The sequence below is a fragment of the Amycolatopsis umgeniensis genome (assembly GCF_014205155.1).
Lineage (GTDB): Bacteria > Actinomycetota > Actinomycetes > Mycobacteriales > Pseudonocardiaceae > Amycolatopsis > Amycolatopsis umgeniensis.
The window spans coordinates 9155012-9212682 of record NZ_JACHMX010000001.1 but is presented as its reverse complement, the minus strand read 5'-3'; the positions used below and the strand labels follow the sequence as shown (position 1 = coordinate 9212682).

Sequence of the window (57671 nt, the reverse complement as noted above, 5' to 3'; positions counted from 1 at the left end):
TGGACCACGTCTTCCCCATCTGATAACCCTCCTCCGAACGATGCGACCGGTAGTCGGTCACGAGCTGTTAGTGAATCCCATTCTGTTGACCGACGGCCGGGCGCACATCGAGCGCGAGAATGGTTCCGGGCCGCCTTCGTATTGGCCAAAAGGACTAGGGCTTGTCTGACGAGGCGATGCGGCGGAAGCCGGGAACGGCCGCGACGTACGATCGCGGCGAGGGCGAAGCGCCAGGCCCGAGATTCCAGTGCCGGCGTGTGGAGGGGGCAGCGTGTTCGGTCGGAAGAAGAAGCGCAACGATCTGAACGATTTGATGGCGCAGCTCAGGCCCGACCTGAGTCGGGAATCGCTCGGCGTCGGGCCCGGCTTCCCGGGCGTCGCCCCGAACCCGGTCCTGAGCGGTGACGCACGGAAGCGCAATGCGGAACTGCGTACGGGGGCGCTTGCGCTCGGCGTGCTCGTCGACTGGCGGGAGGTCAACAGTAATCCGCGCGTGGTCCTGATGTTCGACGTGGAGACCGCCGGCGGTATCTCGTTCCGCGGCATCGCGGACGAAGACCTCACGATCACCGAGCTCACCCGACTCGCCCCAGGACAGACGTTGCCCGTGCGCTACCGGCCTGCCGTCATGGACCACTACGTCGCCCTTGCCCGGGATGCGGACCCCGCCCGTGTTCAGCAACTCTCTGACGAGATCGCGAGCCGCAAGCGGGCCTGACACAGGTTGGGTGAAGGGCGATGCCGTCTCATCCTCCTGCGGCGGACCCGGCATCGCTGATCGCGTTGGCGTGGTCGATCCGGGCCATGTGCTCCTCGGCCCAGATCCGCAGGGCCGCCAGCGGGACTTCGAGGGACAGGCCGAGTTCGGTGAGCCGATAGTGCACGCGGGGTGGCACGGTGGGTTCCACCCGGCGGACGGCGAGGCCGTCGCGGACCAGGCTGTGCAGTGTCACCGACAGCATTTTCTGGGAAACGCCCGGAATCCGTCGCCGCAACTCGGCGAAACGGACCTCGTGCGGGGCCGCCTCCGCGAGGACCTTGACCACCATCGACGTCCATTTCGTGCCGATGCGGTCCAGAAGCCGCCGGGTCGGGCACTCGGGGTCGAACAAGTCGCCCCGGACCGGGGAGGTCACCTGGAGCTCACCACCTGAGGGAAAAGTGCCGTCTTGGCGGCACCGTCGAAGTTACCTACGGTTTTCTGGTAACCAATGGTAACCACAGCGGAGGCGACGTGCCCGACACACCCGAGACCGACGTCGAGCTACGGCGGATCACCGTCAACGGCATCCAGGCCAACGCGGCCGTGGCAGGAACGGGGTCCGCCGTTCTGTTGTTGCACGGCTTCCCGCACACCTGGCGGCTCTGGACCGAGATCATCGGCCCGCTGGCCGAGCACCACCGGGTCATCGCCCCGGATCTGCGCGGACTCGGCGCCAGCACCCGGGCCGCGGCGGGCTTCGACGCGGAAACACTGGCCACGGACGCGGAAAGCATCCTCGACGCCCTCGCTGAACCCACCGCGGCGGTTGTCGCCATCGACGCAGGCACCCCGGTCGCCTTCCTGCTCGCCATGCGGCGTCCGGATCTGGTGCGGCGTCTCGTGGTGATGGAGTCGCTGCTGGGTTCGTTGCCGGGTGCCGAGGACTTCCTCGCCGGCGGCCCGCCATGGTGGTTCGGGTTCCACGCCGTGCCGGGCCTCGGCGAGACCGTCCTCATCGGACACGAGGCGGAGTACCTCGACTGGTTTCTCACCACGGGCACCCTCGGACGCGGCGTGTCACCCGAAATCCGCGATGCCTTCGTCGACGCCTACACCGGTCACGACGCCCTGCGCTGCGCTTTTTCCTACTATCGCGCCATGCCGACCACGGCCCGCCAGATCGGCGAGGCCGTGGCGGCCGGCAGGCTCACCATGCCCACGATGGCGATCGGTGCCCATCCGGTCGGCCGCGCGCTGGAACGACAGTTGCGACCCATCGCCGACGACCTCACCGCTCACGTCGTCCAGGACTGCGGCCACATCATTCCGCTGGACCGGCCAGGAGAACTGCTTCGTCTCCTGACCCCGTTCCTCGCAGGCGGAGCCACTCGACCCGGAGAGCGCTCCTGCTAGAGCGAAACCCGGGCCCCATCGCGGACCTTCGTCGCGGGCCACGATAGTGGGATCGTGCCGAACCTCGACTTCTACGCCGTTGACGACGATTGGTCCTCGGTTCTCGAGACCGTGTTCGATCTCGGCTTGTTCCGTGTCTTCGAGTCGGACTCGGAGTTGGACCGAGAGCTGCGCGAGTTCCACACCGCCGCAGAGGTCCCAGACGGTCGACCAGGACGAAGCCTGGCGTTGTTCGCCGTCGGGTCGGGACCGGGTCCCGTCCCGACTCGGATAGATTTCCTCCCGGGAGTGCATCCCGACGCCACCTTCCGCTACTGCTGCGAAGGGTGGGGGCTCATCCAGCTCTACCACGCCGTGGCTGTCGGCGCGCAGGAGCTGCGATGGAGTCATACGAACCACAACACCGAGAAGCGGGCCGCGGCATGGGCGGCGACCTTGCCGCGACTCGGTGACCCCGATGAGTGGAATTGGCCGGCGGTCACCAGCGCCTCCGGCAGGCTCAACCGAGCCATTCGCCGGATGGCCGTGAGCAAGATCGGTTCGCACCCGGTACTGCCGAACGCGGCGCGTTTCATCGAGGACAACGACTTGCGGTACGAGTACGGCACCGGCATCCACGCGGCTCCGGCCCCCGGGTACGGGCGGTCGATGACTCGGCCATGAGGGCAGTGTTCGACCCAGAGGTGGCGAACGCTGCCCCAGTGAGCTCGGTTTCACGCTTTGGCCTGCCGCCGTGGGGCGTAGAGGCGGTGCATGAGCAGTTCGAGGGGGCCACGGTCGAAGCGTCGAAGCCACACGACGGCGAAGGCGACGTTCAGCAGCCCGACGAAGGCCCAGAGGCCGACGATCCACCACGGGCGGGCGTCCGCGAAACGCTCGGCGAGTCCCAGACCCCAGCCGTAACACAGGGCACCGGCCAGCACGTTCTGGAGAACGTAACAGGAGAGAGCCGTCCGCCCGACCGCGATCAGTCCACTTCGGACGGCACCCGGCTCCGCGCGCATCCGGAGCGAAAGATGGGTGACCAGGGCGAGCAGCCCCAGGGCGACGAGTGGTGGCAACAGGTACCTGTCGACGAGCAGCCAGTCCGGTCCGCTGAAACCGGTCAGCACGTTCAGTGGCAACCCGACGGCGAAGCCGAGTACGAGTAGCCGGGCACGAAGTCGCGCGCCTTTCTCCGTGTCGTCGAAGACACCGGCCCTCCGCAGTCGTGAACCGAGCAGGAACAGGACGACGGCGGAGGGCACGATCATGATGATTTCCCCTCGCAACACAAGGAACTCATCGAGACGGACGGCGACCTGCGCGGGCCAACTGGCCGTCGTGGCGGGGTCGACCGGGGTCGGCTCACTGGAAACGCCGGGCCCGGCCACGAGCAGCGCGGTCGCGGCGAGGATGAGCGTGGCGTACACCCCACCTACCGCGACGACGACGTTGCGGACGACCCGATCGCTCCGGCCGACGAGGTACGCGACGAGCAGCGAAGTGAGCCCGTACGCCATGAGCACGTCGCCTTCGAAAACGAGCAGGTAGTGCGCGACACCTTCCATGAAGAGGATGCCCGCTCGGAGCGGGTACCTGCCCGGCCAGGAAACACCGCGTCTCCGGGCGGACTGGTACTGCAATTCCAGGCCGACGCCGAACAGGATCGTGAGCAGAGCGAGGAACTTGCCGTTGGTCAGCGACCGGATGCCGACTTCGACTTGCTCCGCCATGCCGTTCGCGGTGCCGACGAAGTCCTGGAAGAAACCCGCCGGCCCGCCTGGGTGTGCGAAGAGGAACACGTTCGTCCCGAAGGTGCCCAGAATCGCCACCCCTCGTAAGAGATCGAGAGAAGAAATGCGCCCACTTCGGGGTTTCTGCGCGGCAGCGACGGCCGACGTCCGGTGGATCATGCAGTCGAGCGTGCCATCGCTCGCAGCGGGCTTCGTCCGACGTTGGAATGATCTTGTCCTGGTCACTTCGTAGCAGTTCGACCACATACCGCGCTCGCCAACCGAGACGGCGAGGTGATCCTTCGTGTGCGGATCGAACTCGTTTGAGGGACAAGAGATTCCGCTGCTCGTTCGTCTCTCGTCCTTTCCAGGAAGTTCGGAGGAAACCGGTCACCAACCGTGTGTCCGGCTCGGTCCGATTGGGCCGACCGACTGTCACGCTTTCGACGCACGGTCGTGTCGATCCAAAGGACTACAAGGCCGCTTCGCGCGGACGTACCTTCATCGCCGCCCGCTCGGGAGTGCCTGCCCAAGCGGAAATCCGGGCCTCTCGGACCGCGGCGTCCGGCGGGTCGTTCTCGCGGCGGACCCACGCGATGTGGCCGTCCGGACGCACGAGGACTTCGCTGACGTCTTCGGCCCAGGATCGATCGCCGCCGGTCGCCACGGTGACCCGGTCTTCCCAGCCGTCGGCGACTTGTGCGGCGCCGTCCCCGGTGAAGTCGACGTAGCCGAATTTGCCGCTGTGCATCAGTTCCGAGACTCGCCGATCCGCCGAGGCGAGCGACAGGTCGGGCATGCGGGTGCCGACGAGGGGATCGGCGCCCGGCGAGGGATAGGACGTCGCCAGCGCCGACACGAGACCGGCGAGCCGGGTGTTGACCTCGGGGATCTCGAGAAGGGAATCCAGCAGCTCACGAAGTGCGGTCACCGGGCGCTGGTAGTCGGGTACCAGGGTGAGTTCGAGTAGCAGCGTCTGGACCTGCGTGTTGTCGGTGACCAGTTCTCCCACGGGAAACCGCTCCCCGTGGTAGGTGTCGAGCAGGCCCGGTGGCGCCCAGCCGTTGAGGTCGGCCGCGAGTTTCCAGCCCAGGTTCATCGCGTCCTGGAGCCCGGTGTTGAGGCCCTGCCCCGCGGCGGGGAAGTGGATGTGCGCGGCATCGCCGGCGAGAAAGACCCGCCCGGCACGGTAGGTCTCCGCCAGCCGTGTGGCGTTTCCGAAGCGCGAAAGCCAGTGTGGCTCCGCGATCCCGAAGGACGTGCCCGCCACGTCCACCAGTGCCTCGCGGAACTCCTCGAAGGTCACCGGTTCCGTCGCGGGGACACGCATCCGCTTCGGATCGGTGAGAACGAACCGGGTCAGCCCGCTTGTCAGCGGCACGATCAGGAGGGAGACCTGCCCCGCCGCCGCGATCGCCTCCTTGTCGGTGACCGCGAAGTCGCCGAGCATCGCGCTCATCGTGCCGTCCGATCCCGGAAAGCCGATACCGGCGGACTCCCGAACCGGGCTCCGGCCGCCGTCGCAGCCCACGAGGTAGGCCGCGCGGAGGGCGAAATCCCCATCGGGTCCGACGCCGGTGACGTCGACCCCATCGCCGTCCTGGGTCAGGGACACGACTTCGTGCCCGTAGGAGATTTCGATGCCGAGTTCCCGCGCTCGTTCTTCCAGCAGCCTTTCGGTGCGGGCCTGCTCAAGAAACAGCGTGTAGCCGTGCCGGGTGTCCAGGGCGGAGAAGTCCAGCCGCCGCGAAAGTCCCGCGAAATGCCAGCTCGGGACAGTGTGGCCCAAGGCAAGGAAGCGATCGGCGATGCCTCGCAGGTCGAGAATCTCGACGCTGCGGGGATGCAACGTGAGAGCGCGGGACTGGTCATGCCGCTTCTTCTGTCGCTCGAGTATCCGCACTCGCACTCCGGCCAGCGCCAGTTCGGTACCCAGCAGCAGACCTGTCGGGCCTGCCCCGCTGATCACCACGTCGGTGTCCATGACGACCTCCATTATTTCTGAACAACGTTCATTTAATCTTCCGCCAGTATCCAGACGATGCGCGAAACCGTCAAACCTGTTGCTAGGCTCACCCGGACATGACCGCGCATCAGCCCCGCACCCGAGGACGGCCACCGGCGGCGGACCGGGCCCACGTCACGGCCGCCGCGCTCCGCCTGCTCGACGAAGCGGGTCTCGACGCACTCACCATGCGCAAACTGGCCACCGCGGTCGGAGTCCAGGTGGGCACGTTGTACGGCTACTTCCCGACCAAACGGGACCTGCTGACCGCGATGGCCGAGGCGATGCTGAACGGCTGCCGCGACGCGGCCGAGGGGGCGGCCCAGCCGCGTGAACGGGTTTGGGCCCTGGCCAAAAGTCTGCGTGCCGCGCTCTTGTCCCATCGCGACGGAGCGCGGGTGTACGCGGGCACGCACGCCACCGGTCCCAACACGCTGGGACTGGCCGAAGCCCTCAACGGCGCCTTACGCGAGGCCGGTCTCGAAGCCTCGGCGGCGATGAGAACCGCACTCCTGATCATTCACTTCACGACGGGCCATGTTCTCGAGGAGCAGGCGACCGTCCAGCCCGGTTCTGAGCTGCCCGTCGAGATCGACGGCCTGCGCCAGGCGATCCGGCACGGCGACTATCCGTATCTCGCCGAAGGCCAGGATCACTTGACGGGAATGGATTTCGCCGGGCTCTTCGACCAGGGCCTGCGGCTGCTCACCGCCGAGTTGTGACCGAACAGCTCGAAGCGCTGGGCGCCGGGGCCGAGGAATTGCCGGAAGCCGTGGCGAAAGGACGTGATGAGGACGATGGCCCGCCATCGCGCGCCGGAACCGCCACTGTTCGAGGCGAATTTCGAGGCCTTCTACGTGGCGACGTCCAGCGGGACATACGCGGCGATCCACCGCCTCGCCGCCGGCGACGAGTACCTGGCGCGCGACGTGGTCCAGGAGGCCTACCTCGCGATGGGGAACATCTGGTCCGTGCGGCGCGGACGGACAGCGGAGGACAACCGCAAGCTCGTGCTGAGGATCGCCGTCAACAAGTTGTTCGATGTCTATCGCGCGCGCCGGGTGCCGGAGGTCGAGCTCAACGACGACGTCATCACCCTGCTGGCCGAAGAAGTGACTTTCGACGAGTTGTCGGTGCTGCGCCCGGTGAGGGAACTGCTTGCTCGTCAGCCGCCTCGCCGCCGGGCGGTCGGGGTGCTGTTCTTCCTGGAAGGTCTCACCGATCAAGAGATCGCCGAAATCCTCGGCATCAGCCCGTCGACGGTGAGAACCCAGATCGAGCGCCTGAGCGCTGTCTTCGAGCCCCATCGTGACCTGGTGCGCCGTGCCCACCAGGCAGATCCCCACCCGCCGGCGTTCGACGTCGAGGCCGGGCTGGTGGACCTGCGCGCCCGCGCCTCGACCGCCGAGCCGTACGCGATGACAGGCGGCCGGACCCTCCCTTCGAGCGAACTGCGTCTGGAGGCGCTGATCTCCACCGTCGAGGGTTGGCGAGGCCGCGGCGTCGAGGTACCCGAGCATCGTCGGATCGCCGAGCTCTGCGAGCGCGCCACGGCACTCGCGGAGCTCGCCGCACTGCTGCCTCTCCCGGTCGGCGCCGTCCGGATCCTCGTCAGCGACCTCGCCGACCGCGGCGTGGTGCGCATCCACGAGCCCGATGACCACGACGACGGTGGCCCGAAACCCGCGACGATCGAGCGAGTCCTGCGCAACTTGGACCGGCCCTGAGGCCTATTGGGAGCGCAGTACCCAGACGTCGTTGTCGTTCACCGCGACGAGGTCCGCGTCGCCATCTCCATCGACGTCGGCAGTGAGGGTCTCTTTGGTGCCGAAGAAGGAACCCGCGTACCACAGTTCCGGCGTGGAGTAGCTCGTACCGGTGGAGCGCATCACCTGCACGTCGGTGTCGTTGACGGCGATGAGGTCCGCGTCGCCGTCGGCGTCGATGTCCGCGGTGAGGGTCTTCTTGCTGCCGTGGAAAGAAGTGGTCGACCACGACACCGGGGTGTCGAACCAGCGGTTCGCGGTGCCGGGCACCACTCTCGTGCCGCCCAGGTCGACGAGGATGAGGTCGGCCTTGCCGTCACCGGTCGCGTCCGCCGCCAAGGTCGCCTTCTCACCGCGGATGGGCGGTGCCCAGGCCGTCAGCGGGAGCGTCGTGGTGCCGTTCGACCTCGCCGCCAGGGTGGCCACGTCGAACAGGCCGATCACGTCGGTGTCCCCGTCGCCGTCCAGGTCCGCCGCCAGGTTCCCGTAGTCGCCGGCGATGGTGTTGTTCAGCCACTGCGCGGGCGTTCCGAAGCGTTCCACGCCGTAGTAGTCGGTGATCGACCTCGCCACGAAGATGCCGCGGGGGGTCGAAGCCGTGGGCCGCCGGACCGCGATGGCGTCGGCCCGGCCGTCGTTGTCCATGTCGCCGACGAAGTTGGCGTTACCGTTGAAGCCGCTGCTCAAGAAGTTGCCCGCACCCCAGTTCTGCTGTGGTTGGAAGGCGGAACCGTTCGACCGCAGCACGTAGCACCCGTACAGGTAGGTGTTGTAGCTGACCAGGTCGTCCTTGCCGTCGCCGTCGACGTCCCCCGCCATGACCGCGACCTGCGCCGTGAACGGTCCGGCAGACCACTGTTCCGGTATGCCGGAGGCCGCCGCAGGCGGTGCGAGGGTCAGGGTCAGCAGACCGGCCACACCGGCCATCACCAAAGCACGCATCACGTCCCCTTCGTGTCGGCTTGCAGTACTCAGGTCGCGACGGGCCGGGAAGTGTTACGAGGGTTGACCTCCAGCGAACTGGAGATTCTAGGGTTTTTCCATGACAGTGCAGCTGAACCACACCATCATCAACGCCACCGACCGAGCCGCCACGGCGGAGTTTCTGGTCTCGATCCTCGGGCTGCCCGAGCCCGCCGAGTTCGGCCCCTTCCTGGTCGTCCAGACCGGCAACGGAGTCTCGCTCGATGTCATGCGCAGCACCGAAGAGTTCTCCAGGCAGCACTATGCGTTCTTGGTCGAGGAGAACGAGTTCGACACGATCTTCGGAAGGATCCGCGAAGGAGGCCTGCCGTACTGGGCGGGGCCGGGGCACCGCGGCGAGGGCGAGATCAACACCAATGACGGCGGCCGAGGCGTGTACTTCGACGACCCAGACGGTCACGTGCTGGAGATTCTCACGCGCCCGTACGGATCCGGCGATGAACAGTGAATGAACAGAGCGTGATTTCGAGCCCGCCGTAGGCCGCTGAACTCGCGCTTTGCCGGGGCGCCCGCAGTCGGAGCAACGCCGGACGTGCCGGCGGTGGTACCTCCGCGACCGCATGATCCACTACCTTGTGTCGCACCAGGGGCCCGACAGCTGGAGCCGTCATGCCGACACTCACCACTGTTTCCTGCTGGACGATCACCGCGTCGGAAGACATCGCGTGCGTCACCCACGCCGCGGTCGGCGACTACTGGGCGCCGCGGGTGTGGAGCGGACACGGGCTCGCGATCGCCGGGACCGATCTCGCCGGCTTCGAGAAGGTGCTCGGCGAGGTGATGAAGTTGCCGGTCTACTGGCAGGCGCGGGCCCGATGTGGGGACTGCGGGGCCGGGGACGCCGCGATCTGGTCGGAGCCGAGATGCGACCCGGACGACGATTTCGTCTATCTCTCGGGCCCCTGCCGGGCAGGCGAGCCGACAGCGGGCTATCGGCCGGTTTCGGCGTTCACCCTCGACTTGGTCAACCTGCGCGGCCTGCGGATCCGGATCGCCGCCTACCGGGCGCGGGGTACTCGAGGGCTTCGAGCACCCCGCCCCCGGATCACTTAGGCGGCGGAGATCAGTGGTCCCAGCGAATACCGATCCGCCAGTTCACCGGGTACTCCAGTCCGCTGGTGGTCAGGGTGTAGTAGCTGGCAGGCAGAACACAGGATTCCGTCTTGGCGGGCGCGTGGATGTATCCGCTGCCCGAACACTTGCCGATCGTCCACTTGAACCAGTGGTCGGGCGAGCCGGGCGCCCCGATCGCATCGATGTCCACGTGAATGGTCCCGCCGGGGAAGAACCCCGACGCGAGTGAGCAGCTCGTGGTCGTGAAGCACTCTTTCGGTCCCGCGCCGCCGGCGGCGGTGGCCACGCCGGCCCCCGCGATCGTGGTGCCCAGTACCGTTCCGGCCACGATCGCGGCCGCTCCGATCTTCTTCATTTATTGACTCCCCAGTCAGATGTTTCATTCGCTCGATGGCGAACTTGCGCAGACCCTACTGGATAGGGCGAGCAGGTGCGCAGTCGGCCGGATTCTCCTCGAGATTGGCGACAAGCCTTCTCGGCAGGCCCAGGAGGAGACCGGCTTCCTCGTCGGTGAAGCCTTCCAATGCCTGATCGTTGGTCTCGAACAGCGCCGAGTTCACCTGCTGGAGCTTCGCCCGGCCGCTCTCGGTCAGGGAGATCAGGGTGACCCGTCGATCGTGCTCGGCGGGGATGCGCCGGATGAGGCCGTCGCGGTCCTGGCGGCCCCCACCCGGCATTCGGCCGAGAAGATCGGGACCTCGCGAGCCGGTCGGCCGAGTTTCTGACCATCCACATGAGACAAGCGTTTTGCCGCCAGGAGCGACGTGGGTCACATAGTCCATTGTGGATAGACAAGGCAAGGGGCTCGCGATCCATTCAGCGGATGGTGTCACTCTCCAGGTACGGTTGATCGGCCCGAGCTTCTCGAGGAGTTGACGACGCCGACACGGAGGAACGGTCCCATGACACGACCCGAACCGGCCACGAAGAATCCAGACAAAGGGTACGTGGCTCTTTTAGGGTGGAGCCTGAACGCCGTGGAGGCGCTCGACCGGTTCGATCGACGGTACGTCGTCGTGGCGCCGGACTGGGCCGAGAAGTACTGCGTGGAACACGATATCCCTTATCTGCCATGGAATTTCGAGCGGCTCAACGATCGCTCGCTGGAGATCGCCGAGACGCTGCAGCGCGAAGGCGTCGACGTCGCGATCCCGCTGTTCGAGGAAACCGTGGAGTGGGCCGGAGCGATCAACTCCGTGCTGCTGGACAACCCGCGCCTGTTCGGCCAGGCCATGCTGCTGCGGGACAAGTCCCTGATGAAGCGCCGCGCACAACTGGGCGGGATCCGGGTCGGGATCTTCGAGGAGGCCCACGACCGCGACGACGTGATCCGGTTCCTGAAGCGCGTCAACCAGACGCTGCTCAAGCTCGACGGCGATCCGAACGACCCGATCCACCTGAAGGCCTTCGACAAGGCCGGCTGCCTCGGGCACCGCATCGTCCGCACCCCCGACGACGTCGACGCGATCCCGGAGGAGGAGTTCCCGGTACTGATGGAGTCGCATCTCGATGGCTGGGAATTCGCCGTCGAGGCGTGGATCCACAACGGCAAGATCAAGTTCCTGAACATCTCCGAGTATGTGACCCTGGGTTACTCGGTGTTCGTGCCGGCCACCCCCGAGCTGGAGCGGTACCGGCCGCAGATCACCGCGCAGATCGAGAAGCTGATCAAGACCTTCGACATCGAGTTCGGCTTCGTGCACCCGGAGTACTTCGTCACGAACGACGGTGAGATGTACTTCGGCGAGGTCGCCTACCGGCCGCCGGGCTTCAAGGTGTTCGAGCTGCTCGAACGCGCCTACGGCTTCAATGCCTACCAGGGGCTGGCGCTGGCTTTCGACCCGAAGACGACCGAGGAAGAGATCGATGCCTTCTTCCCGCGGGAGGTCGAAGACGCCGCCGGGGTCGCGGGCTGTTTCGGGGTTTACCCGCGCCGCCGGGTGGTCAGCGAGCTGCGGATCCCGCCGGAAACCGAGGATCACGACTACTACGAGTCACACGACCTGTCGGCTCCGCTCGAGGAGACGGTGACCAAGCGGACAGCGTTCGGTACCCACTGGGGCCTGTTGTACTTCTTCGGCGAAGATTCCTATCGGATGCGAGACCTGCTGAAGCAACAGGAAGAGTTCGACTTCTACGTCTGAGGGCGACCCCGGACCAGGAGACCGACCCGAGGGAAGCCTTTGAAACCGAACGGCGATGTTCCCGGCGCGACCACCACGCTGGACAAGCGTGTGGCCTCGCTGGACGACGCGATCAGGGCGATGGCCGAGACCCGCGACTTCGGCAAGCACACCAAGCTGCGGCGGATGCTGGAGGCGCTGCGGCGGGTGCTGGTGCAGCCGGGCGGTGCCGGGGCGGTCCAGGTCAGGGCGCGGGCGCTGGAGGAGGCGGGACTGTTCCTGGGGACGGACTGGGCCACTCCGGAGATCCTGATCCCGGCGCTGGTCGGACCGGGACTGCACGCCGGGGACACGGACACCGTGGTGATGGAGGCCTGCAGCGAGCTGCGCACCCTCGCCGTGGCCCGCGGTGACTACGCGCATCCGACCTTGTCGGCCGAGGACGCCCGCGCGTTCCTGTCCCAGGTGCTCGCGATGAATCTGGAACTGCTGTTCACCCCGCCCACCGAGGCCGAGCGGACCCAGCAGGGCCGGACAGCGCAGCTGATCAGGGACCTGTTCCGGCACGTCGCCGACGAGATCGGCTACGAAAGCGTGCTGGACAAGCTGGTCGAGGAGATCTGGCGGATCCTGCGCCAGCGGCCGATCCAGGTCGACCAGGTGCAGTCGCTGATCACCCGGATCGCGGTCTACCGCGGGGATCCGGAGGTCGACCTCGGCAACGCCTCCGGACAGGGCATCGATCGGCTGATCAGCGCCCTGTTCGGCACGACGGAGGCCTGCCGGGAGGATCCGGGCACCGCGGTCTTCCGGTCCCGGCTCGAGGCGATGGACGACGGTGGCCTGCAGTACGAGGCCACCGGGTTCGCCAGGGCGATGCACGACACCGGGCTGGTCTCGCCGTATCACGCCGAGCTGCTGCGGTTCCTGCGGCACAAGAGCGACTATCTGCTCGGGGAGGCGCTCGGCCTGTCCGATGTCGGCCGCACCAGTCTGCTGCGCCACCGCGACCTGATCCACCGGCTGATCGAGGTGGCGGTGCACACGCAGACCGCCCAGTGCGTCTACGGGCTCGCGCTGCTTCTCGACCGCGGCATCCTGTACGCGCCGCCGATGGTGCCCGCGCTGTGGCGTCAGCTCGGGCTGGAGCTGTCCGAGCCCGCGCGCGAGCGGCTGAGGACGGTGTTCGGCGACGAGCCCGGTCCCGAGGCGCGGCTGCTCGCGGGCGTGCTGTCGATGCTGGGCCTCCCGCTGGGCGTCGGCCAGGGCGACAACCCGACCTGCCAATCGGCCCGAGCGCTGTCGATGTGGGCGTACAACGACCCGGACTACCTGCTGCAGATCGTGGTCTGGGCGGCGCGGGACGACGAGGTCGTCATGCACTTCGAAGGCCAGCGGATCTCCTCGAACGACAGCGCCGGCGGCCTCGCGAGCGCCCCGCCGGCGGACCTGGACCCGGTTTCGCTGCTCGTGGTGCCGCATCTGGACCGGATCTACGCCGAGATGGGGCGCCGCTGCGTCGGCAGGCCCGGCGATCCGCACCGCTGGGTCAATCCCGAGTTCCACGGCTGGTGGACCGCGCGCGGGTTCCGGATCAACGTCGACGTCGAGACCGGGAACCTGATCGAGCTCGACACCTTCCTGCGGCAGTTCCACGCGAGCTACCACCCGGCCTACAACGGGGGACAGCCGCTGATCCATCCGCAGCCCGCCGGGGTCGCCGTCACCGACAGCGCCGCCCGCTACGTCGGCTGGCACGCGATCACCATCCTGCGGGTCGCCGCCGATCCGCAGGAGGTCACCCGGGTGTACTTCTACAACCCGAACAACGACAGCGGCCAGGACTGGGGCGACGGTGTCGTGGTCTCGACAGCGGGCAACGGCGAGCGGTTCGGCGAGGCCTCGTTGCCGTTCGACCAGTTCGCCTCGCGGCTCTACATCTTCCACACCGACCCGCTCGAACACGGGGAGCAGGAGAAGGTGCCTCCCGAGGACATCACACGGATCGTCGACTACATCGAACGGAGCTGGGGCGCGAACCGGCTGCCCGCACGCGGACTCCAGGCCTCGAAGGCACCGCAGGAGCAAAGCCCGCCAACGGAGTGAACCCGTTGGCGGGCTTCGGCTTCCAACCGACTTCAGCCGGTGACGTCGAGGTGCGCGGAAACCGGGGTGGGTTTGGGCGCCTTCCCGCCCGGCCGGGGCTTGTCGGCGGGCTTCGTGGGCGGTGTGTCGCCAGGGGACTTGGCGCAGGTGGACGACGCGATGTCGAGAGTCTGTGTCTTGCCGAGGATCTTGGCCGACACGGCGGTCACGGTGAGCGTGCCGTCCGCGTTCGGAGTCTGCTTGTTCACCACCAGTTCGAGCAGCGACGCCAGCGGGACGGTGGTGTTCGGCGGGACCTGGTCGAGTTCGATCGTCTTGCCGCCGACCTTCAGGTTCGCGATCGACACCGAACCCTTGCCGTCACGGCATTCGGACTTGACGACCCCGGCGCTGAGGCCGGGCAGCGCGGCTCCGGTGGGCAGAACGCCGAGGTTCAGCGAGAGGCCGACGACACTCGATTTCGCGTGCCCCGGCTTCACTTCGGCGTTCAGCGCCTGTGCGCTGATCAGTGCCGGGCCAGGGTTCGGCAGTGCCACCGAAGCGAGCGATTCCTTGCCTGGCCCGGAAACGGCGGGCGTGCGGGGGATCTTGACCAGACCGGACGCGGCGAGGGCGTACGCGGACTCGGCCGGGGCGGCCGTGGCGGGAGTGGCGGCGAGGACGAGACAGGCCGCGGCCGTGCAGGCGAGCACGCCGGTTGTACGAGGGGACAAGGAACTTACCTCCATGATTTCGGGTATCAGGTGATCTGCACGACGGTGCCGAGCGGCAACTCCACGAGGCGGTTCAGCGCCTCGCGGGTGACCCGGATGCAACCGTCGCTGGTTGCCTTGCGAACGAAGCTTTCGTCCGGCCAGGTGTGCATGCCGACCGTGCCGGGCCCGCCACCGAAGGTTTCGTGCGAATCGGAATGGCTGCTCAGCGGCAACACGATCGGGCTGTAGGTGTTCACGCTCTCCTTGATCGAGGCGAGGATGAACGCGCGGCCGGTGGGCGTGGGGTGCTCGGGCCTGCCGGTGCCGATGGACCACGAGCCGGCCGGCTTGCCTCCTTCGAGGATTTCCAAGCGGAACTCGCTGAGGTCCACCGTGACCTGGAAATCGTTGTGCGCCGATTCGACGGTTTCCGGTGTGGCGTGCAGCCAGCCGGTCGCGCCGTTGGGCCGTACCGGCAGCAGCACCTGTGCCCAGTCGCCCTGGCGGGCGATCACCGGAACCCACGTCGGCGAGCCGATCTGGGTCTCCGGCAACCGGGCGATCGGTTCCGCGCCCGGGGCGCGGTAGACCGCGGCGTCCGTCGTCGGGTGCAGCACTTCACCGCCGGCGGGGAGCGGGGTGGCCGGGTCGGCGGGTGCGGTTTCCAGCTTGCCGAAGGTGTTCGCTTCGGGCAGTGCGGCCAAGGCCTCGGGTGACGGCGGCAGCGCGGCGACGGGGGCCTCGGCCGCGCCGCCTGTGCCGGTGCCGCAGCCGGACAGCGGCAGCACCACCAGCACCATGGCGAGGAGCGCATGAACCGCACGAGGGCGTGCGCCACCGCAAGAGGTCTGCTGTTCGGTCATTCAGTGCCTGTCCTTGCGCAGAGTGATCCGCAACGGGATGTGAATCCGGAATGGACATCTCTAACAGTCAGGCAGTGCGTTAATCAACGAACACGATAGGTGATCAGACCGAATCTGCCTGGGGTTTTCCAACGTTTTCGCAGGTCAGGCGCCTCCGGGTATTTCACTCGATCAGGGCGAAACAGCGAATTCGGTAACACTGGGCGAAACACACTCTGTGTGGCATTCGATGCGTCCGTTCGATGGGTGGCGGCGAAAAGTCCGGCCTCGATGATCACGCGGAGTGTTCGTGGTCGCAGCGGCAGACCGGTACTTGCCTACCCGCTGGAACCGGATGTCGTCTCGGTGAGCCCGCGGGGCTCGTGCCGGGTGCTGGTGTGGGCGAGCGGGGAAGAATCGGGACGTTCAACGTCCTCGCCACCAGCCCGATGTCGCGAAACCGGCACGGGCGAGCGACCCGATACGTCACCCTTTGCCTTTCCTCTCAGTAGCATTTCCCGAGATCCGGACGAATCCATCCGAACAATCGCGATTATTCCTTTTATAAAACGCGCTGCATTGTATTAAAAGCCGAATCCCAAGAGGACAGAACTCCCGGGTCGAGGGCTCGCGCGCGCCCGGCAATGGGCCTGGTTCCCCAAAGGGCAGACTTTCGCCCCTCGATTGACCCCGGCCGACGCGGGCGAGCATGCTCCGATGCGTACCACGTTCGCTGGAGGGAAACCTGTGGCTTCCGAGGAAATGCGAGATCTGAGTCATCGGGTGGCGGGGGAATTCCTCGGACGGCCGGGCATAACCGGTGTCGGTGTCGGCGCGAAGATCGTCGACGGACAGCCGACCGGGCAGGTCGCCGTCACGGTCTTTGTTCGGGAGAAACTGCCTCGGGCCGCGCTCGACGATGCCGACGTGGTGCCCGCCGACGTCGGCGGGGTGCCGACCGATGTGCTGGTGCTCCGCGATCCCCGGCCGGCGGGCGAGCCGATCGGCACCGTGTATCCGAAGGACGACGACACCTTCGTGGACAACAAGCGGCACCGGCCGATCACCGGCGGGATGGCCATGCGTGGCAGCCTCATGGAGGGCAACGTCGGCACGCTCGGGTGCCTTCTGCGCGCCGTGCAGGATCCGAACCAGGTGTACGCCCTTACGTGTCACCACGTTCTCTCCCGGGTCGATCCGCAGTACAACAGCAAGGGTCAGGTTTTCGACCTCACGGTGGCGCACGGCCCCGTCGTCGGCACGACAGTGTGCGGGCAGAACGACCTGAAGACCCACTCGACGTGCGCGGAGGGAATCTTCGGCCGGTACGCGGGCGGCGCGGAGAACGCGGACTGGGACGCGGCGGTGGCCCGGCTGGACGGTGGCACCAGCTATCGCTACGACATACGCCGTGCCAGTGTGGCCGCGGGCGAGGATCCCGGGGACGACGACGTCGCCGTGACGGGAATCGCGCCGCCTCCGACCGATCAGCAACTCGCGGCACGCAGCTACTTCGTCCGCAAACGCGGCGCGCGGACCGGGTTCACCGGCGGGTTCGTCATCGCGGCGCACTGCGAGATCCTCTTCCCCGGCGGGCCGCCGGACGGTGGCGCCACACGGGTGTGGGCGCGCGACGCGCTGGTGATCGCCCCGCATCCGAATCCGCAGGTGCCCGCCGACGAGCACAACCACTACCTGGCGGAAGGCGACTCCGGGTCGGTCAGCGTGGACACCTCGAACCGCGTGCTGGGCCTCAACTTCGGCCGCGCGCTCGCCGGGGTGATCAAACCACCCCTGCCGAGTCCGCCGGACCGCACGTACTTCGGCCTCGCCTTCCCGATCACCACGGTGCTGGGCAAGTTCGCCGGACTCGGACTCGACCTGACGGTCGGCACCGCGACCGAACCGGGGCAGACGCATACCGTGCCGGGAAGGCCGACGGTCACCACCCTCGTCGACGGGGAGCGGGTGGTCGTCCCCGTTCCGGCCCCCGCCGCGGTGACCACCGTGGCGGGAGCGGCACCGCCGGGTGCGGGGCGACTCGCCGCCGACCTCGCGCAAACCCCTGGTGGGCGCGAACTCCTGGACTTCTGGCAGACATACGCACCGGAGCTACGACGTCTGGTCAACGCCGACCGGCGGGTCGCCGCCGCGTGGCATCGCAGCGGTGGGTCGGCGGTCTACCAGGTGCTGCTGCGTGGGCTGAGCGAGCAAACGCTGACCATCCCGGCGACGGTCAACGGCCAGCCGTTGCGTCAATGCCTCGACCGGCTGCACGACGCCCTGCGTGCGGCGGCGGGGGAGCAGTTGAGGGCGGCGCTGGACCGATTGCGGCGAAGGCTTCCCGATCTGGCCGGATCGACCTATCCCGAACTCATCGCCGCACTGTCTCGTCCGGTGACCGAAGCGCAGGTGCGCCATGGACACTGACTCCGACTTCCACGCCGCCGTCCGGCGGGCGGAGGAGACATTGCTCCGAATTCCCGGCGTGCACGCCGTCGGTGGCGGAGCGAAACGCGCAGGCGGTGTCAATCAAGGGTTTCTGGCCATCCAGGTGTACGTCGAACGCAAGCTGCCGTTGTCCGAGGTGGCACCCGACGAGCGCGTTCCGTCCACTGTGGAGGGTTATCCGACGAACGTCGTCACCATGATCGACCGGCGGTACGCGGCGCTGCCCGAGCCCGCGCCGGGTGAGCCGCTGGGCAAACGGGAGCCACCCCCCGAGATCGACGCGCAACTCGCGGACGACGTACTCGCCGGCGGCGGACCGATCGCCAGTCGGCTCGAGGACCAGTACCGGGGCAGCATCGGTCTTCTCATGGAGGACGTCGCGGCCCCTGGCAAGAAGATCTACGTGCTGACCTGCTTCCACTCGCTGTGCAAGCTCGCCGGGATCGAAAACAACCAGCAGGTCATCGAGGCGCCGGTGCGGGAGAAAACCGTTGTGGGACAGGTAGACCCGAACGGGAACTGCTCCTCGTCGCACTGCTGCAACGATGGGCACGGCGAGTTCTGGCAGGGCGACTTCATCCCGCACAGCTGGCGGGACGTGGCACTGGTCCGCCTCCGGCCAGGTACCAAGTACATCGGCGGCATCAAAGAACTCGGTCCTGTCAAGGGAATCGCGCCGAATCCCACAGAAACGCAATACCTCGACGACAGCTATCTCGTCCGCAAGTACGGGAACAGGACGGGAAAGACCGGGGGCAGGATCGTCGACTTCGTCCGAAATCCCGCCGCCGGACCGGTCGTGCAGTTCGTCGTGATACCGCACATTCCCCAGGGCACGCCACCGGACTCGGTGTACTTCGGCATCCCAGGAGACTCCGGCGCCGCCGTGGTGACACCCGATGTCCGGGCGATGGGCATCGTGACGGGCGTGGCGAAGTTCGAGGCCAAAGAGTTCTTCCCCGGGGCGACGGGCAGCGTGAACGGGACGTTCGTGGCGCCCCTCAACGCGATCATGATCCAGCTCCGCGACAACGTGACCCCGAAGTACAACGTCACGCCGGTGCTGGCCACCAGCCCGACGGACATCCGGACCGTGCCTGCCAACCTGACCGCGTTGTTCGACGGCGAGGAGGTCCCGGTGCGGATGCCGAGTACCGCGGCCGTCGCGAGCCGGGACACTCCGCTGCGGCCGACCGAGATCGGTGTCCGGGTGCGGGACGACCTGTCCGGCAGCCCGTTCGGGCGAGAACTGGTCGCGTTCTGGGAACGGCACGGTGCCGAACTCGTGAACCTGGTCAACCACGACAGGCAGGTGATCGCGACCTGGCACCGCAGCGGGGCTTCGGCCGTCTACCAGCATCTCGGCCGGTTGCCGGACATCGACGCGGCGGCACGGCTTCCCGTCATGGTCAACGACGAGCCGTTGGCGGATTGCGTCACGCGGATGCACGCCGTCCTCGCCCGCCGGGGCAGCGACGAACTACGGGCGGCGCTCGACGATCTGGTCCCTCGACTGCCGGAGCTGGCGGGCCTGAGCTACCCCCGAATTCTCGCCACCTTCGAAGCGACAAGGGTGTGAGCATCCATGGCGGACAGAGCGGGCACGGTGGAACAACTGGCACTCGAACTCGCCAGGGCGATCGCAGCGCTCGGCGACCGGATGGTCGGCGAGCGGCTGCTGGACCTGCTGGCCGAGCTGGGGACCGTGTTCCCGCCCGCGCTGGTGGCGAACGCGCAGGTGCGGGCCGCGCAGGACTCCGTGGCCACGGTGGCGAAGACGATGGCGCCTGCGGCCGCCGCGCTGGAGTCCGCGATCGCGTCGGGCGACACGGCCGGGATCGTCGCGCGGAGCGCGGAACTGCTGACCCGCTGCGGCCAGATCGGGCAGGCCTACCTGGCACTGGGCACCGCCATCGGCACGGTCGGGCCGACACTGCCCGGTGTCCCCGCGCAGCAGGTCGCCGATCTGGTGGCGGACCTGCCTCGAAAGCTTCTCGATCTGGCCATCCTGCACATCGTGGATCCGGCCCACCGGCTGACCGGTCTGTTCGGGTTGTTCGGCCTGGCGGACGTGAGCAGGTTCGACGCCGATCCGGCGAATCCGGCGAGCATCGATCACCAGCGAGTCCGGCTGCGACTGGATCAGCTGCCGTCGTTCCTGGTCGACCCGATCGGTCAGTTGGGTAAGCGATTCGGCTGGGGTGGCCCGGTTCCGGACGGCGAGAAGCTGCTGAAGGCGCTGCGGGATCTTCTCGAAGCGGCGCGGCTGCCGGTGCTGTTCGTACCCGCGGCGGGTGGGCAGCCCGCCCGGCTGGAGGCATGGGCTGTCGACCTCACCGTCGACGGCGACGGGCTCGCGATCAGCGTGGTCATGCCGATCGGTGTCGAGGCGGACAAGTCCGTCGAAATCGTCGCACCGCACTGGATCGCCGAACTGAAGGCGTCGGGCCTGCTGCCCGCCGGGACCACCGGTTCACTACGGCCCCCGTTCCGGTTGACACTGAAACCACCGGACGGCGCCGCGGAACTGCGCGGTGAGGTGTCGATCCGGGCCACCCCGACGGAACCGATGCTGCTGCTCGGTGTCGCGGGTGGCAGCAGACTCGAAATCGGTGGCGTCGAACTGAAAGCCGGTCTCACGCTGGCGTTCGTCGACGGCCAGGTGACCGGTGTGCCCAGCATCGAGGGCGATCTGACCGGCGGCAAGCTGGTGATCGACGCCGAATCCGCCGACGGGTTCATCAAGACCCTCTTCGGTGGCGCGCGCCTGGAGGCCGGGTTCGCCACCGGGTTCGCGTTCGACCCTGAGCACGGGCTGCGGTTCCATGGCGGCGCCGGGCTCAGGGTGCAGCTTCCGGTGCATCTGCGGATCGGCCCGGTCGACGTGCACGCACTGCAGATCATCGCGACGCCGGGTCCTGACGGCGTGCCGGTGGAACTGTCCGCGAACCTCACCGCCGCGCTCGGCCCGCTGACGGCGGCTGTCGAACGGGTGGGTTTGACAGCCGAAGTGAGCTTTCCCGAGGGTGGCGGCAACCTCGGCCCGGTCGACGTGGCGTTCGGGTTCAAGCCGCCGACCGGCGTCGGCCTGTCGATCGACGCCGGCATCGTCGCGGGCGGCGGTTTCCTGTACTTCGACCCGGAACGCGGCGAGTACGCGGGCGCGCTGGAGCTGATGTTCGCCGGTTTCGTCGAGGTCAAGGCGATCGGCCTGATCACGACCAGGATGCCGGACGGCACGGCCGGGTTCTCGCTGTTGATCGTGCTCACCGCCGAGTTCGGGTCGGGTATCCAGCTCGGGTTCGGGTTCACACTGCTGGGGGTCGGCGGCATCCTCGGGCTGAACCGGCGGATGGACTTCGACGCGTTGCTCGAGGGCGTGGTCAGCGGATCGATCGAGTCGGTGATGTTCCCGAAGGACGTGGTGGCGAACGCGCCGAGGATCATCAGCGATCTGCGGAAGTTCTTCCCGCCGGAGAACGACAGGTTTCTCGTCGGGCCGATGGCGAAGATCGGCTGGGGCACGCCGACGCTGGTCAGCGTTTCACTCGGGGTGATCGTCGAGATCCCGCCGGGCAACGTCGCGATCCTCGGTGTCCTGGAGTGCATCCTGCCCAGCAAGGACCTGCCGCTGCTGGTGCTGCGGGTCGACTTCATCGGCGCGCTGCAGGTCGACCGCTCGCGACTGTGGTTCTTCGCGAAGCTGTTCGACTCCCGCATCCTCACCATGACCATCGACGGCGGTATGGGCCTGCTCGTCGACTGGAGCGACAACCCCGAGTTCGTGTTGTCGGTCGGCGGGTTCCACCCCGCGTTCACCCCACCACCGCTGCCGTTCCCGGTGCCGCCGCGGCTGTCGGTCGACATCATCAACATGCCCGGCCGCCTCATCCGGGTGTCCGGCTATTTCGCGGTCACCAGCAACACCGTCCAGTTCGGCGCGAAAGCCGAGCTGCGGCTGGGGTTCGGCGGCTTCGGCATCGAGGGGCACCTCAGCTTCGACGCGTTGTTCCGGTTCTCCCCGTTCTCGTTCGTCGTGGAGATCTCGGCGGGCGTTTCGCTGAAAGCATTCGGCGTCGGGTTCTTCAGCATCGACCTGTACTTCCAGCTGTCGGGCCCCGCACCGTGGCAAGCGCGCGGTCGCGGTTCGATCTCCTTGCTGTTCTTCGAGATCTCGGCTGACTTCGACATCACGTGGGGCGAGGAACGCACGACCACTCTGCCGCCCGTCGCCGTGCTCGCGTTGCTGGAGGGGGAGCTCCGCAAGCTCGATGGCTGGCAGACCAGGCTGCCCGCGGGCGGGGCCGACGCCTTGGTGACACTGCGGCCGCTCGACCCGGGTGACGACCTCGTACTGCATCCACTGGGCAGTCTTTTCATCCACCAGCGGGCCATCCCGCTCGACGTCCGGATCGACCGGGTCGGCGCGCAACGGCCCAGCGATGGCAAACGGTTCACGGTCGAGCCCGCCGTCGGCAGTGGACTGGTCAAGCGGTCGGCGACCGATGACCAGTTCGCCATGGCCCAGTTCCAGGACATGGACGACGCGGCCAAGTTGTCCCGCCCCGGCTACGAACACCAGGAAGCAGGGCTGGAACTGGTGGCCGCAGACGGCGCGCTCGCGTCACCGAGGGTGGTGCGGCGCAGCGCCCGCTACGAGATGTCGATCATCGACAACGAGGCGCCGTCGGAACCCCCGGCGGGTTTCGCCGTGCGAGTGGCACGCACCGGTCCGAAGCTGTACCGGCCGCCGCCCGCGGTGTTCACGCAGTTCCTGGCGAACAACAGCACCTCTCGGTCACCGTTGTCGCAGCAGGAGGCAAGGCGACGGCAGCCGTTCGCCGCCGAGGACACCGTGCAGGTCATCGGTGATCGGTTCGTCGTCGCGTATTCGCGGAACAATCACCAGGCGTTCCCGCCCGCGAACGCGAGCACGACGGCGTCGGTTTTCCGCAGCGCCGCTTCCGCCGAGGACGCCATGGCGGACTGGATTTTCGCGGATCCGTCACTCGCCGGGCAGCTGCACGTGTTGCGGCAGGCCGACGCGAGCGGCAGCGTGGCAGCCGAACCGGGTGTGTGGTCGGCGGCCGGGTCTCCACCGGCCGCCGTGTCCGGGACCGAAGCGGTTCGGCTGTCCAGCGGCGCGGTGCTCGTGGCGGGTGGCGCGGACGCCACCGGCACGGCGGTCGCCGCGACGTCGGTGTTCGACCCGGTCGCGCGGATCTGGACGACCGGGACCGCGGCGCTGTCGGTGGCTCGACGCGGGCACACCACCACGAAGGTGACCGGTGGCCGGGTGGCCGCGGTCGGCGGGCGCGGTACGAACGGCGACCTGCTGGCGTCGGCCGAGGTCTTCGACCCCGCGACCGGCGCGTGGACCACCCCGGCGAGTGGGCTCGCCGCGGCGCGGACCGGTCACACGGCCACGTTCGCGGCAGGCAAGCTGCTGGTCGCCGGTGGCACGGACGTCCGGGGCGCGGCGCTGGCGTCGGCCGAACTGTTCGATCCCGCCACGTCGGCCTGGACCGCGACCGCGCCGATGAGTCACGCCAGAACCGGGCACGTCGCCGTCCTGCTGGACACCGGCGCGGTGCTCATCGTCGGTGGCGCGACCGGCGACCGGGCACTCGCGTTCTGCGAGCTGTACGACCCGGCCAAAGGAACGTGGACGGCGACCGGCGAACTGCTCACCCCACGCAAGGGCCACCAGGCGACCCTTCTGCCGAACGGCCGGGTGCTGGTCACCGGCGGCGACGCCGTGCCCGCCGTTCCGTACCGGGTCGAGAGCCTGGCGTCGGCCGAGGTGTACGACCCGAAAACCGGGGCCTGGACACGCGTCGCGGATCTGCCGGGTGGCGGCCGCAGCGGACACCGCTGTGTCCGGACCCCGCACGGCGCCGTGGTCGTCGGTGGTGTCGGCAGGCCTCGCGCCGTCGCCGGATACCGGGACGCCGTCTTGTTCGACGCGACGTCCGGCACGTGGACGACGACCGGCGCACTCGCCATCGGGCGCTGGGACTTCCCTGCGCTCGACCTGGCCGATGGCCGGGTGTTCGTGGTCGGCGGCCGGGCACTGTCCGGTCCCGCGGCGCCGGCGGCGGCCGAACTGGCCGCCACCGCCGAGGTCTATCTGCCATGAGAGGAAACCCTCGATGACCACCGTCATACTCGCGGCCGACGCGTGGTCGGCCGCCCCCCAGTACGCCGTGGCCGCGCGCTGGCACGGCCAGCACGACACCGCCGTCGTGTTGAAGGACGCCACGAAGGTCCTCGTCGCCGGCGGTGCGGACGCGGCGGGAGTGAGCGTCAAGCAGAGCGCCGTCTTCGACCTGACGGCCGGCACCTGGAAGGCGGCGGCACTGCTGGGATCCGCCCGGCAACTCCACACGCTGACGCCGCTGCCGAACGGAAAGGCGCTGATCACCGGCGGCCGGGTCGGACCGGCCGGGGCGCCGCTGAACACCGCCGAGGTGTTCGACCCGGAGGCCAACTCCTGGCAGAACGTCGCACAGAACATGGCCGACGGCCGCTGGGGACACAGCGCGGTGCCGCTCTCGAACGGGAACGTGCTCGTCGCGGGCGGCATCGGTGCCCGGCCCGGCGGCGGACTGATGGCCTTGCGGTCCGCCGAGGTGTTCAACCCGACCGCCGGGACCTGGACCACCGTCGAGAACGGGATGACCGACGCCCGCGCCGGGCATACGGCGGTCGTCCTGCAGGGCGGCGCGAAGGTGCTCGTGTGTGGCGGAAGTGTGCCGATCGGTGCGGCCGACGACGCGGATCTGGCGTTCTGCGAGCTGTATGACACAGCGACGGGGAAGTGGCAGCCGACCGGGAGCCTGCATCATCCACGCAGCGCGCACACCGCGACAGCGTTGTCGGCCACCACCGTGCTGATCACCGGCGGCCGCGCGCCGGGAGCGACCGCCGAGGGGTTCGACCCCTTCGCCCGCGCCACCGCCGAGGTGTACGACCTGGCCGCCGGGGCGTGGCAGGACGTCGCCGCCATGCCCGCGGGCCGGGCGTCGCACCGTGCGGTCGCGATCGCCGAGGGGAAGGTGCTGGTGGTTGGTGGCGCCGACCACCCCGCCAACGAGACCGGATATCGCGGCGCGCTCCAGTTCTCGGCAGGCGCCTGGACCCCGTACGCCGGGCTGCTCGAGGGCCGGTGGGCGTTCTCGGCGGCGGCGTCCGGCGCGAAGGTGCTGGTCGCGGGCGGGATCACCAGGACCGGGCTCGCGGCCGCGGAGAAACCGGTCGAGCTGACCACGACGGCCGAGCGGAGTGGCGCATGACCGAGGGTGCTTACTCGTTCCTGCCTTGGCTCCGGGCGGGGTTGTCCACCAGGATCGTGGATCCGCCGGGGATCGAGAGGGCGACGATCCCGGTGCTGCTCGAACTCAACGGCGACCCGCTGACCACGGGTGGCAAACCACCGCACGCGCCGATCGAGCAACCGGTGCAGCTCTACGGCCCGGGTGACGTGATCGGGGTGGATCCGCGCGCGATCTCGCGGACCGAGCCACAGGCGTTCTCCACCGACTTCGAGCCGAACTACCTGGCGCATATCGAGTTCTACCAAGAGGATTTCGCCTGGCGCTACAGCCCGGACCTGCCCGACGCGGCGACCCGGCGGCTCGCCCCGTGGCTGGCGCTGATCGTCCTCGCCGACGGCGGAGAGTCCGGTGTCGCGGAGTTCGACGAGGGCGTGGCATCCGGCAGGCCACTGCCGTTCATCACCGTCTCCGCTCCGGAAGCACTGCAACCGCCCGGAGAACTGGGCGCGTGGGCGCATGTCCACGTCAACGGCGCGCTCGACGACCCGCTGGCCATCGACGATCCCCTCGCGATGGGCACGTCGCTGTCGAACCTCGGCAAGGTCCTCCGGGACGCCCCGGACAGCGCCTGCTGCCGGGTGGTCTGCCCTCGCCATCTGAAGGCCAGCACGAAGTATCACGCGTTCCTGGTGCCGGCGTTCGAAACGGGACGGCAGGCAGGACTCGGTCTGGTGCCCGCGGACATCCCCGCGACGACACCGAGCTGGGGCCCGGAAGAGAGGCCGCTGTCCGGTCAGCTCCCGTACTACCACCGCTGGACGTTCGTCACGAGCACCAAGGGCGATTTCGAAGACCTGGTGCGACTGCTGAAACCCATCGAGGCCAAGGACCTCACCGGCCTGCGCGACATGGATGCCCACCGCGCCACCGACTTCGCCCTGCCGGAACTGACCACGCCCACCAAGCCGAGCGGTGTGCTGCGGCTCGGCGGCGCGCTGCAACTCGTCGACTCCGACACGATCCTCGACGGACACGAGAACTGGGACAACTACTACGGTCCCCAGCCGCCGCCCGCGCCGCCGCTGCCACCCATGCCGCCTTACCCGAACGAGTGGCAACGGGCCATGGCCGGGCTGATCAACCTCGCCGAGAGCTACCAGCACCAACCGGCCGCCATCGCGAACGCCGAGCTGTCGGCGCAGGTCACGAACCTCGCCGCGCAGGTCGACCCGGTGATCACGCCACCGTTGTACGGGCGCTGGCACGCACTCACCCCCACGCTGATCACCCGCCCGGACGGCACCGCGATGCCACCCGCCGAGCTGCACAACTGGGTGCACCGGCTCAACCTCGACCCCCGCTTCCGGGTCGCCGCGCATTTCGGCACCAAGGTCATCCAGGACCGGCAGGAAGAACTGATGGCCTCCGCGTGGGAACAACTCGGTGAGGCACAACGGGCCAACGCCCGAATCCGGGCCGCGCAACTGGCGCGGGAAATCGGCAATGTCCTGCATGCCAAGCACATCACCCCGCAGGCCGGGGTCGTGCCGTCGGCGGCCGACGCGGAGCCGCTGCGCAACGGCCGGGCGCTGACCCTCACCGCGCCCGCACACCCGAAGGTCCTCGACGTGCCCGGTCGGGCCGCTGTTGCGGGCGAGACGCTCGCCGTCGGGTTCAAGGTCTCACAGAGCCGCGTCGCGTCGGCTCCCGTGTCGCCGACGATGCGCCGCGTCACCCGCCCCGGCGCGAGGCTGGTGAAGACGCTCCGCACGTCACTCGACACTCTGGTGACCCGGATCGACGAGAAACAGGTCTCCGCCGCGCCGACACTGCCGACCCCACCCGGTCTGATCACGCCGGCACAACTGGCCACGCGGCTGCCCGCGACCACCGCCGCGGACGGTGTCCTCGCGCAGGCGTTGCGGGAGGTACACGAGGGGTTTCGGGCGGCCGCCGCGAACGCCGTCGACGAGCGGCCGAAGCTCCACGTCACCGACACGACCACCTCGGTGGTGACCGGCCTGAACGCCGACAAGACCGTGATGAACAACATCGTCGCGGCCATGAACCTGCCCGACCGCCTCGCCCGGAAGGACGGCGAGTTGACCGAGGTCATGGCGTACCCGGTGTTCGACATGCCGATGTACGCCGAACTCGTGCGGATGTCGACCGACACGTTCGTGCCCAACCTCGGTCAGCTGCCGCCGAACTCCGTGACCCTGCTGGAGAACAACCGCCGCTTCATCGAGTCCTACCTCGTCGGCCTCAACCACGAAATGGCCCGCGAGATGCTGTGGCGGGAGTTCCCGACGGACCTGCGTGGCACGCCGTTCCGTCAGTTCTGGGATCCGCGCACGGCACCGGCGAAGGCGGGAGAGGAACCCGCCGCAAGACTGGAACGGCTGTATGACATCCCGCCGATCCATCGGTGGGGACCGACCGCCCGGCTCGGCGAAAACCCCAATCCCCAGCCGAAGCCCGGCGATCCGCCGCGTACCAACGACCTCGTGCTGGTGATCCGAGGCGAGCTGCTGAAGAAGTACCCGAACACCGTCGTCTACGCGCACAAGGCGGCGTGGCCGGATCTGCCGGACATGCCCGGGAAACCCGACAAGAGCGGAGAGCGCGAGCTCGCGAAGCTGCCGGCCGGCGAGGACCCGCCGCATGAGCTGGTCCGGCTGCCGGTCTACGAGGCCAAGGTCGAACCGGACATCTACCTCCTCGGCTTCGATCTGGACGCCAGGGAGGCCCGCGGCAAGGGGGCGAACCTCGGCTGGTTCTTCGTGCTGAAGGAATGCCCCGGCGAACCGCGGTTCGGGGTCGACGAGGATCGGCCGGGCGAGGAACGGCTGGTCGAGGTGTGGAACGACCTGACCTGGGGCCGGGTCGATCCGGGCGCGAGCGGGTTCATCCGCTTCGACGCGGGTGCGCACGTCACGCTCGACCCGTTCAACGGCGACGAGAACGACCAGGAGAAGAAACTCCAGCGCCGCGACGACGAAAAAGTCAAGGTTTGGCAGTCCGACGTCAGCTCGGCCGACGTCGCCTACATCCTCTTCCAGGCGCCGGTTCTGGTGGCCATGCACGCACAGGAGATGTTGCCGGATGACCCCGCTCAGCCTTGACTTCCCGGTGCTGCTCGGCCCGATCCGGGTCGAAACCCGGTTCACGCCGACACATCTGCTGATTCGCGTGTTCCCCGACGAGTGGTCGGTGAACAAGTTCGAGCCGAGGCCGACTCAAGCCGAGGTCTCGGCGCTGGACGCCTACTGGACAGGCGTGTGGGCGTCGGGTGGGCAGGCGGTGGGGGAGCAGGCCGCCTGGCACGAACTGGTCGCGCGGATCCCGGCCGGACGGGCGGGCTGGCTGGTGCGGAACCGTCAACCGGGCAACCCGACCGAACGCCCACTGGGGGTCGAGGTCGGTACTGCCGTGCTGGTGGTCGTGAGCCCACAGCCGATCCCCGTGGCCGACCGGCCGCCCACCACCACGTACTGGACGGCCGTGTGGCGGGCACACGGCGACCGCGGGAAACTGCGGGACGCCGAGATCGCGTTGCTGGCGGCCGTGGGAGCGAGCCGTGCCGCCGCCATCCGAGGCCGCCGTCCGTCGGGTGTGGACAGTGCGCCGAACACGCCCGGAAACAACGTCGTAGTGGCGTTCCTCGTGCTGCCGACGCTGCCTGCCGACCAGATCGCGCCGCAGTCGTGGACCGTGGCCGCGACCGCGGCGTTGCTGCCCGTCAAGTTCACCTTCTTCGGGTACGTCGGCACCGCGCGGGTCTTCGCCGAACCCGGTCTGCCCGTGCGGCAGGACCTCGCGGTCAGCCCGGACCCGAAGGAACCACCCGCCACCCAGCTACGCATCAACGAACAGGACGGCACCCTCTTCGTGCCAACGGCCCTGGAGTGGCTCACCAATTTCGACAAGGCCGTCGACGCGGGCATGGGCATCCGGATCAAGCGCACCGCCGACTTCCCCGGCGGGCTCGACCGCCTTGTCGTGCTCGGGCTGCGCGAACAGGCGACGCCGGAACAAAGCGCGGCCGCGTTCGGCAAGCTGCTCGAAGACCAGCTGCACAGTCCCGCGGGATTCGCTTTCCTGCCGCAGGGCACGCCGACCAACAACTCCGAGGAACTCCCCGCCGGTCAGGACCGGAAGACCGAAGCCGAAGCAGGCCTCGCCACCCTTGCCGGGTTCACGGCCGCCGCGGCGGACTGGAGTACCAAGAGCGACGGCGCGTGGTTCGCCGAACTGCTCGGCCTCGACCCGGCGAAGCTGGCCGGTGTGCCGAACGCGAACGGCACCGACCGTCGTGACGCGCGGGCCGCCCACACCGCGCTGTGGCCCGCGACCTGGGGCAACTACCTGCCCGCGTTGCTGAACGGCGTGCTCACCGGGGAGCAGATCGCGCAGACCCGGGAGTTCTTCCTCGCCAACGTGTCCGGCCGGGGGCCCTTGCCCACCGTGAAGATCGGTCGTCAGCCCTACGGAATCCTGCCGACGACAGTGTTCTCCAAGCTCGTCTGGCCCGCCGCCACCCCACATCGCACGGCCCTCAACGCCGTACTCGCGACGGCCACGGCCGACTGGCGTACCGCGCTGAAACACGTTGCCAGCCTGGACAAACCGGGCGCCGACCGGCACCAGACGCTCCTCGACATCCTCGCACTGCACCCGACCTCGGCCGAATTCCGGTTCCGGTACGCGGAAAGCGCGGAGGCCGTCGCCGGGCAGTCCGACATGGACGAGGAACTGGCCCGGCTCACCTCGCCGTTGCGGGAGGTGCTCACCCGGCTGGGCGCCTCGCAGGACACCGACCCGGACCTGCTGCGGCGACTGTTCGCCGACGACGCGCACCCACTGCTCGCGCCGGTGGTCGACGACCGGCCGCTGTCCGAGACGAAACCGATCCGGCCCTACACCATCGACAAACACGACTACCTGACCTGGCTGGCGACCAGCGACCTGAACACGATCCGCGAAGAACTGGGGTTCATCGACGACCTGCCGCCGGACGCTTTGCTGTACTCGCTCGCGCGGCATGCCGTCCTGCTGGGGTGGGCCGAAACCGCACGCAGGCTCGCGCTGGCGACGCCGGGCGCCGACGTGCCGGACATCCGCGACGCACCGTTCGTGCACATCGGCCCCGCGGACCAGAGCGAAAGCCGTTACCGCACGCTTTACTCGACCGATCCGGCCATCGACCCTGGCCGGCCCGTGCACCAGCACATCCGGTCGATCCTGGGCAGTCATCCCGCCGCCGGGGACCAGACGGAGCAGATCGAGGCGCTCAAGATACTGGCCACGCTGCCGACGGCGCGCCTCGAGCGGGTGTTCACCGAACACGTAGACTGCGCGACCTACCGGCTGGACGCGTGGCGGCTCGGCCTGGTCAACGAACGGCTGGCCGAGCTGCGCTCCGGGCCCTCGGCGACACGCGGCCTGCACCTCGGCGCGTACGGCTGGCTGGAGAACGTCGACCCGAACCTGGAACCGGTCACGACCGTGGAGGTGCCGGCCGATCTCAGGGACGTGTTCGGCAGCGATCCGATCCCGCAGGACAGCCACAACGGCGGCTACATCCACGCCCCGTCACCCGCGCATGCCCGCACGGCGGCGGTCCTGCGCGCCGGTTACGTCGCGAACGCGGCACCGGGTAAGGAAAACGTGTTCGCCGTGAACCTCAGCTCCGAACGGGTCCGGCTCGCGCTGACCATCGCCGACGGAATGCGGCAGGGCCAGTCGCTGTCCGCGTTGCTCGGCTACCGGTTCGAACGCGGCCTGCACGACCGCAGGGCGGGCCTTGACGCGCTCATCTCCGGCATGCGGCTCAGATTCCCGTTACGTGCCAACAAGATCGAGGAGACCAAACCCTCGCCGGACGATCCTGCCGTGCCCACGAGCATCGAACAGGTCGAAGCCCGCAACGTCATCGACGGGTTGAAGTTGCTGCGGCGGGCGAACGAGTTGCGGGCGGCGCACCCGGAGACCGAGAACGCCGACGACTACCCGTTCGAATACGACGACCTCAAGCCGGCGACCGAGCAGCAGATCCTCGACATCCGCACGGAGATCCGCGCGCTGCGAAACGTGCAGGACGCCGTGGCCGACCTCGCTGTCGCCGAGGGTACGCACCAAGCGTTGCTGGGCAACACCGAACGCGCCTCCGCCGCACTGGATGCCTACGCGAAGGAGGGATTGCCGCCCGCGACGATGATCGTCGAGACACCACGCAGCGGCACCACCCTCACTCACCGGCTGGCGCTGCAGTTCACCCCGAACCTCGGCCCGGACCACAACGCGCCACTGCTGGGCCACAACCCGCCGAGAGTGCAGGCGGAACCGGCCGTCAACGACTGGCTGCCCGCGGTCCTGCCGAAACCGGAGAACGTGGTCGCCCGGGTGAGCTGGACCGAACCGGACGGCTCGCCGGACCACCGGGACGTGACCCAGCAGGAGACCGGGCTGTCGTCGTTGGACCTGTTGTTCGCGTTGCGCCCGGCCGACGAGGCGGCGATGACCGATCTGGACGACCGGATCATCGGCGTGGTGGCCGACAAGGTGAAACCGCGTCCGGACCGGGTGCTGAGCATCGACTACACCCAGCGGGTGGCGAACAAGGTCAGCTTCTTCGAGCTGTCCCCGCTGGTCGCGGCCGTGCGAACGCTGGTGACCACGTCCCGGCCGCTACGGCAGAGTGACCTCACCCCGGCTGCGGGGAGCGCGACGGTGGACCGCGCGGCCGACGACAACGTGACCCTGCCACGGGAACGGCCCGCGGCGGTGCTGGCGTCACTGACCGACCTCGTCGACGAGGACGTGGCCGACTTCGTCACCGACCTCGGTGCGCTCTATCCGAAGGGACAGCAGCCGTCCCGCGCGGCTGTGCTCAGCGGCATCGACAACTTCCTGGCCCGGTACGCGAAACTGGCCACGGCGTCGGCCGGGTTCGGGCTGCCACGCAGCGGCTGGGGTGAGCTGACGGTGTGGCGGCGCGGTGTGTACTCCGACCTGCTGACAGCGGTCGCGGAACTGGCGGCACGGATGACCACCGCGCTGACCGCCGCGAATCTGCTGCTGGCACAGTACGAAGACCTGCCCGGTTCGACCCCGGACGAAGACCGGTTCACCTTGCTGGAGAAGGCCGAGCGGCTCCTGACCACCAAGCCACAACCGCGAACGCAGACGCCGTTCCAAATGCGTTCACGAGTGCGCGGCCTTCGCAACGACTTCAGCTTCAAAGTGGACGCTCTGAAGCGGCAGGCCGACACCACGAAGACGACGTTGAGCGGACTGCTGAGCGAAGTGGCGGGGAACCTTCCACCCGCGGACTACGATCCGCTCGGCGTCGACCTGATCCCATTCCAGGACCAAGTGGTCGCGTACGGGCAGGAACTCCTGACCAGGGCGCGGACACTGTCCGACGAGCTCTCGGCTCGCCGCACGGTGGCGACCGCCGCGCTCGTGCGCTACGACCAGGCCGCCACCAGCCCGGACAGGGTCCGCGCGGGCACCGACGCACTGAAGGCGTTGCTCGGTGAGGACGTGCTGGTGGTGCCCGAGTTCACCGCACCGACGCCGGTCATGCAGCAGTGGCGCAAGGCCCGCACCGACAGCGACAAGCTCATCGCCCACCTCAACGCGAAACGGGACTTCCCGGTCGACGACTGGCTGCACGGGATGGCGAGGGTACGGGACAAGCCGAGACTGTGGGAACAGACAGTGCTGCTCTCGGACGCGCTGCTCGGCCCGGGCGGCCTGCTCGGCACCGGCATCTTCGGCTGGGTGGAACCGAAGCTGTCGCCGATCCAGTTGCCGTATGTCACCGGTGACCGTTGGCTCGGCCTGGAGTTCGCGCCGGGCCCGAACCCGTTGAAGGAGGAAGACCGCCTGCTGTTCACCGCCCACTACGCGACCAGCCTGAACAACGACCGCCAGTGCGGGCTCGTCCTCGACGAGTGGACCGAGGTGATCCCGGCCGAACGCGAGACCACCGGCGTGGCCATGCACTACGACGGCCCGGACGCGGAACCACCGCAGGCGATGCTGCTGGTCGCGCCGCCGGAGCGGATCCCGAACGGGACCTGGTCGGCCACCGACCTGGTCGACGCGATCGCGGAAACGTTCGACCTCGCGAAGATCCGGGCGGTCGAGCCGGCGCACCTCGATGAGACGCCGCTGGCCCACCTGCTCCCGGCGACCATCATGTCCGCGACCCGGCAGATGACCGTCGGCACCGACCTGGCTCAAGCCAACGAGCGCTGGAGGGCCCGCCGATGACCTTCGCCGACGACCTGGCCGCCCGCCGCACCCCCACCGTCGGGGTGTGGAACCGCTTGGAAGGCAGGCCACGAACCACCGACTTCACCCGCGCGTTGCGGGCGGAGATCCGGGATCCACTGTGGATGCTGACCCGGCAGTGGCAACTGGGCGAGTTCCAGGGCACCGACGGCGGTTCGCCGGTGACGGCGACCTACTCCGTGGCGCAGTCGCGGCCGAGCCGTTTCCGGCCCCTCGACGGTCCACCCGAGGACCTGCCCACCGACCGTCCACTCGAGACAATGGCGGAACGCCGCAAAGTGCCGTTCACCTACGGTCCGGAGAAAATCGGCTTCGACCTGCGGGTGGCGATCGGCCGTCGCTGGTTCAAACTGCTGGGCAGGGCCGGACTGCTGGGCAACATCGTGTTCAAATTCGAGGAGCAGTACGCGACCAAGTACCCGATCGCACTGCCCGCCAAAGAGGCCGTCACCCAGCGGGCGAACCCGGGCGTGTGGGCCACCATGCAGGCCGTGGCCGGTCGCCGCATGGACGGATACCTGCTGTATGAGTTCTTGAAAGGCGGGGGTGTGGCGGACGCGGGGATCAGGACGATCCCGCTACTGCACCACGCGGCGCTGGTGGACGCGGGCAACCGGCTGGTGAACTGGTTCGATGCGTTGATCGACCAGCCGACCGGTGACGGTACCTGGGATCCTCGCAGGCTGGAACACCGGTTCTCGATCTCGGCGTCAATGCCGGGCGGGGCCGAGAAAGTGCTGACCGCCCAGGAATATCCAGGCGGAGAACTCGACTGGCACGCGTTCTCGGTGGATGCGGACTCGCCGATCGGCGGCGGGCGCCCACCCGAGCCGCGGCTGTCGAGAACGGTCTTCCCGGCACCGGTCCGCTATTCGGGAATGCCGCTACCGCGATGGTGGGCGCTGGAAGACGGAAAGACGAACTTCGCCGCGGTGGGTTCGGACAGCACCGACCTGGCGAGGCTGATCTTCCTCGAGTTCGCGCTGGTGTTCAGCAACGACTGGTACCAGCTACCTTGCGACCTACCCGCGGGCACCGTGGCCCGAATCCGCGGCTTGACGGTGACGGACGTCTTCAACCACAAGGAATGGCTGACCCCGGCGGGCGCGGGCGCCGACGAAAACTGGCAACGGTGGTCGATGTTCACCCTGGACACCATCGGCACCGACGACGTGCCCGCCGACACCGACCTGTTCCTGCCGCCGAGCGTGCCGAAGGTGGCCGTGGGCCCGGTGCTGGAAGAAGTCCTCCTCCTCCGCGATGAGAACGCCAACCTCGTCTGGGGCATAGAACAAACCGTCCGTATGCCGACCGGCGAACCCCGCCGAGGCAGCGAAGCGGCCGCGGAAATAGTGGCGTACCGCAGTCGCCCACCCGCCACGGCGCCGCCGGCGGCGGACGACCCACCTCGGGCAGCCCTGTCCTACCGGGCGATGAACAGCATTCCCGAACACTGGATCCCGTTCATCCCGGTACATGTCCCGAACGACAACCGAGAGATTCAACTGCAACGTGCGGCGATGCCCAGCGTCGTCGACGGGCAGCCTGTCCGCCCGAGGACCAGTCTGTTGCGCGCGGGATTCGATCAAGGGCAGCGGTACTTCGTCAATGAAGAGGAGGTCCCGCAGTCGGGTACCCGAGTGACTGTCGCCTACAACAGAACCCGCTGGCGAGACGGCCGCGTGTCCCTCTGGCTGTCCGCCCATCGAGGTGAGGGCCGCGGCCAGGGTTCCAGCGGCCTGGGCTTCGACCTGCTCGTCAAAACCGACCTGCCGAAATGAGCCATCCCGAGTTGCGTGGTCTGTCGGCGCGCGAGGTGACCAGGATGTTCAGTACTTCCAGGCGGTGCCGGTGCCGCGGTATTGCTCGACCGGGATGGGGGAGAGGCCGTCGCGCATGCGGTCGGTGTAGAGGTGCCCGTGAAGATGGTCGACCTCGTGGGCGACGAGGCGGGCGATACCTCGATCGAAGACGGTGATCTTGGTGTGCCCGTCGATGGTGGTGTGCTCGACGTGGATGATGTGCGGCCGCGGGACTTGGCCGCGGACGTCGAAAAAGCTCAGGCACCCTTCGTACTGCTCGTCGAAGTCACCGGCTTCTTCGATGATGGCGGGGTTGAACAGAGTGATGCTTTCGCCACCGGGCGTGCGGACGATCGCGGCGGCGCGGTCGATCCCGATCTGCGGTGCGGCGATGCCCATGCCTTTGCCGAAGGTGTGGGCTTGGGCGACACGTTCGCACGCGGCGTTGAGCGCGGTGACGACACGGCGGGCGTCTTCAGCCTCGGCGGGGAGGTCGAAGCGGCGGGCGACTTGGCGCAGCGCGGGATCATTGTCCTGGACGACGCCGAGGGAGGCCATGACTTCGCTCGGCTTGGGCGGTGGGCCGTCGGTGTCGGTGGCGCGGGTACGGAAGTCCCATTCGAGTCGGTAGCGGGCGTGCAGAGGTGGGTCTTCGCACGACCAGGAGAAGGTGTGCCGGTCGCCGGTGTCGTCGCGGGCGATGGCGGTGGCGAACGGCATGGCTTGTGCGGTCATGGACGTGTGTAGGCCCCAGACGGCGGGGGAGAGGTCGGCGGGAAAGTCCAGGCACGCCGAAAGGGTGCGGGTCGGGAGCCGTATCGAGCGCTGGAACCAGTTGCCCCAGTGGTTTTCGGTGACGGTGTATTCGTATTCGATCCAGCAGGATTCCCCGGGATACAGGGGGAAGTGGCCGTGTTCGCCTTCGAAGAGCAGCCAGACTTCTTTGAACGCGTCGTGGTCGTGGTGGGTGGTCCAGGTCATCGGGATCGCGCGGGAGCGGCCGTGCCAGGCATGGAGATTGATCTCGTCCCAGGTCAGCGGGTCTTCGCTGTAGAGGCGGTTGGAGCGTTCCGGATCGCCGGGAAAGCGATCGACGGAGATCCGGATCAGATAGCGGGTGATCGGCTCGGTGCCGTGATTGACCAGGTGGCGTCGCTGGGTGAGCAGGTAGATGCCGTCGTCGTAGCGCAGGGTTGCGTCGTCGTGGTCGACCACCAGTCCTCCGGTGCCGGTGACCGTGTCGGCGACAGGTGGCGTGAGGCGTGTGCGGAGCGGGCGGTGGGCGTCGAAGTCGCGAAATGCGGCGCGCAGTGCACCGCCGGCGCGCAGCGCGGTCTCGGCGTGCGCGGCGAAAGCCTCGGAAGGTCGTTCGGTGCCGGAGAGCACCTTCGACACGTACGAGCGGTCATAGCCCATTTCTCTTGCCAGCGTAGCGCGGGAGAAGCCGCGCACGTCGCGCCACCGTTCCAGTTCCGCGGCGAATACATTCGCCGCGGTCTCCGGCCCGCTGGTGCTCGTGCTTTCGGGCACGCCCGTCATCATCGCCGCCTCCGCCATCGATGAACCGTGAGTGTGCGTGAACACACCGTGAGTCGCCGCTCAGCCTAGCGGCACACCTGTGGTTCGCGGTGGACTTGCCCTACGGCAAATAACCCCTGGAGAAAGGAAAAGGAGATGACTGTGGCAAATATCGAGGTTGCGGTGGCCGATCCCCTTGCGCCGTCCAGCGCGCAGTTCGCTCTGGACGGCACGAGCTTCACCGCGCGACGGGACGACCTCCCGTCGCCGGCCGGGATGCGACCGTGGGGATTGCGCCGGGCCCGCGCGGCCGGGCCCGGCCGCGTGCTCCCACCCTGGAGCTACGACCCGGTTCAGCAGAAGGCGGTCGACGTCGCGGGACGGCCGGTGATCGAGTCTCCGATCATGGGTGACCCATCCGCGGACACGACCTCGACCGTCGACGGTGAGGACGGGCCCAGCTCCGAAGACTGGGACAACGACTGATGACGGTCCTCATCCTCGCTTCGGAACGAGACTTCACCGCCGACCGCATGGTGGCGGCCTTGGAGCGGCGCGGCACACCAGTCGCGCGCGTCGACACCGCCTGGTTTCCGAGGTACTGCACCATCGACGCGCGGTTGCGGAACGGGCGATGGATGGGGACTCTGTCCGCTCACAGCCGGACGATCGCGCTCGAGGGGTTGCGTTCGGTGTGGTATCGCAGCCCCTCGGCATTCACCTTCCCCGCCGAACTGTCGGCGACCGAGCGGAACTGGGCGATGAGTGAGACCAAACTCGGTCTTGGCGGTGTGCTCACTTCGCTTGCCGTGCGGTGGATCAACCACCCGTCTCGTAACGCCGACGCCGCCTACAAACCCGTGCAGCTCACCACCGCCGTCCAGTGCGGGCTGTCTGTGGCCGACACCCTCGTCACCAGCGTTCGGACGTCAGTGCACGAGTTCGTCGACGGTGGCGAGACGATCACCAAGGCGTTCGGTGCGGCCGCGGTCATCGAGGACGGCGGCCGCAAAACCACCCTCACCGACCGGGTCACCGCCGACACCGTGGCGGACCTGCGTGGTCTGGAGGTCGCCGCACACCAGTTCCAACGCTGGATCCCGAAAGCCCACGAGGCCAGGGTCATTGTGGTGGGTGAGCACGTTTTCGCTGCAGGGATCTACGCCCGGACTCCGAAGACCTATCTCGACTACCGCAACGACTACCTGAACCTGCGCTACCGGCGGCTGGAGCCACCGGAAACCATCGCCGGCGGAATCCTCCGCTACTGCCGAGCTTTCGGTCTGGCATACGGAGCGTTCGACTTCGTCATCCGTCCGGACGGGGAATGGGTCTTCCTCGAATGCAACGCCGGAGGCCAGTATGGGTGGATTGAAGACGCCATCGCCGCACCGATCACCGACACCATCGCCGACCTGCTGACTCAAGGAGAAACGTCATGACGGCGACCACCCCGCCATGGCGAACTCTTGCCCATCGGCTGGCCGACGAACTCGCCACCGAAGGGGTCCTGCGGTCACCGCAGTGGCGTGCCGCGATCGAGACCGTCCCCCGGCACGTGTTCGTTCCGCGCTTCCACACCCAGCAGCGCGACGGCCGGTGGAGCGAGACCGGCGCCGAGTCACCCGACTGGCTCGACCAGGTGTATCGCAACCAGCCGCTGATCACCGCACTCGCCACGACCCCACGGGGTAGCCAGGTCACGGTGTCCTCATCGACCAAACCCGGCCTCATGATCAGAATGCTCGAAGCACTCGATCTAGAGGACTCCCACCGCGTGCTCGAGATAGGCACCGGAACCGGATACAACGCAGGGCTCCTCACCCGCCGCCTCGGCGACGACCAGGTCTGCTCAGTCGACATCGGCGCCGACCTGGTCGCCACAGCCCGCACGCGCCTGCACGAACTCGGATTGCGCCCCACGCTCGTGGCCGCTCACGGTGGCGCAGGCCTGCCCGGTCACGCTCCATTCGACCGGATCATCGCGACCTGCTCCGTGCCGACGATCCCGTGGGCCTGGGCCGAACAGGTCCGTGAAGGCGGACTCATCCTGGCCGACCTCAAACGAAGCGTGCATGCCGGCAACCTCGTCCTGCTCACACGCCATGCCGACCGCCTCGAAGGAAGGTTCCTGCCGCGCTGGGCCGGGTTCATGGCGATCAGGGACACCGATTGCGCACCGCCGGACCGGCACATCAGCTTCACGCCGGCGGACGGCGCCCACTCCACCACCTCACTGTCCCCGCACCCCTGGGAATCCCTGATCCCCTGGCTGCTTGCCCAATCCCGCATGCCCTCGCAACTGACATTCGGCTACCGCGGCCTCACCGACACCGGGGCACACCAGTGGGCCGTGTTCACCGCGAGCGAAGGTTCCTGGTGCGCAGTCGCGATGAACGCCACGAACGACAGACGCGACGTGCGCCAGCACGGCGCCACCCGGATCTGGGACGAATACGAGAAGAGCCGCAGCCAGTGGCAGAACCTCGGCGAGCCCGGCTGGGATCGATTCGGTGTCACCGTGACCGACGATGGAACCCACCGGCTCTGGCTCGACGAACCGGACGGCACCCACACCTGGGTACTGCCTCGAGCAGCAGGTCAACGGGCCACCTGGGGCTAAGGCATCTATGTGGCGGTCGAGGTCAGCCGTTCAGCGCCGCCTCGTACTCTTTCGCCTGGTCCGGCGTCAAGATCCGCGAATCGGTCGGCGAGGACCCGGCCAAGCGAGCTAGGGCTCAAGAACCGGTACGAACGAAACCCGCGGCCAAAGACGGGAACGAACCGTTGTGGACCGCGGCCTGGGCGGCCTTCGTCCTGATCGGCGGCCCAACGGCCAGTTAGTGAGGGGTAGGGCAAAAGGTGGCGTATTGGCACTCTCTGGTGTCCGAGACGTGGGTGGGGTTGCGAAAGCCTCTTTCGCAACCCTGAAGGTTGCGAAAGAGGCTTTCGCAACGTGTCTCCCTCCGCAGGTCATTTGCCTGCGTGTCGGCTCGGGCGTCGCGAAAGCCACTTTCGGGACGTCTGATGTCCCGAAAGTGGCTTTCGCGACATCGTCACAGACCATCCGCGACCAAGACACGTTTGCCCTTCCCCTCAGTAGAACCGTCGCTACCACTCACGACCGCCTCTCGGTCGTGACGGCACGAAACCCGTCGTAGAGGTCCTCCCACGCGCGTGGGGGAGATCCGTCAGTAACCGCCCGCCGGGGGAGAGACGGCTGTTAAGGTCCCCGGCCATGCGAGTGTGGTGCTGTGGCCTGGTCGTGGCCGCGGGTGTGCTGCTCGGCGCGTGCGCCGGGGGCGGGTCGGGAGCCGGCCAGGTGGTGCCCGCGACGACCCCGCAGGCCCCGACGACGGTGCCGACCGGTTCCCTGAAGACGTCGTCACCGCCGGAGACCACCACGACCCAGCTGACGCCGGAGACGACGCGGACCACGACTCATCGCTCCACGACGACCGCGAAGCGCACGACGACTCCACGCCGTACTCCCACCCGGCGACGCTGACAGCCTTCAAGTACCCGATTCACTCGCGGTTGCACAATGGCTGCCCCGACGGATTCCACCACCGACGTGACCATCACGTATACGGTCAACGTGTCGGCGCGCTGGTGACGTTTCGCAGCGCGATACCGGCCGCATCGATTTCGGGAGGCTGAAATTCTGACCGACACGAATCATCACCGGCGACCGTGTCCGGAGAACGTGCTGCGAACCAGCTGGCGAGCGGGAGTGCCGAGATGATCCGCAGTCCGGTGACGATGACGCTGCCCACCCTTCCTGAACTCGTCTACGACGTGGTGTGGGAACGGCTCGGCCTCGGGCCCATGCCGTCGCCTCTCGTGGTCCGCCGCCACGGCAGCGATGACGCGGAGCGACAAGAATGTCGTGATCGCGCACATCGATGGCTGACGTCCAACAGCCTCGGAGACGCGAACAATCTCGACGGCGACCTGGTGCAGGCTTTGCGGGCGATGGACGACCGCGACCTCGCGCTGTCCTTGAGCTACAGCGACTCCGCCGGGCGGGTGGCGGTCGGCTGTTTCCCGCAGCCCAGCGGCCGGGCGCTTCGGGTGATAGCGCGCAACGAGACCGTGGAACTGGGATGGATGAACGCCACGAGGATGGCGGAAGGCATGCTGGAGGCACTGCCCGACTCCCGGCCGGGCGTCGGGCGGCCCCTCCGCGTGAACGAACTCGCCTTCATCCGGTCGGGCCGGGCTTGGCGGCGGTCGGGGCTGCTCAGTATCGGGAAGCGATCTTTGATCGAGCACGGGGTGGCCCCTGAGGGCGCCGAGTGGTTCCTGCGCGTTCTGTCGAGGGCGAAGGCGATCGGCCAGGCGAGTGCGGCGCGAGCGGGAGTCGCAGGGAAAGAACTGACAACCATCCGCCCGCTGTCCGTTGTGGACAGTGTCGATGGCCGCTACGTCGTCGTGCGGAGCTACGGATCGGCCACGCTGATGCCTGCCGACGATGCAACGTTGAAGGCGTGGATCGGAGGGCTCGCAGACGGCGACTTCATCGAGAGCCGACCTGCACGCGATACAGGTGCGTACAGCCATCTATCGTGATCCGCATCCCCCGCCAACTGACGGAGTTACCGCGCCCATGACCGATCAGGCCCTCGCCGACCACCTCACCCGCTACCTCGGCGGCGGGGTACTCGAAAATGAAATCGGCGACGTCGAGATCTGGCGGCACGAACGCCCGGAGTACGTCAGTTTCGCCACCCACGGCCTGTCCAGCCAGCCGATCGCGGCGGTGTACCCACAAGAACTCGTGTGCTCCGTCCAGGCCGGCCAGGACGGAGCGGCGCTGTTCCTCGTGCAGGCCGCTCTAGGGATCGTGCAGGAAAGTGGCCACGGGGTCGTCAACGGGCAGGTGATCCGGAACGAGCAGCCGCTGCTCGCGCGCACGGCCATCACCGGCATGCTGGTCGGCGGTCACCCCTACCTCGAAGATTTCGATGTGGTCTTCGGGGCCGACCGGGAAGTCCTGGCCGAGCTGATGACCCTGATCCCGCTCACCAGCGACGAGGTCGCCCGATCCACCGCGAACGACGGTGTCGCCGCGCTTCTGGACCACCTCGAGAACACGAACCCGCCGCTGCTCGATGTCATGCGCCCGTCGACCGGCTGAGGCGATGTGGTCTGTTCGACCGACAGTGCGTGAACGTGCTTGTGGATATCTTGTAGCCGATCCCCACAAGCACCCCAGAGGAGCACAATGACGGCCACCCGGCGCGTTCTCACCGTTCTTGCCACCGCGGGTATGGTCATCGCCACCGTCGGCGCGGGTTCCGCCTCAGCCGCGACCAAGGGCAAGATCTACATCTCCAACAACTGCGGCGCAGCGGTCCCGACCACGATCCACCGCACCAATGGCTCGATGATCGCGGGCACCGGGGCGGCCCCGGCGGGCAGTTACTTCGGCTATCCGGTCGACCCCGGCACTTATCAGGTTCGCGTGCCAGCGGGTAACCGGAACGTGAAGATCCTCGACCTCGGCGGCAAGGCACACTCGGTCGTCGTCAAGGCCTGCTGACGTACCCAGGCGCGCGCGGCCGGGATCGAAACCGGAACCTACCCGCTCAGCAACGCCTCACCGCGCGGTGAAACCCGGTGCCGCGCGAAGCCGCGGTCCCGGACCGTGGTGATGAGCCCGGCGTCCCGGAGCACCGACGTGTGCTGACTGATACCGGCCACGGAGACCCCGACCTCCCGCGCGAGATCCGACGTGGTGACCGGGGCCGCCGCCGCGATGGCGTGCAGCACGCGTGCCCTGGTCCTGCCCAGCAGCGCTGTGAGCCCCTGCCCGAACCGCGCGTGGCCGACGGTGGCCAAGGACTCGAGGTCCCGGTCGACGGGATAGACGAGAATCGGCTGTTCGTTCTGCCGCAACAGGGTGATGGGCCCTGGCCGGCAGAAGAACGAGGGCACCAGGGTGAGGCCCTGCCCGTCCAGGTGAACGTCCTGATCGACGGGATAGGCGACTTCCAGGACACTATCGTCCCAGCGAACGTCAGGGTGCAAGGTCGTGAGCATCGTTCCGGCACCTTCGGCGATCGCGGTCGCCGCCCTTCGCTCGCGGTCCGCGCCGGCCACGCGCAGGATGACGTCCCAGAACGGTTCGATGGCGACAGCGTGGTACGCCTCGAGGGCGTCTCCCAGCCGGTGGAGGGCTTCGCTCCGGCCATCGGCGAGATCAGTCGTCCAGGACGTGGGACGTGCCAAGAGCGCAAGGTCGGCTCGGAGCCGTGGCCTCGAAGTGGCCAGCAGTTGGTCCAGACCTGCATCGAAGCCTTTCTCACCAGCCGTCGGGGTCAAGAAATCCGGTGAGTAGCCTTGCGGCCGCGCCAAGGGCCACAGCAAGGCGGCCGACGGCGCGAGTTTTCCGCGCACCGCCGTCCGCCACGCCCGGAGTGCGCCGCTGATGCCGACCGTTTGCGCCGCGTGGAGGCTCAGCAGAAGCTCCCACAACGGATCGGGAGCGGCCGAAACCCGCAGTCCGAGCACGTCGGCCGACGAAAAATGAATGCGCAGCAAAAGATCACCCCCATCTGTTCGCCGAACCAGCCTAGGCACGACACCGTCCCGGAACCTGACGCGTTTCTTGACCTGGACCACCCCTCTGAGCGGGGGAAACGGGAGAAGACCGGCAGAAATCGTCGTCGACCGGATAAACAGCGGAAACTCGTCAGCCGGACACGGTATTTTGGAGACCGGTCGGCAGAAACCAACGCTGGGGGGCGTCATGACCTTGGGAAAAGCGCTGCTCGCGTACCGGGCACGGACCGGAATCACCCAGGACGAACTGGCTCGTCGCGCGGGTATCAGTGTGCGCACACTGCGGGACATCGAGCATGAGGTGGTTGTCCGGCCGCACTCCAGGTCCGTGCGGAAACTTGTCCAGACCACGGGACTTTCCGCCGTCGAGATCGACTCCGGAGCGGCCCTGCGGATCGACGTGCTCGGACCGATGATCGTTCACGACGGACCGCGGCGGATCGACGTCGGTGCCCCGATGCTGCGCCGTCTGCTCGGTCTGCTGGCCCTCCGGGCGAACGAGCCGGTGAGCCGGTCGGAGATCGTCGATTTCCTGTGGGGCGAGGACATCCCCGCCACTTATCGGAACCTTGTCCACACCTACGCCTCCCGGATCCGGCGGCTACTTCGAACGAGCGGCGACGAACCACAACCGCTCGAACGTGGCGGCACCGGATACCGCCTCACTCTGACGGCCGGGCAGACCGACGTTCTGGATTTCCTCCTCCGGGTGGCCGACGCGGCGGCCCTCCACGAGGCGGGGCGGCTCGAGGCATCGGAAGGCGAGTACGAGAAAGCGCTCTCGTTGTGGCGAGGGCCGGTGCTGGCCGACCTCGGGCCGGAGATCCAGCAACATCCGGCCGTCGTCGCGCTGACCCAGCGACGCATGGTCGTCACGCTTGCCCACGCGGACCTCGCCTTCGCGCATGGCCGGCACCACAGCGCTTTGCCGGGACTTCGCGACGTGGCCGAGACCGAACCACTGCACGAAGGCATCAACGCGCGGATCATTCTCGCGCTGGCGGCCACCGGACAGCGACAGGCCGCCGTCCGCTTGTTTCACGAGCTCAGTGTCAAGCTCAGGGAGTCCTTCGGCGTCGACCCCGGAACCGAACTGCGTGCCGCCTACCTGCACTGCCTCGAGCCTGGCCGCGCCACACCACCCAGGACCGGGAATTTCAGGGCTCCGGAACAATTGCCGCCCGACAGTACGACGTTCATGGGCCGTGCCGCGCAACTCGCGGAACTCGACGCCTTCCTGTCGGCCTCTGACCACACCCGCCGCGCCGCACGCGTCGTCGTCATCACCGGCTCCGCCGGGGTCGGGAAGACGGCCCTCGCGATCCACTGGGCTCATCGAGTCAGCGGCCGGTTCCCCGATGGGCAGCTGTACTACAACCTGCATGGCTTCTCCGACTCGGTGACCCGAACCGCGGGCGACGCGCTGACGGCGTTCCTGACCGGTCTAGGGGTCACCTCCACCGCGGTGCCACTCGACGTCGAAGCGCGTGCGGCCCTGCTGCGTTCCCTGCTCGCCGACCGGGAAGTGCTGCTCGTGCTGGACAATGTGACGGGGCCGGAGCAGGTCCTTCCCGTTCTGCCAGCCAATTCTCGCAGCGTGGTCGTGGTCACCAGCCGCAATGATCTGTCCGCGCTCGGACTGCACGCCGATGCCCGGTCCATCGAGCTGGACGTGCTCGGCCCGCGAGAGGCGGTCACCCTGCTGGCCCGGTTGCTGAACAGGAGTCCGGACACCCCGGCCCTGTCCGCGCTGAGCGATCTGTGCGCACGTCTGCCGCTGGCGTTGAGGATCGTCGCGGCGAACCTCGCGAGTCGTACCCACGACAGCCTCGACGATTATGTGACCGCGCTCCGCGCGGGCAACCGACTCGCAGGGCTGGCCGTCGGTCCAGGTGGCGGTGCGGCGGTGCAGACAGCGTTCGAGCTCTCCTACGCCACGCTTGGTCCGGAGTCTGCGTGCCTGTTCCGGCTCCTCGGTCTCGTGCCGTCGGCCGACGTGAGTATCGCGGCTCTGGCGGCCTTGGCGGGCGACACCGTCGCAGACACCGTGAAGCTCGTCGATCGCCTCGTCGGAGCCCATCTCGTCCAGCGTCGCACGTCCGATCGTTACCAGGTCCACGACCTCCTCCGGCTGTACGCTGCCCAGCTTTGCGCAGAAGTGGACAGTGAGGACGACCGGGCTCTCGCGTGGCGGCGGCTCTCGGAGTACTACCTGCGCACGGCGATGGTGCTGACCGAGCAGGCCTATCCGGGAATGCTGCGGCTGTGTTCCTTACCCGAAACGGAAGGGCCGGGCGGGGAAGTCCACGTCATGCCGGCGGACTGGCTCGCGGCCGAACGCGGAAATCTGGCGGCGACGGTCCTGCATGCCGCGGAGCACGGCCCGCGAGAACTCTCGTGGCAAATCACGGACGTGCTTCGCGGCTACCTCTGGCGCAACTACGATCTCGCCACCTGGCGGTCGATGGCCGAAGCGGCGTTGACCGCCGCCCAGCGGGAGGGGAACAAGTCCGCCGAAGCGGCCATGCACTACAGCCTCGGGGCCTCCCATCGTTCGAGCGGCCAGCATCCTCTCGCCGCGAAACGGCACCTACGCCGAGCGGAACGCATGTTCCAAGATTTGGACATGCCCGAGGGACAGGCCGCCGCACTCGACTGCCTGGGCACGGTGCTGCATCACACTGGCAGCGCGCAACGCGCCCTCGCCGTCCTGGAACGCTCCGTCGAGCTGTGCCGAAAGGCAGGCTTCACGATCGGCCTGGCCAAGGCGTTGTGCACCCTCGGCTTCATCGCCGCGGATCTCGGGCTGGCCGAGCTCGCGCGGGAGCGGCTTCTCGAAGCCCTGGCGTTGAGCGAAGAACTGGCGGACAAACACCTCGAAGCCCTGGCGCTGCACAATCTCAGCCAAATCCTGCATCACACCAGCCGCTACGAAGAGGCGATGGACGGATTCCACCGGGCGCTGACGATCCGGACCGAAATCGGCGACACCGAAGGGATAGCGGCGACCCTCGGCGCCATCGGGCATCTGTCGAACTCCACCGGGAAGAAGTCGACCGCCCACAGGTACTGGCGAGAATCCCTCGCCGTCTTCGACCGTCTCGGGCACCCCGACGCCGAAAGCATCCGGCCCCTGCTGGGTAGACGCGGTTTCGCTTCGTTGCCGCCCGAACCCCGGCCCGCAACCATTTCAGCGCAGCCTTAACCGCCTTGCCCGGAGACTCGCGTTCGTGGACTACTGCTCTTTGTTCCGCCGAGGAGACAAAGGAGCAGAAGTGAAGAAACTGGGAACAACCGTCATGGCCTTCGCCGCGGTCGCGGCCACGGCGACCGCTTTCGCGCCGACCGCGAGCGCGGCCCCCGTACCCGAACTCTGCGTGCACACGGGAACGAACTACAGCGGTGCCAAGACCTGCAGCAACGGCTGGAGTGGCATCAGCATCGGCAACTACCGCATCCGCAGCTGGTCCAACACCACGGACAACGTGTGGTGCCTGTACGCCGACGTCGGCAGCCCGTGGAAGGTCTATCCCGGCTACGACCCCAACGCCGACTACGGCGAGGCCCGATTCCATTCCGCTCGCATCTGCTGACAGCCCGCTCAGCGCCTGACTCTGGGGAGATTACGTGCGTAGAACACTGGGTAGGATTTCGGCCATGATCGCCTCGGTGGTCGCCGCTATGGGTGTGGCGGCCGCGATCGGGACGCCCGGCACCGCGCAGGCGTCGACGCTTGTCGCCGAGCGACACTGCGGCGCGGCGTCCTGGTGTGACGTCGGCTTCTACAGCTACGGCGGCCCTCTTGTGATCGAGTTCGATGTCTCGGGCGGGACCAATGTGGCGATCAAGTCCTACATCAACTTGTCGGATTGCTTCCGGCGCGGGATGGTGAACGACGCACCACTGACCTGGGCCTGCCAGGCACCTGGCTATGGTGATCGATTCGCCTTCGTCGGCCTCGAAGACGAAAACGGTGCATGGCGGAGTATGTACATCAAGGTCTACCGGGTCTGACGTCCCTCCAAGGATCAAGCTTCCGGTTTCCGGGAGGGCGGACGGTCACAGCGACCGTCCGCCCTTCGAAGCAGCCCGACCAAGGTCAGCTTCGAGCGTGTACAGCGATCTCCTCCGCGAAGGCACGCGCCCTGCCGTCGGCCTCCGCATGCCAAACCACGCCGAGCACCGATTCCGGCAGCCCGGTGAGCAGTACGAAGGCGACCGAATCCCGCCGTCCTTGGTGTTCGGCTGTCGAGCGGCACAGCACCATTGCGCCTTGGCCTGCCGCGGCGAGACCCATACCTTCCTGCAATGTGCCGACGGTCGGTCCACGCGGTATCCGGCGGCCTCCGGGGGTGATTTCGGGGGCTTGGGCGTGGCGCCAGTATTCCGGGGCCGGACCGCGGATCCCGATCAGAGGACATTCCGCCAGCTCCTCGACGGTGACGGACTCCCTGCGAGCGAACCGATGCCGAGGCGAGATGGCGAGCATCTGTGGCTGACGAGAGAAAACCGGACCGAGTACGAGATCCGGTTCCTCCACCGGAAGCAGCACCACCGCCGCGTCGATCTCCCGACGGCGGAGCGAGCCGAACGGATCGGCCAGCGGGATTTCGGTGAGTTCCACCGCGCAGTCCGGGTGGTGGAACTCAAATCCGCCGATGGCGTTCGCGAGGTGGTCGTCGATGATGCCCTGGAAGCCGATTCGCAGCACACCGCCGATCCCTCGCGCGGTGGAACGGGTGTGCTCGACGGCGGCCCGCAGCGCCTCATAGGCAGGACGCAGTTCGGCGAGGAACTTCTCTCCTAGCGGAGTCAGTTCCACCCGGCGGCTCGTCCGCTCGACGAGCGTCGCGCCAATTCGTCCCTCCAGCGAGCGGAGCAGTTGACTGACCCGGCTCTGAGAGACGTACAGGCGTTCGCCCGCCCGGCCGAAGTGCAGCTCCTCGGCGAGTACCAGGAACGCCTCCAGCTCACGGATCTCCAGGCCGCTCATCGGTCCACTCCTTCCGTGGATCAAGTAGTCCCGCTCATAGAAGGATGAGACATCGGCCGTTGTTCCCGGCAGCGGGCGACGGTTGCCTGGAACACGTGACGACAAAGGAAACCGAACAGAGGAAAAAGGGCTGGCCGGCGGTGAGCTCGCTCGCCGGGGCGACGTTCACCGTGGTCACCTCGGAAATGCTGCCGGTGGGTCTGCTGACCCCGATCAGCCGCGACCTGCAGGTCACCGAAGGTATGGCGGGTCTGACGCTCACGATCACCGGCCTGGTCGCGGCCGTCTCCGCGCCCCTGCTGATCCCGGCGCTCGGCAATCTCGATCGGCGGGCCGTGCTGTGCGCCTTGATGGTGTTGCTGGCGGCAGGGAACTTCCTGGCAGCGTGGTCGCCCGCGTTCGGCGTCATGCTGGTCGCTCGAGTCCTCGTCGGGATCGGCATGGGCGGAGTGTGGGCGATCGCCGCGAGCCTGGCCGTGCGGCTGGTTCCACCGCGGTCGATCGGATCCGCGACTTCACTGATCTTCAGCGGCATCGCAGTGGCGTCCGTGCTGGGTGTACCAGCAGGCACCTACCTCGGGGAACTGGTCGGCTGGCGGGCCGCCTTCGTCAGTGCCGGTGGCCTTTCACTGGTGGTAATGGCTGCCTTGGTGATGTCACTGCCGTCGTTACCGACGCAAGGGGCCGTTCGCCTGGGCGCGATGCTGCGGCTGGTGAGTGTGCCGCGGGTGCGCCTCGGACTGATCGTGGTGGCGCTGATCGTCGTCGGGCATTTCACCGCGTACACCTATGTCCGGCCGGTACTGGAAAAGGTGTCCGGGGTCAGCGCGGGGCAGATCGGAACGCTCCTCCTGGTCTACGGGCTCTTCGGGGTCGCGGGGAATTTCGCCTCGGGCGCCGGAGCGGCGCGATCACCGCGGGTGACGTTGCTGGTGCTCAGCGGGACCTTGTCGGCGACGATGGCGCTGATTCCGCTCCTGGGGCTGACCACACTGGCAGCCGCGGCGCTCTTGGTGGTCTGGGGCCTGGCGTACGGCGGTGTCTCGGTGGCCGCGCAAGCATGGATGCTGGTGGCCGCCCCGGAGGACCGTGAAGCGACGTCGGGTCTGTTCGCTGGAGTGTTCAACGCGGCGATCGCGGTCGGAGCGTTGATCGGCGGGCTGGCCACGGACGCGGCCGGGACCACCGCGGTGATGTGGCTCGGTGCGATCTTCGCGGCCGGGGCGGTGCTGGTTTCTAGCCGTACGGAACGACGGCGTGGGTCTGGTCGTCGTGGATCGTGACCTCACGCCGTCTGAGACCGAAGCGGGATCGGACCACCACGCGCTCGCTCAGGTTCAGCGCGACGAACCCGTCGGGCTCGAGGGGGGTGGTGTCGTCGCTCAGGGTGTATGCGACGTTCTGCCGCTTGTCCAGCGGCGATTCCTGTTCGACCTCCACCTGATTCTCGCTGATATCGGCGGAAACGTAGAGGTGAGTGTGCAGTTCCAGGCGGCCCGGCTCGGGAACGCTCCAGGTCAGCCGTTCGATCTCGTATGCGCCGACCGAGTTCTCGAACAGCGACCAGCCGCGGCCGTCAGGCAGCAACGCCAGCTCGGTCATCTCCATCGAGCCGTACTCGTACGGTTCACTCGACCAGAGTCCCACCAGTTCTGCCGGATTCACCGATGGAGCCTAGCGCTTGGCCCCAGGGCGATTGCGGGCCGCCGAGGTGAGCGGCTATCTTCACGGTGCCCGATAGTTGGACACCAGTGTCCGCCTGTCGCACGCCGACCGGTCGCCGTTCCGAGGAGAGCGAAATGCCCGACCTGCCCGTCCCGGACGAGGTGGCCGCTGCGGAGGCAGGGGCCGGAGTGAGCCGTTCGGCGTTCCGGCGTGTGCTGGCGGGGAGTACCGCGGGGGCTGTTCTGGAGTGGTACGACTTCGCCTTGTACGGCATCCTCGCCGCGACCGTGCTCGGGCCGCTGTTCTTCCCTGGGGGTAACGGCGTCGCGCAGTTGCTGCTGGCTTTGGCCACCCAGGGGCTGGGGTTCGTCGCGCGGCCGATCGGCGGCATCGTCTTCGGGCATCTCGGCGACCGCCTCGGCCGTAAACCCATGCTGGTCGTGACGTTCCTGCTGCTCGGCCTGTCCACTTCGGCCATCGGGTTGCTGCCCACGTACGCGCAGGCGGGTATCGGGGCGACGATCTCGCTCGTCGTTCTGCGCCTGGTCCAGGGCTTCGCGCTCGGTGGCGAATTCGGTGCCGCCGTGCTGATGGTCAGCGAGTACGGAAGCCCCCGCCGCCGGGGGTTCTGGTCCGCCTGGCCGCAGGCGGGCGCCCCGCTCGGCACGGTACTGGCGACCGGGGTCGTGGGGTTGCTGACGATCGCGCTGCCCACCGGGCAGTTCGAGCACTGGGGCTGGCGCATCGGGTTCCTGCTCGCCGTTCCCCTGCTGATCATCGGCTTCTGGATCCGCCGCCGCATCGACGAATCGCCCGTCTTCCAGCAGGCGCGTTCACGCGCCGACTCCGCCACGGCCGAACGGCCGCGGTCGAGCATCCTGGAAACACTCGCTCACCCGGGACCGGTCCTGCGCGGCCTCGGCGTCCGACTGGGCGAGAACGTCGCGTTCTACGTCTACACCGTCTTCGTGGTGGCTTATGCCACGACTTCGTTCGGATACACCAAATCCGACGTTCTTCTCGCGGTGACCGTCGGATCCCTGCTGCAGTTCGCGGGCATGCTGGCGGGCGGCCACTGGTCGGATGTGGTCGGACGGCGAATCGCGATGCTGGTTCCCGCCGCGGGACTGGCGGTCTGGGCGCCGTTGTTCTTCCTGATGGTCCGATCGGACAGCCTGCCGCTGCTGTATGTCGGCGTGGGCGTCGGCGCGGCGCTGCACGGCCTCCTCGCCGGTCCGGAGGCTGCCTGGATCGCGGAACTCTTCCCGACCGAGCGCCGCTTCGCCGGAGCCTCCCTGGTCTTCCAGGGCTCGTCGATCATCGCAGGCGCGCCCGCGCCTCTCATCGCCGTCTGGCTCGTCAAGAACCACGGGACCACCGCGGTCGTGCTGTACCTGGTCGCCACCATCGCGGTCACCCTCGTCGCCTTGCTGTTCAGTGCCGAAACCAAGGGGGCCGACTTCGGCGCCGAGCGGGGCACGTGATTCCGTAGCTGCGCCCGCCGCGCTTCGCGCACCTATCAGTCGAAGTCGTCGGGGTCGGCGTCGCTGTCGAAGCCACTTTCGCGGTCGGCACGCCCGCTGCTGCTGTGCGGCCCTTGGGGGAATCCGGCGATTGCGGCACCCGCCATCGTGAGCCCCAGGGCGCCGAAGAGCAGTCCGAGCAGTATTCGGGTGATATCGGTGGTGGGCTCGCCCGCGCTGTTCATGAAGGTGATCTCGCCTGTCACGATCAACACGGCGAAGACTGTCACGCCTACCCCGAACAGGAATCCGGCAACGAGGCCCACCAGGCCCCGGAAGCTCAATGCGGGTCTATGTCCCCCGGCCATGGCCACGACGCTACGTGGACTTCCCACCCCTGGTGCACCGCCAACCGGAGTCCGAGGCGGAATGGCCGATCACCAGGGTTCGCGCGGGCCCGTCGTTGGTAGGGCCTGCACCAGTGTGACGACGGGGGTGTTCCCGATGGTCTTCGTCTCGTTCGGCCGACAGGCTGGCCGCATGTCGCTCTCTCCCTCTCGTCGAGGTTTCATCAAGATGAGTGCCACGGCCGCCATCGGTGTGGCGTCTTTGGGTATCGCTGGTACCGCACAAGCCGCCGAGCCGACGCGGATTCAACCGCTGCGGATACCCACTCCCGCCGGCACCTTCGACGCTGTGGCCGCCGGTCCGCGGCACGGCCGGAAAGTGCTGTTGTTGCATGGCTTCCCCGAGTTCGGCATCGAGTGGGAGCATCAGTTGCGCGCACTTGCCGCCGCCGGTTACCGGGCGGTGGCCCCCGACCAGCGGGGCTACTCGCCGGGCGTACGTCCTCTCGGGATCGAGAACTACCACCTGGATCACGCCGTCCGAGATGTCCGGGCGATGGCCGATTCCCTTGGCTGGCAAAGGTTCGACCTGGTCGGACACGACTGGGGCGCCGCGGTCGCCTGGATCGCCGCAGCGAAGTACGCACGCCGGGTGCGGTCGCTGACCGCCGTCTCGGTGCCGCATCTCGGCGCCTTCGCCGAGGCGCTGCGGACCGATCCCGTTCAGCGGGAGGCGTCCAAGTACATGGAGGACTTCCGGGCGCCGACCCCGATCCCGGAGAACCTGATTCTCGCGGGCGGGCCACCCACGATTCCGGGCGCCTCGCCGGAAAAGTGCGCGGAGTACTTCCGGCGGCTTTCCCAGCCGGGTGCCCTGACCGCCGCGTTGAACTGGTACCGGGCCAACGATTTCACGGGCTACGAGCAGCGGGTCTCGGTACCGACGCTCTTCATCGCGAGCACGAAGGATCGCTTGGTCGCCCCCTCGGGTGTGGCGGCGACCAAGAACTGGGTCACCGGCCCGTACCGGCTGGAGAATCTCGTGGGGATCGGGCACAACATCCCCGAAGAGGCCGCCGAGACCACGACGAAGCTGCTCCTCGCACATCTCGCTTCGGTGTGTTTCTAGGCGCTGTTAGGCCGGCGGACCAGAGGCGTCTGTGGCTGTGCGGTCGATGATGGCGGCCAGTGTCGTGGCCGCTTCTTCGGGGACCCAGTGGCTGACGCCGGTCAGGATCTCGAGCCGATAGGAGGCGTCGACGTACTGGCCGGCGAGTTCGGCGCTTCGCCGTGACAAGGCCGTGTCGCCGTCGCTCCAGACGTGGGTGGTCGGCACGGTGACCCGGGCGCGGAGGGCGGCCGGGTGTTGCAGCAGCATCGCGCGATACCAGTTCAGCCCGCCGGTGAGGGCTCCGCCGAGGACGATGTCCTGGCGGACTCGGTCGATCTGAGCCGGTGTCATCCCCGTGCCGGCCAGTGTCCGTTCGAGTACGCGCGGCCGGCGCCGGATGGCGAGTTCGGGCAGCCAGGGGAGCTGGAACAGGAACATGTAGTAGGACCGGATGAGCTGGTCGCTGCTGATCATCGCGCGGAGGAACGCCGCGGCGTGGGGGACCGACACGGTGGTCAGTGACCTGATCAGATCGGGTCGCCGGGCCGCGGTCGACCAGGCGGCGTTGGCACCCCAGTCGTGTCCGACCAGATGGACCGGTCCGGAGCCGAGGGTGTCGATGAGCGCGACGGTGTCGGCCACGAGACGGCTCGACCGGTAGGCGAAGCGGCCTCGTGGGCGCGCGCGGGGGGAGTAGCCGCGCTGGTCGGGCACGATCGTGCGGTATCCCCGCTGGTGGAGCAATGCGGCGGTCTCCGCCCACGACGCGCTGGTCTGGGGGAATCCGTGCAGCAGGACGACGACGGTGCCGTCGAGCGGGCCGGTGTCACGGACGTCGAAGACGAGTCCGTCGTGGTCGAAGGTGCCGAGGCGGCGGGATGCGGTCATGGGCGGATTTCCCCTCTTCCGTGGGCTGACACACCCACTCGCGAGACGGTCGACTATATGTTACCTTGGGTAACAGTGAATCGCGGTAACAGGTAGCCGCGCACTCTGTCGACGCCGTCAGGGAGGTCCGTATGACCAGCACCGATGTGCCGCGCACGGCCGAGGCCGGTCGCCGCGAGACCGCGCAGCGGCTTCTCGATTCGGCCGCGATGCTGTCCTATGACCCGGCCACCGAGGTGGACTGGGAGACGCCGCTGGACAAGAACTTCCACGGCGCGAGCCCGGAGTGGAGCACCCTCTACGGCACGAGCTACTGGGGCGAAATGAGCCCGGAGCAGCAAAAGGAACTCACGCGCCAGGAAGCCGCTTCGGTCGCGAGCACCGGTATCTGGTTCGAGATGATCCTCCAGCAGATGGTGCTGCGCGACTTCTACGCCAAGGACCCGACCGACCCGGCCTTCCAGTGGGCGCTGACCGAGATCGCCGACGAATGCCGCCACTCGATCATGTTCGCCCGCGGCGCCGCGAAACTCGGCGCGCCCCCGTACCGCCCGCGTCGGCTCGCCGTCGAACTCGGCCGGGTCTTCAAGGCGACGGCCAGTGGCGAGGCGGCCTACGCGGCGATCCTCGTCGCCGAAGAGGTTCTCGACGTGATGCAGCGCGACTGGATGCGTGACGAGCGCGTGGTCCCGTTCGTGCGCACCATCAACAACATCCACGTGGTCGAAGAATCCCGGCACATGAAGTTCGCCAGGGACGAGACCCGTGAGCAACTGGAGGGCGCGGGTCCCGTGCGCCGCCGGATCAACGCTCTGGTCATCGCGATCGCGTCGTACTTCATCGTCAGCAGCATGGTCAACCGGGACGTCTACAAGAACGCGGGACTCGACACCGCTCGAGCGTTGCGCGAAGCGAAGACCAACGAGCACCACAAGTCCATGATGCGCTCCAGTTGCGCCGGTCTGATGGAGTTCCTCGGTTCGTGCGGTCTGCTGACCCGCCCCGCGCTGGTGTTCTACAAGCGGGCGAACCTGATCTGACATGGCCTTCGCGATCACCCAGACCTGCTGCAGCGACGCCACCTGCGTGTCGGTCTGCCCGGTCAACTGCATCCATCCGACGCCGGACGAGCCCGATTTCGGCACCACCGAGATGCTCTACGTCGACCCCGCGTCGTGCATCGATTGCGGGGCCTGCGCGGACGCCTGCCCGGTGGACGCGATCTTCCCGGCGGATCTGCTGACCGGATCGCTCGAGGTCTACGCGGGTATCAACGCGGAGTACTACGCGGGTCGCGAGGTCGTGTCCTCGGCGGATCCGGCACCGAACTTCCACCGCTGGAGCCCGCCGACGTTCGACAGGGCCATTCCGAGCGATTTCGCGCCACCGGACATCGCCGTCGTCGGCTCCGGCCCGGCCGGTATGTACGCCGTCGAGGACCTGCTCCTGCACACGAACGCGCGGGTCACCCTGATCGACCGGCTGCCGGTCGCGGGCGGGCTAATCCGCTACGGCGTCGCCCCGGACCACCAAGCCACGAAACGGATCGGCGAGACGTTCTCGCGGCTCCAGGAGCACCCACGGCTGCGGCTGACCCTAGGCACCGAGGTCGGCCGGGACGTCACCGCCGATGAGCTGGCCGGGCGCCATGACGCCGTCGTTTACGCTGTCGGCGCTTCGTCCGCGCGAGGACTCGGTCTGGACGGAGAGGACCTGCCCGGCAGCGTCGCCGCGACCACCGTGGTCGGCTGGTACAACGGTCACCCGGACGTCCCCGCGAACGCGGTGGACCTGTCCGCGGAACGCGTCGTGCTGATCGGCACCGGCAACGTCGCCCTCGACGTGGCCCGGATCCTCACCGCCGACCCGGCGACCCTGACCGGCACCACGATCGCCCCGCACGCGCTGGAACGCTTGCGCACCAGCAAGATCCGGGAAGTCGTGCTGCTCGCCCGGCGCGGACCGGAGGACGCCGCCTACACCTCCCCGGAACTGCTCGCGCTCGCCGCGCGCGCCGACGTACCACTCATCGTCGACGACGCCGACCCACGCACGACGGCCGCGATCGACGCGGGCACAGGCAAGGCGAAACTGCTGCGCGAGCTCGGCCGCGAGACCGTCGACTGGACCGCGCCGCCGGACGCGGACCGACGCCGCATCGTCCTGCGGTTCCACTCCGCGCCCACGGGGATCATCGGGGACACGCAGGTGCGCGGTCTGCACGTCACGGGCCCGGACGGACAAAGCGAGATCGCCACCGGCCAGGTCGTGCGCGCGGTCGGATACCGCGGAGTTCCCGTGCCGGGTCTTCCGTTCGACGACGACCGCGGCACGATCCCGAACACCGACGGCCGCGTCGACAGAATCACCGGCGCCTACGTGGTCGGCTGGATCAAACGCGGTCCCTCGGGCGGGATCGGCGCCAACCGAACCTGCGCGAAGGAGACCGTGGCGACCCTGCTGGACGACATCATCTCCGGACGGCTTCCCGTTCGGACCCGGCGCTCACCGATCGCCGCATTGGCCGCGCGATTCCGCGGTTAGTCGCGCCATCAGCGGTGGGTGCGCTTGATGGCGCCCTCGGTGAGCGAGTATCCGTTCGACCGTCGTGGTGTACCGCGTTAGGGTCGGCGCCGTGCCGAGCCTGGGCCACGAGGAGTGCCTCCTATGACGGCGGGTGGTTCGTGGAGCGACGAGCGGATCGCTTGGCTGCGCGCCTCGCAGCCGGTCCCACCGATGATGCGGCCGCGGAACTAGGGATCTGGCTCGCACGCTCGACGCGGGGTCGTGGTCTCGGGAGTCCAACCAGGCCGCCCTGCGGATCCTCCGATCCGCCGGCTTCACCACCGACCAGCCCAGCCCGGACGGGGCGGTCGAGGCGCGACGAGCACCGTCGCAGAGCGATCCCACCTGACCAAGTTCACGCTTGTTGTTGGGCGCGAACGGTTTCACGGTCCGGGCTGGTCGCCGACGGTGCGGTGCGGGGCCAGGTCCAGGCGTACCACAGGATGAAGGCGAGAACGATCACTTCCAGTGCGACGCCGAGGCCGTAGAAGTACGTCCAGGACTCGCCCACCACGTTGAAGGCCGCGAACGGGACCTGTACCGAGGCCACGACGAGGTTCGTGATGCGGTTCGCCCGGGCGGGCAGCGTCATCGACAGCACGACCATGAGGATCGGGATCGCCATGAGCGCGAGGAAGGCGGTCAACAACGTCTGGCTGATGTCGAACTCCCAGACGACGCCGACCGCGATGTCCTCGATGACGCCGGGCTTGAAGAAGGCGAGAATGTCCACGTAGACGTACAGGAACATGAAGCTCGTCCACGCTGCGGCGAGCTTGGCTCTCACCGGGATCCGCTGGTCTTCGAGTGCGGTCGTGGTGGGTTGACGTGTTCTCATCGCAAACTCCGTTGTCGTGGTGAGGACCGGTAGGCCCACGATCGCCGAGCCCGGCGGCGGGTACATCGGCGTCGAGGCCGGACCCGTCTCGTTCTTTCGGTCGGTCCCCGACGCCTCGGCGATCCCTAGGCTGACTGTGTGACCACCAACGCCCTGAGCTCGCTGTGGGCCGAGCCCCGCGCCACGGACGCTCCCGAACGGGTATCGCGCGACTGGGTGCTGGTCGGGGTGTTGATGGTGGCGGCGCTGCTCGAGGGAGTCCTCCGGGACGACGTCGCCTGGCGGCTGTTCGCGACGATCGTGGCGGTCGGACTTGCGCCGGTGCTGCTGTGGCGGCGTACCCACCCGTTGGCCTGTGTCGTGGTGGCCTTCGGCACCGCGATGGCGCTGGGGCTGGCGAGCCTGCTGGGCGGGGCCCCGAGCGTGGGCCTCGACACGATGATCTACATCTTGGTA

At 68.0% G+C, this 57671-nt stretch carries 48 protein-coding genes (2 of these 48 running past the window's edge); 32 read left to right on the top strand and 16 right to left on the bottom strand.

The window, feature by feature from the left end:
• Positions 1–19, bottom strand: partial view of an alpha/beta hydrolase gene (locus tag HDA45_RS42015; RefSeq protein ID WP_184905147.1) — the beginning only. It extends 1439 nt beyond the left edge of the window; 19 of the gene's 1458 nt are visible here — the first part of the coding sequence; the start codon lies at positions 17–19; its stop codon lies beyond the left edge, outside the window.
• A 252-nt stretch (positions 20–271) separates the two neighbouring features.
• Between HDA45_RS42015 and HDA45_RS42010 the strand changes: the two genes are divergently transcribed.
• The gene (locus tag HDA45_RS42010) at positions 272–718 is read left to right on the top strand and encodes a hypothetical protein (protein ID WP_184905145.1); all 447 of its coding nucleotides are present in this window, start codon (positions 272–274) and stop codon (positions 716–718) included.
• A 28-nt stretch (positions 719–746) separates the two neighbouring features.
• On the opposite strand, the gene HDA45_RS42005 is transcribed toward HDA45_RS42010, so the two are convergent.
• Positions 747–1136: a winged helix-turn-helix transcriptional regulator gene (locus tag HDA45_RS42005; RefSeq protein ID WP_184905143.1), complete on the bottom strand. Its 390-nt coding sequence runs from the start codon at positions 1134–1136 to the stop codon at positions 747–749.
• A 98-nt stretch (positions 1137–1234) separates the two neighbouring features.
• On the opposite strand from HDA45_RS42005, the gene HDA45_RS42000 reads away from it, so the two are divergent.
• Positions 1235–2116, top strand: coding sequence for an alpha/beta fold hydrolase (locus HDA45_RS42000; protein ID WP_184905140.1), 882 nt, complete (start codon positions 1235–1237; stop codon positions 2114–2116).
• A gap of 54 nt (positions 2117–2170) precedes the next feature.
• On the top strand, positions 2171–2779 hold the full coding sequence (locus HDA45_RS41995; protein WP_184905138.1) for a hypothetical protein: 609 nt from the start codon (positions 2171–2173) through the stop codon (positions 2777–2779).
• 50 nt (positions 2780–2829) lie between these two features.
• Here the strand turns inward: HDA45_RS41995 and HDA45_RS41990 are convergent, their stop codons facing one another.
• Positions 2830–4011: a DUF418 domain-containing protein gene (locus tag HDA45_RS41990; protein ID WP_184905136.1), complete on the bottom strand. Its 1182-nt coding sequence runs from the start codon at positions 4009–4011 to the stop codon at positions 2830–2832.
• Positions 4012–4303: 292 nt separating this feature from the next.
• Positions 4304–5815 carry an FAD-dependent monooxygenase gene (locus HDA45_RS41985; protein WP_184905134.1) on the bottom strand — a complete coding sequence of 504 codons (1512 nt, stop codon included), beginning with the start codon at positions 5813–5815 and terminating at the stop codon, positions 4304–4306.
• A 98-nt stretch (positions 5816–5913) separates the two neighbouring features.
• Between HDA45_RS41985 and HDA45_RS41980 the strand changes: the two genes are divergently transcribed.
• Complete coding sequence (locus tag HDA45_RS41980) at positions 5914–6558, top strand: TetR/AcrR family transcriptional regulator (protein WP_184905132.1); 645 nt, start codon at positions 5914–5916, stop codon at positions 6556–6558.
• A gap of 66 nt (positions 6559–6624) precedes the next feature.
• Positions 6625–7563, top strand: a complete 939-nt coding sequence (locus tag HDA45_RS41975) for a sigma-70 family RNA polymerase sigma factor (RefSeq protein ID WP_184905129.1) — start codon at positions 6625–6627, stop codon at positions 7561–7563.
• Positions 7564–7566: 3 nt separating this feature from the next.
• On the opposite strand, the gene HDA45_RS41970 is transcribed toward HDA45_RS41975, so the two are convergent.
• Positions 7567–8544 carry an FG-GAP repeat domain-containing protein gene (locus tag HDA45_RS41970; RefSeq protein ID WP_184905127.1) on the bottom strand — a complete coding sequence of 326 codons (978 nt, stop codon included), beginning with the start codon at positions 8542–8544 and terminating at the stop codon, positions 7567–7569.
• A gap of 100 nt (positions 8545–8644) precedes the next feature.
• On the opposite strand from HDA45_RS41970, the gene HDA45_RS41965 reads away from it, so the two are divergent.
• The gene (locus HDA45_RS41965) at positions 8645–9034 is read left to right on the top strand and encodes a VOC family protein (protein ID WP_184905124.1); all 390 of its coding nucleotides are present in this window, start codon (positions 8645–8647) and stop codon (positions 9032–9034) included.
• 161 nt (positions 9035–9195) lie between these two features.
• The gene (locus tag HDA45_RS41960) at positions 9196–9639 is read left to right on the top strand and encodes a hypothetical protein (protein WP_184905122.1); all 444 of its coding nucleotides are present in this window, start codon (positions 9196–9198) and stop codon (positions 9637–9639) included.
• Between the two features lie 10 nt (positions 9640–9649).
• Here the strand turns inward: HDA45_RS41960 and HDA45_RS41955 are convergent, their stop codons facing one another.
• Both HDA45_RS41955 and HDA45_RS41950 read right to left on the bottom strand, forming a co-directional pair.
• Positions 9650–10015: a hypothetical protein gene (locus HDA45_RS41955; protein WP_184905120.1), complete on the bottom strand. Its 366-nt coding sequence runs from the start codon at positions 10013–10015 to the stop codon at positions 9650–9652.
• Between the two features lie 55 nt (positions 10016–10070).
• The gene (locus tag HDA45_RS41950; protein ID WP_184905118.1) at positions 10071–10337 is read right to left on the bottom strand and encodes a helix-turn-helix domain-containing protein; all 267 of its coding nucleotides are present in this window, start codon (positions 10335–10337) and stop codon (positions 10071–10073) included.
• A gap of 225 nt (positions 10338–10562) precedes the next feature.
• Between HDA45_RS41950 and HDA45_RS41945 the strand changes: the two genes are divergently transcribed.
• Entirely contained in the window at positions 10563–11804 is a 1242-nt protein-coding gene (locus HDA45_RS41945; RefSeq protein ID WP_184905116.1) for an ATP-grasp domain-containing protein, read from the top strand.
• A gap of 39 nt (positions 11805–11843) precedes the next feature.
• Positions 11844–13889: a hypothetical protein gene (locus HDA45_RS41940; RefSeq protein WP_184905114.1), complete on the top strand. Its 2046-nt coding sequence runs from the start codon at positions 11844–11846 to the stop codon at positions 13887–13889.
• 32 nt (positions 13890–13921) lie between these two features.
• Here the strand turns inward: HDA45_RS41940 and HDA45_RS41935 are convergent, their stop codons facing one another.
• Together HDA45_RS41935 and HDA45_RS41930 are read right to left on the bottom strand one after the other, a co-directional pair.
• Entirely contained in the window at positions 13922–14602 is a 681-nt protein-coding gene (locus HDA45_RS41935; RefSeq protein WP_246480959.1) for a choice-of-anchor P family protein, read from the bottom strand.
• A gap of 26 nt (positions 14603–14628) precedes the next feature.
• Positions 14629–15447, bottom strand: coding sequence for a L,D-transpeptidase family protein (locus HDA45_RS41930; RefSeq protein ID WP_184905112.1), 819 nt, complete (start codon positions 15445–15447; stop codon positions 14629–14631).
• 741 nt (positions 15448–16188) lie between these two features.
• Between HDA45_RS41930 and HDA45_RS41925 the strand changes: the two genes are divergently transcribed.
• Genes HDA45_RS41925 through HDA45_RS41895 form a run of 7 tightly spaced genes read left to right on the top strand, consistent with a single transcriptional unit; the run spans position 16189 to position 35239 of the window.
• Positions 16189–17856: a hypothetical protein gene (locus HDA45_RS41925; protein ID WP_184905110.1), complete on the top strand. Its 1668-nt coding sequence runs from the start codon at positions 16189–16191 to the stop codon at positions 17854–17856.
• Positions 17846–19456 carry a chymotrypsin family serine protease gene (locus HDA45_RS41920; protein ID WP_184905108.1) on the top strand — a complete coding sequence of 537 codons (1611 nt, stop codon included), beginning with the start codon at positions 17846–17848 and terminating at the stop codon, positions 19454–19456. The genes HDA45_RS41925 and HDA45_RS41920 overlap by 11 nt, the downstream gene beginning before the upstream one ends.
• 6 nt (positions 19457–19462) lie before the next feature.
• Positions 19463–24016, top strand: coding sequence for a DUF6603 domain-containing protein (locus HDA45_RS41915; protein WP_184905106.1), 4554 nt, complete (start codon positions 19463–19465; stop codon positions 24014–24016).
• A gap of 13 nt (positions 24017–24029) precedes the next feature.
• Positions 24030–25172 (top strand): Kelch repeat-containing protein, encoded by a 1143-nt coding sequence (locus HDA45_RS41910; RefSeq protein WP_184905104.1) that lies wholly within the window; start codon positions 24030–24032, stop codon positions 25170–25172.
• The gene (locus HDA45_RS41905) at positions 25169–28279 is read left to right on the top strand and encodes a hypothetical protein (RefSeq protein WP_184905102.1); all 3111 of its coding nucleotides are present in this window, start codon (positions 25169–25171) and stop codon (positions 28277–28279) included. The genes HDA45_RS41910 and HDA45_RS41905 overlap by 4 nt, the downstream gene beginning before the upstream one ends.
• The gene (locus HDA45_RS41900) at positions 28260–33437 is read left to right on the top strand and encodes a hypothetical protein (RefSeq protein WP_184905100.1); all 5178 of its coding nucleotides are present in this window, start codon (positions 28260–28262) and stop codon (positions 33435–33437) included. The genes HDA45_RS41905 and HDA45_RS41900 overlap by 20 nt, the downstream gene beginning before the upstream one ends.
• The gene (locus tag HDA45_RS41895) at positions 33434–35239 is read left to right on the top strand and encodes a hypothetical protein (RefSeq protein WP_184905098.1); all 1806 of its coding nucleotides are present in this window, start codon (positions 33434–33436) and stop codon (positions 35237–35239) included. The genes HDA45_RS41900 and HDA45_RS41895 overlap by 4 nt, the downstream gene beginning before the upstream one ends.
• Positions 35240–35287: 48 nt before the next feature.
• On the opposite strand, the gene HDA45_RS41890 is transcribed toward HDA45_RS41895, so the two are convergent.
• Positions 35288–36817: a peptide deformylase gene (locus HDA45_RS41890; protein WP_246480958.1), complete on the bottom strand. Its 1530-nt coding sequence runs from the start codon at positions 36815–36817 to the stop codon at positions 35288–35290.
• A 117-nt stretch (positions 36818–36934) separates the two neighbouring features.
• Between HDA45_RS41890 and tgmA the strand changes: the two genes are divergently transcribed.
• The 7 genes from tgmA (at position 36935) to HDA45_RS41855 (ending at position 42323) form a co-directional block, all read left to right on the top strand.
• Positions 36935–37264, top strand: coding sequence for a putative ATP-grasp-modified RiPP (gene tgmA, locus HDA45_RS41885; RefSeq protein WP_184905096.1), 330 nt, complete (start codon positions 36935–36937; stop codon positions 37262–37264).
• On the top strand, positions 37264–38220 hold the full coding sequence (gene tgmB / locus HDA45_RS41880) for an ATP-grasp ribosomal peptide maturase (protein WP_184905094.1): 957 nt from the start codon (positions 37264–37266) through the stop codon (positions 38218–38220). The genes tgmA and tgmB overlap by 1 nt, the downstream gene beginning before the upstream one ends.
• Complete coding sequence (locus HDA45_RS41875; RefSeq protein ID WP_184905092.1) at positions 38217–39401, top strand: methyltransferase domain-containing protein; 1185 nt, start codon at positions 38217–38219, stop codon at positions 39399–39401. The genes tgmB and HDA45_RS41875 overlap by 4 nt, the downstream gene beginning before the upstream one ends.
• Before the next feature lie 615 nt (positions 39402–40016).
• A complete protein-coding gene (locus HDA45_RS41870) occupies positions 40017–40286 on the top strand; it encodes a hypothetical protein (RefSeq protein WP_184905090.1) in 270 nt (89 codons plus the stop codon).
• A gap of 233 nt (positions 40287–40519) precedes the next feature.
• On the top strand, positions 40520–41350 hold the full coding sequence (locus HDA45_RS41865) for an ESX secretion-associated protein EspG (protein ID WP_184905088.1): 831 nt from the start codon (positions 40520–40522) through the stop codon (positions 41348–41350).
• 37 nt (positions 41351–41387) lie between these two features.
• Positions 41388–41918 (top strand): suppressor of fused domain protein, encoded by a 531-nt coding sequence (locus tag HDA45_RS41860; RefSeq protein WP_184905086.1) that lies wholly within the window; start codon positions 41388–41390, stop codon positions 41916–41918.
• An 87-nt stretch (positions 41919–42005) separates the two neighbouring features.
• Positions 42006–42323 carry a hypothetical protein gene (locus HDA45_RS41855; protein WP_184905084.1) on the top strand — a complete coding sequence of 106 codons (318 nt, stop codon included), beginning with the start codon at positions 42006–42008 and terminating at the stop codon, positions 42321–42323.
• A gap of 38 nt (positions 42324–42361) precedes the next feature.
• Here HDA45_RS41855 and HDA45_RS41850 read toward each other — a convergent pair whose 3' ends face one another.
• A complete protein-coding gene (locus tag HDA45_RS41850; RefSeq protein ID WP_184905082.1) occupies positions 42362–43324 on the bottom strand; it encodes a winged helix-turn-helix domain-containing protein in 963 nt (320 codons plus the stop codon).
• Positions 43325–43532: 208 nt separating this feature from the next.
• On the opposite strand from HDA45_RS41850, the gene HDA45_RS41845 reads away from it, so the two are divergent.
• From HDA45_RS41845 to HDA45_RS41835, 3 genes are all read left to right on the top strand, one after another.
• Positions 43533–46550 carry a BTAD domain-containing putative transcriptional regulator gene (locus HDA45_RS41845; protein WP_184905080.1) on the top strand — a complete coding sequence of 1006 codons (3018 nt, stop codon included), beginning with the start codon at positions 43533–43535 and terminating at the stop codon, positions 46548–46550.
• Positions 46551–46620: 70 nt separating this feature from the next.
• Entirely contained in the window at positions 46621–46938 is a 318-nt protein-coding gene (locus tag HDA45_RS41840; protein ID WP_184905078.1) for a peptidase inhibitor family I36 protein, read from the top strand.
• A 64-nt stretch (positions 46939–47002) separates the two neighbouring features.
• On the top strand, positions 47003–47359 hold the full coding sequence (locus HDA45_RS41835; protein ID WP_184905076.1) for a hypothetical protein: 357 nt from the start codon (positions 47003–47005) through the stop codon (positions 47357–47359).
• A gap of 85 nt (positions 47360–47444) precedes the next feature.
• On the opposite strand, the gene HDA45_RS41830 is transcribed toward HDA45_RS41835, so the two are convergent.
• Positions 47445–48338 carry a LysR family transcriptional regulator gene (locus HDA45_RS41830; RefSeq protein WP_184905074.1) on the bottom strand — a complete coding sequence of 298 codons (894 nt, stop codon included), beginning with the start codon at positions 48336–48338 and terminating at the stop codon, positions 47445–47447.
• Between the two features lie 95 nt (positions 48339–48433).
• Here HDA45_RS41830 and HDA45_RS41825 point away from each other — a divergent pair, with 95 nt between their 5' ends.
• Entirely contained in the window at positions 48434–49621 is a 1188-nt protein-coding gene (locus HDA45_RS41825) for an MFS transporter (protein ID WP_184905072.1), read from the top strand.
• Here HDA45_RS41825 and HDA45_RS41820 read toward each other — a convergent pair.
• The gene (locus HDA45_RS41820) at positions 49575–50003 is read right to left on the bottom strand and encodes a hypothetical protein (protein ID WP_184905070.1); all 429 of its coding nucleotides are present in this window, start codon (positions 50001–50003) and stop codon (positions 49575–49577) included. The genes HDA45_RS41825 and HDA45_RS41820 overlap by 47 nt on opposite strands.
• Positions 50004–50137: 134 nt before the next feature.
• Here HDA45_RS41820 and HDA45_RS41815 point away from each other — a divergent pair, with 134 nt between their 5' ends.
• Positions 50138–51487 carry an MFS transporter gene (locus HDA45_RS41815; protein ID WP_184905068.1) on the top strand — a complete coding sequence of 450 codons (1350 nt, stop codon included), beginning with the start codon at positions 50138–50140 and terminating at the stop codon, positions 51485–51487.
• Between the two features lie 35 nt (positions 51488–51522).
• On the opposite strand, the gene HDA45_RS41810 is transcribed toward HDA45_RS41815, so the two are convergent.
• Positions 51523–51834 carry a hypothetical protein gene (locus HDA45_RS41810; protein ID WP_184905066.1) on the bottom strand — a complete coding sequence of 104 codons (312 nt, stop codon included), beginning with the start codon at positions 51832–51834 and terminating at the stop codon, positions 51523–51525.
• 136 nt (positions 51835–51970) lie between these two features.
• On the opposite strand from HDA45_RS41810, the gene HDA45_RS41805 reads away from it, so the two are divergent.
• Entirely contained in the window at positions 51971–52942 is a 972-nt protein-coding gene (locus HDA45_RS41805) for an alpha/beta fold hydrolase (protein WP_184905064.1), read from the top strand.
• 6 nt (positions 52943–52948) lie between these two features.
• Here the strand turns inward: HDA45_RS41805 and HDA45_RS41800 are convergent, their stop codons facing one another.
• Entirely contained in the window at positions 52949–53812 is an 864-nt protein-coding gene (locus HDA45_RS41800; RefSeq protein ID WP_184905062.1) for an alpha/beta fold hydrolase, read from the bottom strand.
• A 131-nt stretch (positions 53813–53943) separates the two neighbouring features.
• Here HDA45_RS41800 and HDA45_RS41795 point away from each other — a divergent pair, with 131 nt between their 5' ends.
• Together HDA45_RS41795 and HDA45_RS41790 are read left to right on the top strand one after the other, a co-directional pair.
• Entirely contained in the window at positions 53944–54852 is a 909-nt protein-coding gene (locus HDA45_RS41795) for an AurF N-oxygenase family protein (protein WP_184905060.1), read from the top strand.
• 1 nt (position 54853) lies between these two features.
• A complete protein-coding gene (locus HDA45_RS41790; protein ID WP_184905058.1) occupies positions 54854–56356 on the top strand; it encodes an FAD-dependent oxidoreductase in 1503 nt (500 codons plus the stop codon).
• Positions 56357–56732: 376 nt separating this feature from the next.
• Here HDA45_RS41790 and HDA45_RS41785 read toward each other — a convergent pair whose 3' ends face one another.
• Positions 56733–57215, bottom strand: a complete 483-nt coding sequence (locus HDA45_RS41785) for a DUF6326 family protein (RefSeq protein ID WP_184905056.1) — start codon at positions 57213–57215, stop codon at positions 56733–56735.
• 138 nt (positions 57216–57353) lie between these two features.
• Between HDA45_RS41785 and HDA45_RS41780 the strand changes: the two genes are divergently transcribed.
• Positions 57354–57671, top strand: the 5' portion of a protein-coding gene (locus tag HDA45_RS41780) for a histidine kinase (protein ID WP_184905054.1). It continues 822 nt past the right edge of the window; the window shows 318 of its 1140 coding nt (coding positions 1–318); the start codon lies at positions 57354–57356; its stop codon lies beyond the right edge, outside the window.

Excerpts from the sequence above, each read along its gene's own strand:
- HDA45_RS41985 (WP_184905134.1), bottom strand. The coding sequence starts at position 5,815 with ATGGACACCGACGTGGTGATCAGCGGGGCAGGCCCGACAGGTCTGCTG.
- HDA45_RS41890 (WP_246480958.1), bottom strand. The coding sequence starts at position 36,817 with ATGGCGGAGGCGGCGATGATGACGGGCGTGCCCGAAAGCACGAGCACC.
- HDA45_RS41860 (WP_184905086.1), top strand. The coding sequence starts at position 41,388 with ATGACCGATCAGGCCCTCGCCGACCACCTCACCCGCTACCTCGGCGGC.
- HDA45_RS41980 (WP_184905132.1), top strand. The coding sequence starts at position 5,914 with ATGACCGCGCATCAGCCCCGCACCCGAGGACGGCCACCGGCGGCGGAC.
- HDA45_RS41930 (WP_184905112.1), bottom strand. The coding sequence starts at position 15,447 with ATGACCGAACAGCAGACCTCTTGCGGTGGCGCACGCCCTCGTGCGGTT.
- HDA45_RS41855 (WP_184905084.1), top strand. The coding sequence starts at position 42,006 with ATGACGGCCACCCGGCGCGTTCTCACCGTTCTTGCCACCGCGGGTATG.
- HDA45_RS41950 (WP_184905118.1), bottom strand. The coding sequence starts at position 10,337 with ATGCCGGGTGGGGGCCGCCAGGACCGCGACGGCCTCATCCGGCGCATC.
- HDA45_RS41795 (WP_184905060.1), top strand. The coding sequence starts at position 53,944 with ATGACCAGCACCGATGTGCCGCGCACGGCCGAGGCCGGTCGCCGCGAG.
- HDA45_RS41870 (WP_184905090.1), top strand. The coding sequence starts at position 40,017 with ATGCGAGTGTGGTGCTGTGGCCTGGTCGTGGCCGCGGGTGTGCTGCTC.
- HDA45_RS41975 (WP_184905129.1), top strand. The coding sequence starts at position 6,625 with ATGAGGACGATGGCCCGCCATCGCGCGCCGGAACCGCCACTGTTCGAG.
- HDA45_RS41805 (WP_184905064.1), top strand. The coding sequence starts at position 51,971 with ATGGTCTTCGTCTCGTTCGGCCGACAGGCTGGCCGCATGTCGCTCTCT.
- HDA45_RS41965 (WP_184905124.1), top strand. The coding sequence starts at position 8,645 with ATGACAGTGCAGCTGAACCACACCATCATCAACGCCACCGACCGAGCC.
- HDA45_RS41810 (WP_184905066.1), bottom strand. The coding sequence starts at position 51,834 with ATGGCCGGGGGACATAGACCCGCATTGAGCTTCCGGGGCCTGGTGGGC.
- tgmB (WP_184905094.1), top strand. The coding sequence starts at position 37,264 with ATGACGGTCCTCATCCTCGCTTCGGAACGAGACTTCACCGCCGACCGC.
- HDA45_RS41970 (WP_184905127.1), bottom strand. The coding sequence starts at position 8,544 with ATGCGTGCTTTGGTGATGGCCGGTGTGGCCGGTCTGCTGACCCTGACC.
- HDA45_RS41845 (WP_184905080.1), top strand. The coding sequence starts at position 43,533 with ATGACCTTGGGAAAAGCGCTGCTCGCGTACCGGGCACGGACCGGAATC.
- HDA45_RS41790 (WP_184905058.1), top strand. The coding sequence starts at position 54,854 with ATGGCCTTCGCGATCACCCAGACCTGCTGCAGCGACGCCACCTGCGTG.
- HDA45_RS41895 (WP_184905098.1), top strand. The coding sequence starts at position 33,434 with ATGACCTTCGCCGACGACCTGGCCGCCCGCCGCACCCCCACCGTCGGG.
- HDA45_RS41915 (WP_184905106.1), top strand. The coding sequence starts at position 19,463 with ATGGCGGACAGAGCGGGCACGGTGGAACAACTGGCACTCGAACTCGCC.
- HDA45_RS41900 (WP_184905100.1), top strand. The coding sequence starts at position 28,260 with ATGACCCCGCTCAGCCTTGACTTCCCGGTGCTGCTCGGCCCGATCCGG.
- HDA45_RS41955 (WP_184905120.1), bottom strand. The coding sequence starts at position 10,015 with ATGAAGAAGATCGGAGCGGCCGCGATCGTGGCCGGAACGGTACTGGGC.
- HDA45_RS41910 (WP_184905104.1), top strand. The coding sequence starts at position 24,030 with ATGACCACCGTCATACTCGCGGCCGACGCGTGGTCGGCCGCCCCCCAG.
- HDA45_RS41835 (WP_184905076.1), top strand. The coding sequence starts at position 47,003 with ATGATCGCCTCGGTGGTCGCCGCTATGGGTGTGGCGGCCGCGATCGGG.
- HDA45_RS41830 (WP_184905074.1), bottom strand. The coding sequence starts at position 48,338 with ATGAGCGGCCTGGAGATCCGTGAGCTGGAGGCGTTCCTGGTACTCGCC.
- HDA45_RS41905 (WP_184905102.1), top strand. The coding sequence starts at position 25,169 with ATGACCGAGGGTGCTTACTCGTTCCTGCCTTGGCTCCGGGCGGGGTTG.
- HDA45_RS41925 (WP_184905110.1), top strand. The coding sequence starts at position 16,189 with ATGCGAGATCTGAGTCATCGGGTGGCGGGGGAATTCCTCGGACGGCCG.
- HDA45_RS41815 (WP_184905068.1), top strand. The coding sequence starts at position 50,138 with ATGCCCGACCTGCCCGTCCCGGACGAGGTGGCCGCTGCGGAGGCAGGG.
- HDA45_RS41785 (WP_184905056.1), bottom strand. The coding sequence starts at position 57,215 with ATGAGAACACGTCAACCCACCACGACCGCACTCGAAGACCAGCGGATC.
- HDA45_RS41875 (WP_184905092.1), top strand. The coding sequence starts at position 38,217 with ATGACGGCGACCACCCCGCCATGGCGAACTCTTGCCCATCGGCTGGCC.
- tgmA (WP_184905096.1), top strand. The coding sequence starts at position 36,935 with ATGACTGTGGCAAATATCGAGGTTGCGGTGGCCGATCCCCTTGCGCCG.
- HDA45_RS41990 (WP_184905136.1), bottom strand. The coding sequence starts at position 4,011 with ATGATCCACCGGACGTCGGCCGTCGCTGCCGCGCAGAAACCCCGAAGT.
- HDA45_RS41960 (WP_184905122.1), top strand. The coding sequence starts at position 9,196 with ATGCCGACACTCACCACTGTTTCCTGCTGGACGATCACCGCGTCGGAA.
- HDA45_RS41920 (WP_184905108.1), top strand. The coding sequence starts at position 17,846 with ATGGACACTGACTCCGACTTCCACGCCGCCGTCCGGCGGGCGGAGGAG.
- HDA45_RS41800 (WP_184905062.1), bottom strand. The coding sequence starts at position 53,812 with ATGACCGCATCCCGCCGCCTCGGCACCTTCGACCACGACGGACTCGTC.
- HDA45_RS41945 (WP_184905116.1), top strand. The coding sequence starts at position 10,563 with ATGACACGACCCGAACCGGCCACGAAGAATCCAGACAAAGGGTACGTG.
- HDA45_RS41865 (WP_184905088.1), top strand. The coding sequence starts at position 40,520 with ATGATCCGCAGTCCGGTGACGATGACGCTGCCCACCCTTCCTGAACTC.